Origin of the sequence: Nonomuraea sp. PA05, assembly GCF_008086045.1 — a bacterium.
Classification (GTDB): domain Bacteria; phylum Actinomycetota; class Actinomycetes; order Streptosporangiales; family Streptosporangiaceae; genus Nonomuraea; species Nonomuraea monospora.
Map to the genome: position 1 here is coordinate 1 of NZ_VSEY01000018.1, position 57,671 is coordinate 57,671.

The following is a 57,671-nucleotide window of genomic DNA, read 5'->3' on the forward strand; positions in this document are numbered from 1 at the left end:
CCTGCCCCGGCGGGGCGGCCCCGGGGGCCCCCCCCCCCCCCCCCCCACCCACCCCCCCCCCCCCCCCCCCACCCCCCCCCCCCCCCCCCCCCCCGCTCCCCCCCCCCCCCCCCCCCCGCCGCTACGTCATCAACGTCTCCGCCGTCGAAGGCCAGTTCACCGTCGCGAACAAGACCGGCGGCCACCCCCACACCAACATGGCCAAGGCCGCACTCAACATGCTGAGCAGAACCAGCGCCGCCGAGCTGGCCGCACAGAACGTCCACATGTGCAGCGTGGACACGGGATGGATCACCGACGAGCACCCGCTGCCGCACCGCGACCGCCGCGCGGCCACGGGCTGGCGCGCGCCGCTCGACGTGGTGGACGGCGCCGCCCGCGTGTACGACCCGATCATCCGGGGCGAGGCGGGCGACCCCGTGCACGGCGTGCTGCTCAAGGACTACCGGCAGGTGCCGTGGTGACCGGATGGGCGGGCGTCGGCCCCGTGGCCCCACGCCCCCTCGACGACCTGGCACCCCTCCTGGACTGGCTCCGCACCGGCCGCCAGGTCGCCGGGCGCACCGACTTCCCCGCCGGAACGGCCATGCCCGACGGCCGCCTCGACCTGTGCAAGCAGGCGCTGGGCCCGGACGGCGTGCGGGCGATCGTGTCCGCCCTCCCGCCACGTGGCCCCGTCAGGCACCTGCTGCTCGGCACGGACGGCCTGGGCGACGCGGGCGCGGCCGACGCCACGCGGGGCGCGATCGGCGCCGGGGTGGAGACGGTGTATCTCGGCTGCAACGGCATCGGCGCGGCGGGCGTCCGCGATCTCGCCGACCGGCTCATCGCCTCGCCGGGAGTCGTACGGGGCCTGTGGCTCAAGCGCAACCCGCTCGGCGGGGACGGCGGCCGGGCAGCGGGACGGCTGCTGGCGCGGGGCAGCGGCCTGGCCACGCTCGACCTGGTGCAGACCGGCCTGGACGCGGCGGCGTCGGCGGCCCTGGCGGAGGGCGTCGAGGCGGTGGCGGCGCGCGGCGACCGCGTCGGCCGGCTGTACCTGGGCGGGAACGTCCTGGACGCGGCCCAGGTGGCGCGCGTCGTGCGTACCGGAGCAGTGGACGAGCTGTACGTGTCGGCGGCCGGGTTGGGCGACGCCGGCGCCCGCGTCCTCGCGCGGGCGCTGCGCGCGGCGCCGCCAGGCCTCACCCACCTGTCCGTGGCGAGCAACGGCATCGGCCCCGAACCTCTGATGGAGCTGGTCGCCGCCGCCGCGGCAGCGGGCGTCACGCTGCTCGACCTGAGCCGGGTACGCGCGGCGGGAGCACTCGGCGCGCCTGACAACCGGCTCGACGAACCCGCCACGGCGGCCATAGCCGCCGTCCTCTCCGGCACCCGCCATCGCCTCGCCCACCTGATCCTGCGCGACACAGGCATCACCGGCCGGGGCGCGCTCGCCCTGGTCGCGGGCGCCCGCCGGGCGATCTCACCCACCAGGTACGCGCTCGGCCCCGGCGTCGCCTCCCGTGCCAAGCGCGAGCTGGCCGAGCTGTCCGAGTCGGTGCCGCCCCTGTCTCCGCACCCGGACGTGGCGGCCATCGCCAGCGTCCACCGCACGCGCAAGCCCGCCTGAGCCGGGGCCCCGACATGAAAGTTTCACAACCGTAAAATCGCGTTGTTATGCCCTGACCGGCCACGACGCCGATCCGGCGGAAGGCCGTCCAAGGCGCTTCATTGACGACCGGAAAGCGCTTTCCTAGATTCGCATGCGTTCACTCCCATGCCTGCCATTCACATACGTGAACGCCAGGCACAGACAGCACCTACAGACAACCCGCAGTAGGTAGGAGCACACATGCGCACAACACGACGTGTCCTCACCCTCGTCACCAGCCTGGCCGCCGCGGCGGCTGGGCTCACGGCGGCGACCGCGGCACCGGCGGCAGCCGACACCCCGCTGGTCGGCTGGGCCACGCAGGGCGGCGGGACCACCGGCGGCGGCAGCGCCGCCACCACCACCGTCTCCTCCGCCTCAGCGCTGACCAGCGCCCTGTCTTCCGGCTCCGCCGCCGTGATCAGGGTCTCCGGCACGATCTCCTGCTCCGGCATGCTCCGCGTCGCCTCGAACAAGACCGTCATCGGCAACTCGGGCGCGACCATCTCCGGGTGCGGCTTCAACGTGTCGCAGGCGTCGAACGTCATCATCCGCAACCTCACGTTCAGGAACTGGGGTGACGACGGGATCAACGTCCAGTACTCGACCCGGGTCTACATCGACCACAACACCTTCAGCAACGGCGGCGACGGAGCCCTGGACATCAAGCGGTCCAGCGACTACATCACCGTGTCCTGGAACAGGTTCTTCGACCACGACAAGACCATGCTCCTGGGCCACAGCGACAGCAACGCCTCCGAGGACCGCGGTCGCCTGCGGGTGACCTACCACCACAACTGGTTCGACGGCACGAACCAGCGCCACCCGCGCGTCCGCTTCGGCAACCCGGTGCACGTCTTCAACAACTTCTACGGCAGCGTCGGCAGCTACGGCGTCGCCTCCACCATGGAGGGCGGCGTGCTCGTCGAAGGCAACTACTTCGAGAACACCGACGACCCGTTCCACCTGGGCGAGGGCAGCTCGCCGGCCGGAACCCTGGTGGCCCGCAACAACCACTTCGTCAACTCGGGCAGTGGGCAGAGTGGTGGCAGCGTGCGGTCGATCCCGTACGCGTACTCGCTCGACTCCGCCTCCAGCGTCAAGTCCATCGTGACGGCGGGGGCGGGCGCGGGCCGCATCTCCATCTGACGGCGGCGGCCGGGCAGCCGTGAGCGCGGCCTGATCTCCCCGCGCTCACGGCCTCGACGGCCGCGCCGGCACGCACATGGGCTCGGCGCCACACACGCGGGGCTGAGGCCGCGCGTGGGCTCTGCGCCACGCACAGGAGGTCGAGGCCGCGCATGGGTCGGCGCCACGCGCGGGCCTGCGCGTACTGGACGGGGCCGCCGATCAGGGCGCAGCCGAGCCATGCGGCCACCGGGACGGCCCAGGACCTGCCGCGTTCCCCGGACATCTGGGTCGTGGTCAGCGTCGCCACGACCACGGCCGCGGCGGGGTACCAGGTGGCTCTGGTGAGGTCCCGGTACAGGCCGGGGCCGTCCCACTCGTGGTAGGTCTCCCACAGCGTCATCCCGGCCGCCTGCGCGAGGACGAGTTGCCCGCAGCACAGGACGGCGGCGAGCACGGCCGCGGCCACCAGGGCGCGGGCAGCGGGCCCACGCCGGCGCGGCTCGACCGCGGTCGCGGTCGCGATTGCGGCCTCGGTTGCGGCCTCGATTGCGGTCGCGGTTGCGGTCGCGGTCGCGGTCGCGGTCGCGGTCGCGGTCGCGGTCGCGCCGGTCCAAGCGGCGAGCCGACGGGGCAACCCGCGAGGCGTGATCACGCGGGCCGGGGTGGCGGAGCCGCGCGCCGTAGTCGCGCCAAGCCGGGTGGCGGGCCGGCGAGCTGCGACCGCGTAGGCGAGGACGGCGCCCACCGCCCATCCAGGCCACCCCGCCATCGCATCGGGAAAGTCCGGCCCGTCGGCGCGGAGCCCTTGCACCACCAGCCACCCGGCCACGACCGCCACCACACTCCCGCACAACGTCGCCATGGCGGCCCGCGCGGGCCGGTCGCGCAGCAGGAGGCCGGCCGCGAGACCGGCCAGAAGCCCGGCGGGTTCTGGCCGGCCGGCGAGGTAGAGGAGCGCGGCCAGGCCCGGTGCGACGAGCAGGGTCACGGCCGCCGTGAGGAGGACCCGGGGGAGATTGGGCATGGGCCCAGAACACCACAATGGATCACCCAGGTGGAAGGGCGGCGGGCGGCGGGTGCCCGTACGGTGGTGGGCATGTCCTCCAGCAGAACCGCGCAGGCGGCATCCGGCAGGGCCGAGCGGGCCCACGACACCCGTGAGGCGATTCTCGACGCCGCCGAGCGGCTCTTCGCCGAGCGCGGGGTGGGCGAGGTCTCGAACCGGCAGATCGGCCAGGCGGCCGGGCAGGCGAACAACTTCGCCGTCGGCTACCACTTCGGCACCAAGGCGGACCTGGTGCGGGCGATCGTGCGCCGCCACACCGCCGTGACGGAGGAGCGGCGGCTGCGCATGCTGGCGGAGATCGCCGAGCCCGGCGACCCGCGCGGCTGGATCGCCTGCCTGGTGCGTCCGGCGACCGGCCAGCTCGAAGCGCTGGGTGTGCCGAGCTGGCGGGCCCGTTGCCTGGCGCAGTTCGACACGGTGCCGGCTCTGCGGCAGATCGTGGTGGACGAGTCGGTGGCGGCGCCGTCGATGGGGCGGGCGCTGGAGGGGATGTTCCGGCTGCTGCCGGACCTGCCGGAGGAGGTGCACAGGGAGCGGGGGGACATGAGCCGCCTGCTGGTGGTGCACACGCTGGCCGAGCGGGAGCGGGCGCTGCACGAAGGTGAGGGGGCGCTGCACGAAGGTGAGGGGGCGGCGCGGGCGGGATGGGAGGCCACCGCGATCGGCCTCATCGACGCGCTGGCCGGACTCTGGCTGGCCCCTGTCAGCGCCAGGACCTTTCCTGGGTGAACGCTGTCAAGAGTGAGCTGCGGAAATGTCGATTTCCTAGTGAGGACACAGCTTTCTCCCAGGTAGAGCACCTAAAGTGAGCCCCTCGTCGATCTCAGAGGGGGCGCCGGCATGTCCGTCGAGGGTGGCATGCGGCGGGTGCGCGGCAACGACTACCGCGTGCTGCGGCCGCCGGAGCGCTACACGCCGGAGCTGCGGGTCAGCGTGATCATCCCGGCCTACGGCGCGCAGGACAAGCTGGATCTGGTGCTGCAGGGGCTGGCGCGGCAGACGTACCCGGCGGAGCTGACCGAGATCATCGTGGTGGACAACGGCAGCTCGCCGCCGCTGCGGCTGCCTGCGGGCACGTCCGCCAGGATGAAGGTGTGTGAACGTCCTGGACGGGCCGCCGCCCGCAACGCCGGGCTGGCCGAGGCGACCGGCGACGTCATCCACTGGCTGGACTCGGACGTGGTGCTCACGCCCGGCGCGATCGAGGCGCACATGCGCTGGCACCACACCGCGCCCTACCTGTCCGTCACCGGCTACCTCCGCTTCACGAGCGCTCCGCTGCCCGGCGTCCTGCCTGAGGACCTGGAGGCGGCGTTCGAGCCGGCCGACCCGCACGCGTGGCTGGTCGGCCTGGTGGAGCGGACGGACGGGCTGACGAACAACCCGGTGCGGCCGTTCAGCCTGCACGTCGGCGGCGCCACCTCCGTCAGCGCCCGCCTGGTGGAGGCCGCCGGGCCCATGGACGACGATCTGATACTCGGCCAGGACACCGAGATGGGCTACCGGCTCCACCAGGCGGGGGCGGTGTTCGTGCCCGAGCCGCGGGCGCGCGCCTACCATCTCGGCCCGACCATGCGGATGCGCCACCAGGAGCGCATCGACCGGGTCAGCCACGCCTTCGTCGCCGACCGCATCCCCGCCTACCAGTGGCTGCGCACGCATCCGGCCCGCCGCTGGAAGGTGCCGAACGTGACCGCCGTCGTGGACGGCGCCGCCGGGTACGAGGCCGTCCGCGCCACCGTGGACGCGCTGCTCGCCTCGACCGTGGCGGACCTGTCGGTGGTGCTCCTCGGCCCCTGGGACACGCTCGGACGTGACCGCCGCGCCCCGCTCAAGGACCCGAACCTCGACCTGGTGCTGGTGCACGGCCACTACGAGCACGAGAGCCGGGTGCTGCTGGCGGCCGAGGAGCGGGTGGACCCGTCCGTGCCGTTCGTGCTGCGTCTGCCCGCGGGGTGGGTGCCCGGCGAGGACAGCCTGGCCAGGCTGCTGGCGCTGGCCCGCGGCGAGGGGCTCGGCCTGATCCAGGTGCTGCTGGCGGAGACGTCCGTGGAGGTGGTCTCGGCGCGGCTCGAACGGGTGTCGGCGCTGGCCCGTGCCCGGATCGTGGCCCGTCATGGCGAGGCGCTCGACGACGTCGTGGAGGACGTGTCGGGGGTGCGGTGGGTCGTCGGTGAGGAGTACGGGTTCGGCGGCGAGCCGGGTGAGATCGTCGGGCGGCGGGCCGCGTACAAGGCCAGGACGCAGGCCGAGGCGGAGGCGGCCCGGCTGGCGAAGGAGGCCGAGCGGCTGCGGGCGCAGGTCGCCAAGTGGCGGGACGAGGCGGCCCGCTGGCGCAGGAGCACCGTGGAGCTGCGGCGCGAGGTCGGCACGCTGCGCCGCGAGCTGCACGTGGCCAGGCGCGGGCAGGACGGCGTGCGCGCCGTCCTGGCGCGCCGGATGAAGCGGGTCTTGGCCAAGCGGACGCGCGACTGACACCCCGGAGGTGCGGCAGGGCGCGTGGCTGGGAAACCTCACTTCCCGGGAAGGAGGCAGCGGGCGGGCATCGGAGGATGCTGCGCCCATGGATGCCGAACGAGAACGACTGGCGCAGTCGGCCGCCCCGGACGCCCCCTGGCGCCGGTGGGGACCGTACCTGAGCGAGCGGCAGTGGGGCACCGTCCGCGAGGACTACAGCGTGAACGGCGACGCGTGGAACCACTTCCCGCACGACCACGCCCGTTCCCGCGCCTATCGATGGGGTGAGGACGGGCTCGGCGGCGTCAGCGACGACAAGCAGCGGCTGTGCCTGTCGATGGCGCTGTGGAACGGCAAGGACCCGATCCTGAAGGAGCGGCCGTTCGGGCTGACGAACGGCGAGGGCAACCACGGCGAGGACGTCAAGGAGCACTACTTCTTCCTCGACAGCACGCCCACCCACTCCTACATGCGCTACCTCTACAAGTACCCGCAGGCCGAGTTCCCCTACAACGACCTGGTCACCACGAACGCGGCCAGGGACGCGCACGGCTTCGAGTACGAGCTGCTCGACACGGGCGTCTTCGACGGCGGCCGGTACTTCGACGTGTTCGCCGAGTATGCCAAGGCCGCCCCCGACGACCTGCTGATGCTCGTCACGGTCGCGAACCGGGGCCCGGAGGCGGCGACGGTCCACGTGCTGCCGACGCTGTGGTTCCGCAACACGTGGTCGTGGGGCGCGGGGGCCGCCAAGCCGGAGATGCGGGCCGAGGGGCCGGGGGTGGTGCGGGCGGACCATTCGGAGCTGGGGACGTACCGGCTGCACTGCGCGGCGGACGCGCCGCTGCTGTTCACCGAGAACGAGACGAACCACGAGCGGCTGTACGGCGGCAGGAACGCCTCCCCGTACGTGAAGGACGCGATCGACCGTCACGTGGTGCGCGGCGACAGCGGCGCGGTGAACCCGCAGCGTACGGGCACCAAGGCGGCCGTGCACCACACGCTGACGGTGCCAGCGGGCGGCGAGGTGACGGTGCGCCTGCGGCTGGCCGCGGGCGACGCGGGCCCCGACCCGCTGGGTGCGGGCTTCGACGAGGTGCTGCGGCAGCGGCGGGCGGAGGCGGACGCGTTCTACGCGGCGCTCACCCCGCCGGAGGCGGGCCAGGACGAGGCGATGGTGCTCAGGCAGGCGCTGTCGGGCCTGCTGTGGAGCAAGCAGTACTACTACTTCGACGTCGAGACGTGGCTGGCGGAGCACGGCGCCGACCCGTGGACGCGCACGGGGCAGCGCAACCACGCCTGGTTCGACATGACGGCCGACGACGTGCTCGTCATGCCGGACACGTGGGAGTATCCCTGGTTCGCCGCCTGGGACCTGGCGTTCCACGCGGTCGCGCTGTCGGTGGTGGACCTCGACCTGGCCAAGCACCAGATCGAGGTGCTGCTGGGCGAGCGGTACCTGCACGCCAACGGGCAGGTGCCCGCGTACGAGTGGAACTTCGCCGACGTCAACCCGCCCGTGCAGGCGTGGGCGGCGCGCTTCGTCAACAGCCTGGACAGGAGGCTCGACGGCCACAGCGACCTGGACTTCCTGGAGCGGGTCTTCCAGAAGCTGCTGGTGAACTTCACCTGGTGGGTCAACCGCAAGGACCCCGACGGGCGCAACGTCTTCCAGGGCGGCTTCCTCGGCCTGGACAACATCGGCGTGTTCGACCGCAGCGCCACGCTGCCGACCGGTGGTTCGCTGGACCAGGCCGACGGCACGGCGTGGATGGCGTTCTACACGCAGACGATGTTGCAGATGGCCGCCGAGCTGTCGGACCGGGCGCCCGCGTACGAGGATCTCGCGGTGCGCTTCGCGCAGGCCTTCCTGCGCATCTCCGCCTCGACCGACCGGGTCGGCGATCTGAAGGAGGAGATGTGGGACGAGGCGGACGGCTTCTTCTACGACGTGCTGCGGCTGCCTGACGGCGAGGCCGTCCGGCTCAAGGTGCGTTCCCTGGTGGGGCTGCTGCCGATGTGCGCCACGACCGTCTTCACGCCGCGCGCGGAGGAGTCGGAGGCCCGGCTGTTCAACCGGGTCAGGGCGTTCGCGAGCCGCCACCCCGACCTGGCCGAGGGCATGTCGGCGGCGGAGCGGCCCGGCGTGGCGGGGCGGCGCATGTTGTCGCTGCTGGACGAGCGGAAGCTGCGCCGGGTGCTGGCGCGGATGCTCGACGAGGAGGAGTTCCTCGGCCCGTACGGGATCAGGTCGCTGTCGCGGCACCACGCGGATCACCCGTACTCGTTCACGGTTCAGGGCCGCGAGTACAAGGTGGCGTACCTGCCGGCCGAGTCCGACAGCCGGATGTTCGGCGGGAACTCCAACTGGCGCGGGCCGGTGTGGTTCCCGATCAACGTGCTGCTGATCAGGGCGCTGCTACACCTGTACGCCTTCTACGGCGACGAGTTCACCGTGGAGTGCCCGACGGGCTCGGGCAACCGGATGACGCTGTTCGAGGTGAGCAAGGAGATCTCGGACCGGCTCGTGCGCACGTTCCTGCGGGGTCAGGACGGGCGGCGGCCGGTGTACGGCGGGCAGCGGATCTTCCAGGAGGACCCGCACTGGCGGGACCTGATCCAGTTCCACGAGTACTTCCACGGTGACGACGGGGCCGGTCTGGGTGCGGCGCACCAGACGGGGTGGACATCGCTGGTGGCGGTGCTCATGATCGTCTACGGCCGCCTGTCGGCGACCGACTTCTAGCAGGCCCCCGGTTTGGCGGAGCTGCCATGCGGCTCCGCCGAACCTTGTCGTCAGGCCGGCTTTTTCGAATGTCGTCGTAGCCCAGAACCAGCCGCACAAAAAAGTCGTACCCATGCGCACGGCGGGCTTCCGCGAAATATCCTGTTTGCCAAGCGGAGATGGGCTCTCGGGGGGTGAAGGGGGCGTGCGCGCGTGGATCTCAAACACCCTGGACAGAAATGGTGAGATGTCCAATCTGTCGGTCTCGGTGCGCAAGTGACGAATGCGAACAGTGCGCATGGCAGGTGCGCACGCCACTGATTCTTGGGCCGCTGGATACTGCCACTCTAGGGACATTCCACGCCAAAGTGGAACGCTCCCAAAGAGATTATGACATTTGTGCCGCGCTCCTGGCCTCGCGGGCTCACGAGGAAGAGGATCCACGCATTCTCCGGCACCTGCTGGAGCGCGCGGTCAGGGGGTCACCGCCGACGGAAGAGCAGGTGGCGGGCTGCCGTATGCTGCGGCGGACCGCGCGAACGTCCTCCTGGTCCGTGGACAGCCGGCTGAGCGAGACGCTGGGCCACGTCATCGCCCGCAGGATCCCGAAACTGGTGGTCGTCGGCCTCGGCCCCGACCACGCCGAAGCACGCCTGATCACGGCCGGTCGGCACGGAGCGCACCTGGAGGTGAGCGGCTCCGCCTGGAGCTCGACCTGGTCGGAACTGGGCACCGGGCTGCCCAAGAACCCCGCGATCTGCCGGTTCGTGCTCGCCGGCGGCGTGGGCGACGTGCCCGACGGCGTCCTGAACGCCGCTGCCCACGCGAACGCCCTGTTCGACCGGCTCGACGAGACGTACGGGCTGACCGAAGGCAGTGGCGCGTCCGTAGTCCTGGTGCTGGAGCTTACGCACTGGCCGTTGCTCGACCGGGTGGCCGAGGAACTGCGCAAGCGCCGCACGCCCGTCGCCGTGCGGCGCGGGCAGCGCCTCGGCGAGGTCGTCGGGGAGGTGACCGGCCGATCACCGTCTCCTGAGCGGTACTCGCTGGTGCTGGTGCGCTTCGAGGGCGACCGCGTGTCACTGGTCACGCGGACGCTGTTCGAGGCAGGCAGGATCCCCGGTGAGGACGCCCTGGCCCGGCTGACCGTCCGGGCGCCGCTGGTGACCGACGGCGAGGTGAGCCTGCCGGTCGTCCAGGGCACCGCTGGGCCGCCGGAGAGCTGGAAACTGGTCGGCGGTGGCCTCCTGCCGCTGGCCAAGGGCGGGCACGCCGACCTGCGAGCGGTGCTCGACGACGTCAGCCAGGTACGCCTGCGCTGCCGCGACGAGGACGTGCCGCCCGATTTCCGGTCCTGGAGCGAGCTGTACGAGACCTACCTCGCCTGGAAACATCGGCCACCGGCCGCCGACCTGCTCTTCCTGGTGGAGCTGAACACCGAGCTGGACGAGACGTGGCACGACAGGCGCAAGCTGATCCACGGGGTGATCGCGCAGGCCGGACGGGCACTGACCGCCCCCGGGCTGCTGCGGATCGGCCTGATCGGCTATCGCGACCACGGCAGGGACACCCTGTACGACTCCAGAAACCTGCTCAGCACCGTGCCGTTCGGCGATCCCGGCGACGCCGTGGCCCGGCTCGACTCCTGGCAGCGGGGCCGCCGTCCGCACCCGACCACGGCGGCGATGTCGGACGCTCTGTACGAGGCCTCGCGCCTGACCTGGCGCACCGAGAGCGTCCGCTTCATGGTCACCCTGGGAGACCGCATGCCCTGCGCGATCGACCAGTTCAGCAAGTCCCCGCCGGAGGGCTGCCCGAAGCGGCGCTCCTGGCGGGACGAGCTCTCCCGGATCAAGCAGCGCGGCGTGACCTGCCTGGCAGTGGTCGGCAAGGGCGAGAAGAAGGACAAGGGCCGATCGTGGCAGGCACTGGGGGAGCACGGCCGCTTCGAGGCCGGCGAGGTGACCGTCGACCAGCTCGTACGGAACATGGGCCTGGGCGGCGACTTCCCGTTCGCCCAGGAAGGAGCCGGACGATGACCGACATCCCGCCATCCCCCCTGCCCGGCGCGCCGAGGTCCGAGCCGGGGTTCGAGGACGTGACGCGGCACGAGCAGCACGACCACGGCCCGCTCCCACCGTCTGGTTCGCTCTCCGACGACCTGCACATCGGTCTCTGGGGCGCCGCCTCCAGCGGCAAGACGACCTTCGTCAACGCGCTGGCCCACACCGACGGCACGCTCGGCTACGGCGACTGGCGCGTCAGCGGGCTGGACGACGCCGCCAAGAACTTCCTCATCGAGGGCAAGCGACGCCTGATCAACGAGGGCAGGTTCCCGGAGGCCACGCAGGCGGAGAACGAGCTGCGGTTCAGCTTCGACGGGCAGCGCCCGGAAGGCGGGAGGACCGGGTTCGTGCTGCGCGTCCAGGACCGGCCCGGCGGCGTCTTCAAGGACGGCAACGTGTACCTGGAGAAGGTGGCGCGCCAGCTCACCATGTGTGACGGCTTGGTGCTGCTGTTCGACCCGATCAGGGAGGAGCGCGACTGCGACAGCGCCGACCACCTGTTCGACCTGCTGCACCACATCGCGACCCTCCTGGCGGAGGAGGGCAGGAGCAGCGCCTTCCTGCCGTTCGAGGTCGCCGTCTGCGTGACCAAATGGGATCACCCCGAGGTGTTCCTGCCGGCTCGCGCGGCCGGCTGGGGCACCCAGGACGATCCGGACAGCGTCCCGCGGGTCAAGGAACGCGATGCGAAGGACTACTTCACCTGGGCCTGCCACCATTTCGGCCGCCATGCGGGCCAGCACGTGGACCAGCTCCTCGGCAAGCACTTCGACCCGGACCGCACCTGCTACTTCGTCTCCTCCTCCATCGGTTTCAAGCGCTTCGACGGCAGGCGGTTCGACGCCCGGCAGTACGCGAACCTCCAGGACAACCGGGTCGAGCAGATGCACCCGATCAACGTGATCGAGCCCTTCCTCGAGCTGGAACGGAGGCTCAGGAAGCCACCATGAGCAGGCGGACAATCATGGCCGACTGGGCGGTGTGGTCCAAACCGCCGCGGTCCTCCGACGACTACGGCATCGTCGGCTCTAGCCGGAGCCCGGGCGAGCACGTACGGTTCGAGCAGCTCATCAGGCTCGCCGACCCCGGCACGCCGCACGGCCGCCGGGAAGGCGCCGTGGACGCGCTGCCCTGGGTGACCTTCAGCGCGCCCGAGGAGGGCGGCGACGGGCGGCGCTGGTCGGCCATCGCCGTGCGGGAGTGGTCGCAGGAGGTGGACGTCAGCGGCCGGGCGATCCTGCCGACCCGGTACTACACCTTTCCCTACGACGACGGTGCCGCTACCGGCGCCGGCTACCGCGACCTCTACGAGGCCGTCCTGCGCGCCCCGTCCCCCGCCCTGAACGGTCGGCGGCTCAGCCTCGAGCTCCCCCACCGCGACGACCCAGGTGGGCCCGGCAGTACCCAGGGCGAACCACGGTGGTGCGCCGGAGTGGCGGCGCTGCTGCTCGGCGGCCCCGTCGTGGTCACCGGCGCGCCGCCGCTGAGCCCGCTCGAACGGCTCGACTGCATGGACGCGGTCACCATGTTCCTGCCGTATGGCGTCAGGGCTACCCTGACGGCGAGCACGTGGACCGACAACGCCACCGACCACCCAATCCGGCTGATGTTCGGCCGATGGGCCGGGCCGCGGCAGCAGGAGGTGCGCTGGGCGCAACCGCCGCCGCGGCCCTGCGACGAGTACGCGCTGTCGTACTTGCGATGGCTTCTCACGATGCTGGACCAGGCGCCCGACGTGCTGCGGCGCCGGCTGGGCGGGCTGCGCGAGCCGCTGGAGTTCGGCAGCCCGGGGTTGCGTGCGGTGCTGGAGGAGCAGCACCGCACGGCCATGGCGGTGCTGCACCGGCTGCGCGAGGGTGCCACGGCCGGGGAGCAGCGGGCCGCGGCACTCGATCCCTCCTTCGACAAGCTCACCGGCGCGCAGCGCGATGAGCTGCTGTGCCGTCTGGCCGAGCGGGCCCAGCCCGAGGATCTCACGGTCCTGGCCGCTCACTGGCCGGCCGTAGCGCCGATCACGCTGGCGGTGGCCGGCCGGCGGCTGGCCGGACACGATCAGCGGCCGGCACGCGCGTTCCTGAGCCTGGCCGACCGGCACGGCGGGCGCGACGACTGGCTGGCGGGCCTGCTCGGCCAGCCGGGGGTGCCGCAGGACGCCACGATCGCCTTGCTCGCCGACGAAGACCCACCCGGGCGCCGCACCTGCGCAGCCCTGCTGGCTCGTCCCCACGTCCTCTACCTGCTGATCGCCCGGCTCGCGACGGAGGGCTCCGCCGAGCGCCTGCGCGCCTGGGTGCTCCGCTGCGCCGGGGACGGCTCCGACACCACGCTCGCCTGGCTGACGGCCTTCGCCGCGGTGCTGCTCAGCCCGCCCGAACCACCGCCGGAGCCGGCGCTGACCCACCTGCACGGCCTCGGCGGGGACGTGGCGTTCGTCGTCCTGCTGCGGGCCGCCGCAGGCGCGTCCCACGCGCAGGAGGTGCTGCTCCATCCCTCCCTGTACGGACGGCTGCTCGCCCTGGCCCGCGGGCCTGCCTGCGAGGCTCGGGAGGAGCTGGCCAAGGTCCTCTCCGGCATCGGGCCTGTCCCGGCGGAGGCGGGCGCCCGCCTCGACGTGCTCGCGGTCCTGCTCGGCGGCGCTCCCCGCTTCGCCACCGAGGTGGACCACCACGCCGCCGAACGGTACGCGGCGAGCTTCGAGCAGGTCTGGGATGATCTGCCCGACCGGCGGCTCAGCCAGGAGGTGACCCGTCTGATCGTCGCCCCGCTGGACCATCGCCATCCTCTCCTGAACGAGCTGGAGCGCCGCGAGAAGGCGACGGAGATCGTCGTCCGGCAGCGGTTCGACGCGAACCCGGCCGTGCGGTCCCTGATGGGCGCGGCCGAGGACGACGCGCCTCCCGCGACGCTGGCCGCGTTGTGGGCGCGGGCGCTGGCGTCGGTGGGCCCGGGCTTCGACCCTGGGCCATTGCTGGCGCGCTGGTCGCGCTCCCATGATTCGCGTGCCCTGCACGAGCTGCTGCGCCACCTGTGGCAGGAGGCAGTCAGGCACGGCGAGCCGTCCACGACCGGCTACCGGCGGCTAATGGAGATCCTCGTGCACCATCCTGGCGCGCCGCACTACGCCGCATGGATCCGCGAGCAGATCCCCGGCGACGTCATGCGGCTGCGGGCCGAGCTCGACCGGCTGCGGTGGCTGCTGGAGATCGCGCGGGCCGGCCCCGGCGCCGGGCCGTCGCCGCCGGTGCGGTCACGACTGCTGTGGCGGCTGCACGGCTCGTCCCCTGGCCGGTGGACGGAAGCGAAGGGGGAGGACGCGTGAAGCTGGGAGTCGACGCCGGCCGAGCGTACGTCAAGGTCGCCGAGGTGACCGCCGACGGTCCTGCCCTGATCACCCGGCTGGCCACGGGCGAGCGCTACATGGGTGCCTGCTCGCACGTGGTCCTGGCCGCGGCGAAGGGCTTGGACGTGGTCGAGAGGGCCAGGCGGGCCGGGTTCCGCGACGTTATTACCATCAGCCCGCCCCGGGCGGTCCTTCTGCACCTGGCCGCGGAACGGCAGATCCGTCCCGGCCGCCGCGTCCTGTTGTGCGATGCCGGCGCCGCCTCCATCGACCTCTACCTCTGCCAGCTCGGCGCCTCCGTCATCTACGTCCTAGACAGCGAGCACGGCGCCTGTCTCGACCTCGCGGCGGAGATGGACGGGCTGCGCGGCGCCGGAGTGTTCGACAGGAGGCTCGACCACCGCGACGACGACGCGGAGGAGCGGTTGCGTAGCCTGCTGGCCTGGGTCGTCCGCGATTCGCAGTGGGGGGACACGCCGGCGTTCCGGGATCTGTGCGTGACGACCGCGCAGGTCCACGAGCTGGTCCAGCGGGTCGCCGAACTCGCCGCCCGGTCGGCCGCGCGAATGCGTGACCGCCGGCCCGACTTCGGCAGCCGATCCGGTGACCTGCTGGTGCCGCTGGGCGGCGCGAACGTCTTCGCCCTCGTCCGCGACGCGGTCCGCGACGCCCTCGGCCTGAGCGAGGGCGCTGTGCTGCCGCTGGCTCATGACGAGTCGCTCAACGCCGCCGCGTACGGCGCCGCCAGGGTCGCGGCGGGCCAGCCTGCCTACGACCACTACCCGTTCCTGCTGTCCGTCGCCGCCCACCGGCACGAAGGGATCGGCTCCCACGGCGAATGGCTGGAACTGGCCGCCCCTGACCAGGTACGCCTGGGCGGCGGCACGTACTACGCCCAGGACAGGATGGAGTCGGTTCTCGTCGAGGCCGGCCACCGCCTCCTGGTGGCCGTGGGCGACCCGGCCACCGGCCGCCATCTGGAATGCGCCCTCGACGTGCCCCCGGGCCGGTACCACCTCGGCGTGCGCGTCGGCCAGAGCGGGCACGGCGACCTCGTCCTTACTCCCGCCGGCGGCGGAGCCGTCGAGTCCTCCGTGCCCCTGGGCACTCTCCCGATCTGAGCAGTGAAGAGAGCGAGATGATCCCCGAAATCGCCTTGCAGAAGCTCAAGAGCCTCGTCGAGGCCCTCGATTCCGGCAGGGCCGAGCCGCTGGACGAGCTCAGGCTCCTGGAGCATGCCTTCACGCTGGCCGACGAGGCGCTCAAGAGATGCGACGGAGCCCGGGCGCTGACCGCCGTGTTCATTCTGAACGAGGCCATGTCGAGGAGCTCAACGTTCAAGAAGCACGCGCGGGCCCTGTTCGACATGGCCGTGATCGGGGACACCAAGCGCCACGAGCTCGAGCGGGACATCGACGGGCTGAAGGCCGTGGGCGAGGAGGGGGTCCTCCTGCACAACGCGGTGAGACTGGATGAGGAGGAGAGAGCCAGAGCGCGCGATAAGGGGCATGACGCGTGAGGGCGCGAGCGGCCCTGACCGCTCTGCTGGCAGCGCTGCTGCCCGCGTCCGTGCAGCCGTGGTCGCCACCACCGGCGTCCGCGGAACCGGCCCCCACGGCGATCTACGAGGCGCTTGGTCTGCGGGGGCGTCCCGCCGACCTCGTCGTCCTGCTGGACACGTCGGGCAGCATGCGCTCTCAGCAGAAGACCGTCGAGCGGCAGCTCAAGGGCCTGCTGCTGGCCAAGGGAGAGCACGATGCGGTCACGCTGGTCCGCTTCGACAGGAGGCCGCACCGCACCGGCGTGCTGGAGGGCGACGAGGACGTGGACGCCTTGCCCGCGCCGACGGGAGAGTTCAGCGACCTCGGGCGGGCCCTGGCCTGGGTCGTGCACCGCGTGGCCGAGCAGCCGACCCGGCTGACGGCCGTCATGCTCATCAGCGACGGCATCCAGGATCCGGCGCCCGGCAGTCCCTACGGCAGGGGCGACGGGCCCGCCTGGAAGGAACTGCGCGGCCAGGCAGCCAAGCTGAAGCCGCAACCGCTGGTCTTCTCGTTCCCGATCGGCGACGCGGAGATCCGCCGCCACCAGGACGAGATCATCGAGCGGGTCTTCCCGCAGAACGCCCAGATCCTGGACCCGCGAGAGGCCCAGGCGCGCAAGGACCTGTCCCGGCTCAGGGAGGAGGCGTTGCGCGCGGAGGCCAGGCGGCTCGTGGCTCCGGACCTCACCCGGGGCGTCGACCTGCGGTGGCAGCAGTCGGACGTCCGGCTGGACCCGGCCGAGGGCACCGCCACGCTGACTCTCGACGTCCGTTCCGAGACCGAGGTGCTGCCGCTGGAACTGCGCTCGGTCGAGGTCACCGTCTCGGCCGGAGACAGGCGGATGACTGGTCGCTCCACCGCGCCGGCGCCGATTCCGTTACGGCCGGACGGCACGGTGTCGGTGCCGATCCAGGTGTCCTGGGACAAGCCGCCCCTGATCCCCATGCGCCCGTTCGTCATCGAACTCGACCGAACGGTCCAGGCCGCCGTGCGGCTCGCCACGCCGTGGGAGAGCGACCTGCGCCTGCTGGGCCTGAGCTTCGGCGAGCGGGAGGCCAGGACGGAGACGGCCAGGGGGAGCGGCGCCATGCGCGGCGAACCCGCCTATTGGGTGTTCGCGCTCGCGGCCGTGCTGCTCGTGGCCCTGCTCATGTCGCGGTTCATGTACGTGCGGGCCGAGAGAAAGCTGCCGCCGAAGATGCGCGGGCTGTTGTGGTCGGCCTATCTCCATGCCGCGGGCGAGGAGTGGAAGGAGCACAAGCTGGGTCCCGTCCGCCTCGGCGGACACCGCCGGGTACGGACGGGCGACCTGGCGCCCGCTCTGGAGCTGCCCGGCGGGACGGCCCAGGGCAGCGTCGAGGTGCGCGCGGCCCCTGATGACGGCGTCACGATCACCTACTACCCGGACGCGACAGCCGGCAGGAACGACACCGCGGACTGTCCTCCAGGACAGAAAGTAATGATCAACGGCGTGGAGTTCATCCACAAGGCGATGAGCGAGGACGGATGAAGAGGTTCGAGCGGGTCATGCTGGACACGAACGAGACGATCTGGGTCGCGGTCACCGTAGATCCCGCCGACGCCGGCCGATCAGGTGGGCCGCGGGACGTGGCGATCGGCACCAAGCGGCTCAAGGGCTTCGGCGAAACCCTCAGGGGCATCGTCAGCAGCGTGCAGAAGTCCATCGCCGAGGCCAGGCCGGACGAGGTGAGCGTGGAGTTCGGCCTGGAGGTCGGCTGTCAGTCCGGGGAGATACTGGCCGCGCTCGCCGACGTCAGCACCAACGCCACCGTCACCGTGACCATGACCTGGAACGGCCGTCCGGTAGGGGGCGAGATCGTCCAGTGACCCTGAGAGGCTTGCTCGACCCGTGCGTCGTCGCCATCGGCGCGCACGACGGCGGCGCACTGTGCGGAAGCGGCTTCCTGCTCTCGCCGGAGCACGTGGTGACGTGCGCGCACGTGCTGGCCGCGGCCGGCGCCGCCGCCAAAGGAGAGCTGGTCGACGTGGTGTGGCCGGACGAGTCGATCACCGGCGAGGTGCTCGAGGTGCTTCCGCCCGAGTGGGGCGACGACGCCGTGTACGACATGCCCGACCTGGCGGTGGTGAAGATTTCCGGAGGCGCACGCGCGTGCGTCTGGATGGGCTTCGGCGGGCTGTCAAGCGGCGACGAGCCCGAGATCGCCACCTATTCCCACGGCTACCTGCTGAACAGGTTCGCCCGCGGTCGGCTCGGAAGCCTGTACTTCACGAAGGTCAGCCTGGTGAGCGGCACCGAGGACGAGGATCTGCGGCTGGCGACGATGGAGATCGCCGAGGGCTGTTCCGGCTCTCCGATGGACGCGCCCGGCGCTCACGCGGTGATCGGCGTCGTGAAGGCCGCAAAGGACGGCGGCTCCATGGCCGTGCGCCTCAGCGACCTGATGGGGCTGCGGCCCGAGCTCTACCGGGACATCTGGCGGAAGAACATCCGCTACCACGTCACGCACCGGCACTGGATCACGCACCGGGTGAAGCAGCTGGGGGAGCGGATCGAGTACGAAGCCCGGCTGCTGGAACTACTGGCGGAGCTGCCCCGGCCTGAGAACCCGGAAAAGCTGCTCGGAAGCACCAGGCCGGAGCTGGCCGCGCCGGAACGGCGGATGCCGCCGCGCGTGCGTGACTACTGGGACATCGCTCACCACGTGTTCGCGGAGACGGGCGACCTGGACCGGCTCCATCCCGTCCTGGGACTGATCGTGCGGGTGCTTCCGCCGGCCGCCCGGGATGTCAGAAGCAGGCTCATGGCGTGCGGCGAGCAGTGGGCGAAGTTCCTCGGACAGGAGAGACTCTGGGCCGCGGCGCTCGAGGCCGCGGTATCCGAGGTGTCCGCCGTGGCCGTCAAGGTCGTGCACGGGCAGCAGAGCCGTCAGGCGGGGCCGCCGCTCTACCGGTACGTCGTCAGGGAATCCGAGCCGCATCAGCCGCCCTATTCCACCCCGCTCTCCCGGGACGAGCTGGAGGACGGGCTGAAGCGAGACTTGCGGGCCCCGCTGAGGAGGCTCGGCCGCAGCAGGCACGATCCCGCGATCTACCTGAACCTTCCCGGCGACCTGCTGAGCCTCGACGTGGAGGAGTGGGCGGGGCTGATGGAGCACGACCCGGGAATGACGCTGGGCAGCCGCTTCCCCATCATCGTCCGCGACCATTCCGCGGCGGAGAACCACGGCGACTCGCTCGACGCCCGGTGGAAGGTCCTGGAGAACGCGGCGCCGCCTCTCCCCCTGCTCCCGGTCGACTGCGGTCACGAGCTGGCCGGATACACCGACAGGCAGCGGAGGGGCTGGTTCCTGGGCAACGCCGGCGAGCGGGCGGGGCTCATGTTCTCCTGCGACCACGACTTGCTCCTCCTCGCGGCAAGGTACGGCGTGCCGGTCGTGTTGTGGTGGCGTGCGCCCTGCCCGGCTCCGGCGAACCGTTGCACCGGCTCGGACCGGATGACGGAGCTCGCCGGGGAGCTCGCCCGGACCCCGCTCATGGAGCTGCCGAAAAAGGTCAAGGAACTGCGCGACCAGGCTCTGATCTCGGGCGACGGCCATTGCGGCGCAGGTCTCGTCCTGCTTTTCGACGACCTTTCCGCCGCCGATCACTTGCGCTTCGACGACGAGCCCTACACAACGCTATGACCTGCCAAGACTCGAACCGAGGAGGCTGAGTTGCAGTCGCCCGCCGATGGGTTCACGTGGCCCGTTTACCACGGATACGGACCTCCGAGTGAAGATCGGTCCTTCGGTCCGGTCCCGCCTTGGCGTGCCTTCGCGCAGAAGGACCCGGCCGCCGGCCCGCTGGACGCCCCCGACCTGACCGGCATGGCCCGCCAGCGCGGCGAAAGATACCAGACGCCAGGTGACATCGACGGGCCCGACGGCCTGACGAGGGAGGCCAGGACGGTCAACGCCGCTCTGGTGCTGCGCAGGCCGCTGATGGTGACGGGCGCGCCCGGCAGCGGCAAGTCGAGCCTCGCATACCGCATCGCGTACGAGCTGGAGCTGGGAGCTGTCCTGCGCTGGCAGGTCACCAGCCGGACGAGGCTGGCCGACGGCCTCTACACCTATGACGCGGTGGCCCGGCTGCAGGACGCGCAGCTCGCCGGGAAGTCACCACCGGCCGGCGACTACATCAGGCTGGGTCCGCTCGGCACCGCGCTGTGCCCGCACCGGCGGCCCCGCGTGGTGCTCATCGACGAGATCGACAAGGGCGACTTCGACCTGCCCAACGATCTACTCAACGCCTTGGACGACGGCGAGTTCCTCATCCACCAACTCGCCCGCGTCAGGCCCGCCAGAGGCAAGGAGCGCAGCATGGAGGTGCTGACCTCCGAGGGGCAGCGGGTCCGTGTCCACGGTGGCATGGTCCGGTGCGGGCAGTTCCCGGTCATCATCATGACCAGCAACGGTGAGCGGGAGTTCCCGCCCGCCTTTCTGCGCAGGTGTGTCCAGCTACGGATCACGGGCCACACCGAGCCGAAGCATCTCGAACGAGTGCTGCGCGCACAACTGTCCGACGCCTCAGACGAGAAGGCGCAAGAGGGCATCGCCGAGTTCGCCAAGCTGTCGGAGACCGGGCAGCTTCCCCTGGACCAGTTGTTGTCGGCGGTCTTCCTGATCAAGGACATTCACGACTCGGACCTGCGGGAGAAACTGCTCGGCCTGGCGATGCACCCGATCGACCGGCCCCAGGAGCAGTGATGGGACCCGAACGGCTGCTGGAGCTGCTTCGCGGCGAGGGCGTCGAGCTCACCGCCAGAGAACTGCTCGACGCGGTATGGCTCGCCGCCCGCATGAACCCCGGTTCACGGGCACGGCCCGCGACCGAGCCGGACCGGCAGGAGCCCGTCCCGGAACCCGGGCCGCCACAGGAGCCGGCTCCGGCTCAGGTGCCGGCGCATGAGCCCGCCAAGGTGCCGATCGCCGCCCCGCCGCCGCCCGCGCGGCCACCTGAGCACCTGGATCAGCGGACCGAGCGTGAGCACCCGCAGCCGCGGGGAACGACCGGCCAAGAGGCGATGCCCGTCGAACTGGCCTATCCACGCGCCATCGAGTATCCGCGCGAGTTCGTCCGTGCCCTGCGCCCGTTCCTGCGCTACGCCGACGCCGCCGAGGAAGCCGTCCTGGACGAGGAGCGGACGGTCGACCGGTTCGCGCACGAGGGCATCTGGTGGCCGGAGTTCCAGGCCGCCTCGGGCCGCTGGCTGGACCTGGCCTTCGTCGTGGACGCAAGCCTCTCGATGCGGGTCTGGCGCCCGCTGGCAGAAGAGCTGCACAAGCTGCTGTGCCAGGTTCCCTTCCGCGACGTACGGCGGTGGTACCTGCACGATGACGGCCGCCGTGCCCGCGTGAGCGCCTCGGCCGAGCCGAGTGCGGAGTCCTACGATCCCGGCGTCCTGATCGACGCGACCGGGCAGCGGCTGACACGCGTGCTCACCGATGGGTGCGGCCCGATGTGGTGGCGCGGCACGGCCGGCGCGGCACTGCGGAAGTGGGCGAACACCGGGCCGGCCGCGATCCTGCACGTCTTGCCTGACGAGCTGTGGCACCGTACGGCGCTCGCGCCGGTCCTCGGCCTGCTGTGCTCCGCGGTGCCCGCGCAGGCGAACCGTTCGCTGCAGTTCACCCCCCTGTCCCGCAAGCCGCTGCAGGGCACGCCCGTGCCCGTCATCCGCCCGGACGGCCGCTGGCTGGCGCCCTGGGCCAGGCTGGTGACCGGGTCACTGGACCATGGGCTGATCTGCGCGGTGACCGGGGCGAGCCGGGCACGCCGGGAGCCGCCGCGAGTGGATCAGCGGAGGAAGGCCGCCGAGCGGGTGCTGGCCTTCCGCCGGCGAGCCTCCAGCGACGCCTACCGGCTGGCCGGATATCTGGCCTGCACCGAGCCGCTCGACCTGCGCCTGATGTGGCTCGTGCAGCGCGCGATGTTCCACGAGCCCGAGCCGCTGCCCATGGCCGAGGTCCTGCTGAGCGGGCTGCTGCGGCGGCGGGGAGACAGCGAGTCGCTCGCCTTCCTCCCGGGGGTGCGCGCCGTGCTGCAGCGCGCGCTCGTCCCGGCCGAGACCCGGCGGGTACGGGCGGCGGTCTCGGCGGAGATCGGCCGGCTCACCTCGCGGTTCGGCGCCGCGGAACGTTACTGGGCGATGGTGGCGCCCGGCTCAGGAGGCCGGCCATGGACGATGGGAGAGGCGTTCGCCGACCTCGAGGACGCCGGGCTGCTGCCACCGGGAGTCCGGCCGCGTGCGGCTGACGAGCCCGCTGACGACGTCCTGGCCCTGCGCCGATCCTGGGACGATGCGATGCGCGAGCTGCGCCCAGGGGACCCGCACCGGTACGCCACGGCCGTGACCCTCGCGCTCGCGCTGCTGAAGCGGGCTCGTGCGAACGGCAACCGCGACGCGCTGGACGACTGCACGGCCCTGCTGTCGCAGGCCAGGAGCGAGGCAGAGCTGGCCGGGGCACGACTCGACGCCGTGGACGGCCATTTCGGGCGGGCCATGCTCACGAAGTACCTGAGGGATCGGGACCCGCTGGCCCTGTTTGCGGCCGAGGCGGCCTTCCGCGGAGCCACCGCGCTCCCCCCGCCTCGTGTGGAGGACGTGTGCGGCCTCGTCATGGCCGCGGTCGAGGGGGACAGATGGCGCGGTTCTCCTCCCGATCGCGAGCTGCTACTGCGCTGTGCCGCCCTCTTGCGAGTCCCCCCGGTGAACCAGGCGGCTCACCCACTCATGGCGGGCGCGCTGGCTATGGCCCTGCTCGCGTTGGACGACGGCGACCACGACGCTGCCGAGCTGCTGCGGGAGGCGATCTCGGCTGCCGGGGACGACCCAGACGTGCTGACCTATCGCCTGCACCTGTCCGCGAGCCTGCTGGCCAGGTTCCGCCGCGACGGGCGCGGCGAGGCGCTGCCGGAGGCGATCGAGCAGCTGCGGCTGGCCGAGAGCGCCTGCCTGATCGGCGAGCCACTGCAGGCCTGGGTCTGGGCCGGGCTGGGCCGGGCGCATCTGGAGGAGTACCGGCTGAAACGCACCGCGTCCTCGCTGGAGCTGGGCGAGAAGGCGCTGCGCCGGGCGCTGGACCGGCTGAGCCGGCTGAAGCTGCCCAAGGACCATCCGCTGAACTGCGACGTCCTGCACGACCTGGCCGAGGCGCGGCGCGAGCGGTTCACGATCCAGCGCCGGCCGGAAGTGGCCGACGAGGCTCGCGTGCTGCTCATGCGTGCTCGCGACCGCGACCCGTCGCGCTTCGAGAGCATCGACGAGAGCCTGGCGCGGCTGCTCATCGTCCGGTACGAGAGCTTCGGCGACGTACACGACCTCTGGACGGCGGCAGGGCACCTGCAGAGGCTGGCACGCGACGGCGCCGAGCCGGGGGCGCGGCTGCGGGCTGCCGGGATGTGGGCCGAGTGCGAGGTGGCGGCGGGGCGCTGGTCCCGGGCCGCGACCGCCTATGACGAGGCGATCGCCGCGTGCACGCGGACGGAGGGAGCGGAGCGGACGCTGTCCGCGCTGTGCGGTGAGGCCGCGGCCGTGGAGCTCGAACGGGGCGACGCCGAGCGCGCGTTGCGGCTGGCGCGGGCGGGCCTGCGCCGGTCGCCTGGCGCGCGCATGTCCGCTGGCGCCGGCCCCTCGGCTGCGCGCGGGCCGGTGGTACTGATCAACGTGTCCAAGCGGCGCACGGACGCGTTGGTGCTGAAGGCCGGCAGGATCGATGTCCTGCCGCTGCCAGGCCTCCCGCTGGAGAGTGTCAGCGCGTACGCGCGGGAGTTGCTCACGGCCACCCATCGGACGGACGAGGCCGACGACGAGGTGATCGTGGAGACGCTGTCCTGGCTGTGGCATCAGGTCGGCGCGCCGGTGCTGGGCCATCTCGGGTGGCTGGACAGAGGCCGGCCGCGCCCGCGAATGTGGTGGTCGGCGGCCGGCCCGCTGAGCTTCCTGCCCCTGCACGCGGCCGGTGACGGAGGGTGGGCGATGGTCGACCACGTGATCTCGTCGTACATCGCTGATCCGCGTGACGGGCCGCACCCGACGACGGCGGAGGTACGGACGGCGGAGGAGTCGAGCACCGACCCGTACGAGCCGGCCAGGAGCATGGTCAGGTTCGAGGGCACCTGGCACCGGGCCGAGAACCTGGCCATCCCCACGGGACGGCTCGCGGTGCTGCCCGACCACGAGGTGATCTCGGGCTTCGGCGAGCCGGCGGACGGCGCGGCACCGCTGCCCGCGCATTTACTGACGAGATTCAGTGAGGTGGTGGCAGTGATGTGGCCGGTTCCGGATCATGTACGGTTGGCGCTCCAGGACGTAGGTCGCCCGACCCGCCGGGGCTCGACTGCCTGGCGCGTGCATGACATCATTCTTGCACTTCGGCAGCGTTTCCCGGCCGAGCCACGCATCTGGGCGGCACTACGCCACTTCGGCGCCTGAGTGAGTATTTCCACTGCCGGAATCGCAATATGTCTTGCAGATAAATCAACTTTCGGACATGCTCAATACGGCGGGCGCTGCATTTACCAGAGCGGCAGAAACTTCTTGAGGTCTCTGACACGTTCTGCGAATAAGAAAACGGCAACTGCGAGGAAATGTGCTCGTCACTACATCCCTCAGATTTCTTTTCGCGCTTACCGTGACCGCTGCCGTGGCGCTCCTCCCGACGGCCGCGCACGCCGCTCCGCCCTCCGACGTCAAGCCCGTCCGCGTCGTCGTCCTCGTCGACGAGTCGGGCAGCCTCAAGGACCAGGACGTCAGGCGCGAGCGCGCCGCCGCCCAGCTCATCGCGCTCAGCGAGCTCTCGCCGCAGTCGCAGGTGGCCGTGGTGGGGTTCGGCAGCTCCAACGGCCCCGGCCAGTCGGCCGTGGACATCGTCTGCCCGCTGACCGGGGTGGAGACCGCGCAGGATCGCGAGTCGCTCAGCCGGTGCGTGGAGAAGCTGCGCCTGCGCGGCTCGCAGGAGGGCAACGACACCGATCACGCCGCCGCCCTGGAGCAGGCGCTCGACATCATGGGCAAGCCCGACGACCAGCAGCGCGCGAAGATCGTGTTCCTGCTGACCGACGGCGTGCTCGACGTGAAGAACAGCCCCCAGTACGGCGCCGACGCCCAGGCCCGCAACGCCAACGCCCAGGACCAGATCACCCGCAGCCTCGGCGACGCCAAGCAGGGGCAGGTGCAGATCTGGCCGCTGGGCTTCGGCGCCGCCGACAAGTCGGCGCTCGACGCGTTCGCGGCGGGCGGCTGGGTGCAGCCCTGCGGCGACCAGAAGACGGCCACGCCGACCGCCCGCGTCGTCGCGAGCTCGGCCGACGTGGAGCGCTCGCTGCTGGAGGCGTTCGCCTACGCCAGGTGCGCCGGCATCGAGAAGTCGGTGACCGACTCGCTCGACGCGGGCGCCACCATCGACCTGAAGGTGAACATCCCGATCATCGCCACCGACGGCTCGATCGTGGTGGTCAAGCGCGACAAGCGCATCCAGGTCGCCTACTTCGACCCCGACGGCACCCAGGTGCCCAAGCAGGGCGAGCTGAAGGAGTCCGCCTTCCAGGCGGCCGGCGAGTCCGGGCCGGTGGAGTCGCTGCGCGTCCGCAACCCGCTGCCCGGCGAGTGGGTCATCCGGCTCACCTCGCCGCCGGGCGTCAGCCGCCAGGACGTCAGCGCCACCGTCGTCTGGCAGGGCGCGCTGCGCGCCTCGATCTCGCTGAGCAACCCCCGGCCGCGCCCCGGCGAGCAGGTGAACGTGCGGCTGCGCCTGCAGACCAGGACGGGCACGATCACCGACCCTGCCGCGCTGGAGGGCCTGCGGTTCAGCGCCAGGATGTCCGGCGACGGGTTCCAGGAGGTCCCGATCGAGCTGGGCGACACGGGCGAGGGGGCCGACCGGGCGCAGGGCGACGGCGAGTACTCCGGCCCGATCGTCATCCCCGCCACGGCCACCGGCGCGCTGTCCTTCGTCGGCAAGGTGACGGGGCCGGGCGTGGCAGGCGACGAGCGGCCGTACGCGACGCGAATCGCCGGTCCTGCCGACCGGCTGCGCGCCCAGGTGGAGCTGGCCCCGGCGACCGTCGAGCCGGGCGGCACGCTCGCCGGCGCCGTCCGGATCACCAACGAGGCCGAGCCCGTCCAGCTCGGCCTGCGGCTCGTGGACGTCCCCGGCACCGTGACCCTGTCCGCCCAGCGGCTCCAGGCGCCGACCGGCAGCTCCGAGCAGCCGCTGGAGCTGCGCGTCGGCTCCGACGCCGGGGAGGGCGAGGTGAGCGGCATGGTGCAGGTGCTCGACCCGGCCGGGCAGGTCGTGGCCGAGGAGTTCGTGAGCGTGGACGTGCGTCCGCCGACGCCGCTGTGGCAGCGGGCGCTGCAGGCCCTGCTGATCCTCCTCCTCGTCCTCGCGGTGGCGCTGCCGTTCCTGCTGGCCAGGCGGCGCGCGCGGCGGCGGGCGGCCGACCCGAGCGAGCTGACCCTGCACCTGTTCGACCGGCCGGGTGAGCCGTACATCAGCCGGCTCCAGGCGCCGCTGGGCGAGGGCCCCGAGTTCACCTTCGAGGTCGGCGACGGCCGGCTGGTCCGCACGTACGGGACGGGCTACGCCGTCCGCCGCGGCCCGGGCCGGACGGTGCTGGTGCGCGACCCGTCGGGGCGGGAGCTGGACCCGCTCTCCCCCGGGCAGCCGATCGCCCTGCCGAACGGCATGTTCCTCGGCGTGGACGACGGCCGGGCCAGGGGCGGCGCCGAGCAGCCGGCGTACGGGTCCGCGCAGCCGTACCAGAGCAGGACGACCCACAGACCGATGCCAGGCGACGACCTGTTGTGAGGGATGCATGAGGATCTTCGATCCGATGATGTTCGTGGGGCTCGGCGGCACCGGCTGCCGGGTCGGGGTGGAGCTGGAGCGCTGGCTGCGTGACGAGCTGTGCGGTCCCGACGGCATGGATCTGATCAGGAACTTCAGGTGGCAGAACTACCAGCCCTACGAGCTGCCCTCCTGCCTGCAGTTCGTCTACGTGGACCTGAACGAGGACGAGCTGAACCGCACCCGCCGCCGCGTGGTGCCGACCGAGCGGGAGCTGCCCGCGGCGGGCCGCACCGCGCACCTGATCCACGACGTGGTGCCCAAGTTCGACTCCTACCCGGAGGTGGCCCGCAGCCTGCGCGCCACGCTGGGCGACCACGTCAAGGACTGGCTGCCGCCGCGCGAGCAGGAGCCGCTGGTCGCGCCGCTGATGCGGGGCGCGGGGCAGCTCCCTACGGTGGCCAGGGCGGCGCTGTTCGAGCGCATGCGGCACGGCACCGGGCCGGTCGTGCAGGGCATCGAGGACGCCATCGGCGCGATCAGCAACTCCGGCAGCGAGCTGGCCGCGCTGGGCGGCCGGCTGCGCCGCGCCTGCGACGTGTTCGTGGCCTACTCGGTGGCGGGCGGCACCGGCAGCGGCATCTTCTACGACTACCTGCACCTGATCGGCGACGCCTTCGCGCGCAACCACATCAGGGCGCGGATCCACCCGCTGGTCGTCATGCCGTCGGCGTTCGTCGAGGGCAAGGGCGGCGGGCGGCGGGCCCGGCTCAACGCGGGGGCGAGCCTGCTCGACCTGTTCAGGCTGGTCGACGACCAGAACGCGCCGCACGCGGGCACACAGGTGGACGAGCAGGGCATCGTCGGCGAGCTGGGCGTGCGCTACCCCGGCAGGGGCGAGGTGCGGCTGGGCACCGGCACGGTGCAGACCGCGTTCCTGTTCACCATGCCGCCCGGCGTCGAGCGCGAGGACCTGCACCGCTCGATCGCCTCGCTGATCGTCTCCCTGGCCGGCACCCGGCCGAGCACCGCGGGCGAGGCCGCCGGCGGCATGGAGGACCGCGGCGAGTCCTCCTTCGCCGACGACTTCATCAACCGGGCCGTGGAGCGCGAGGTGCCCGCCGCCTCCGGCATCGGCAACCGGGGCGTGTCCACGGCGTTCGTCTCCTCGATGACCGTGCCCGTGGAGGAGCTGGCCGACCTGGTCAGCTCGCGGCTGCTGGCCCGCGCGGTGACGCAGCTGCACGCCGCGCCGCCGGGCGCGGCCGAGAGCAACGTGGACGAGATCCGCCGCATGTTCACCACCGCCAACCTGGAGCAGCTCAACACCCGCGAACCGCTGCCGCTGCCCGAGGCCCGCGCCGCGACGGGCGCGGCGGAGGTCCAGAAGTCGCTGGCCAACCGGATGCGCGCGATGGAGGACAATCTGGCCTCGCTGGAACGGCAGCTCAGCCGCGTCGTGCCGGCCATGGCCAAGGACATGGACGTGCGCCGCGGCGCGCTGGAGGGGCTCGGCCACGTCGATCCGTTCCGGCTGCGCCGGGTGGTGATGGGCCTTCAGGGTGACGTGCACGACGCCGACAAGCTGGGCTTCGCCGGGCTGCTCGACCAGCGCAGGGCGCAGCCGCGCAAGCCGTACGAGGGCATGAGCGAGGCGCCGCCGCAGCCGCGGCCGATGCGCGACCGGCTGTTCCGCAAGGTGCAGTGGAGCGACCCCGAGGTGCAGGCGTCGCTGCACGACCAGGACACCTGGTACCTGTGGCGCAGCCAGGGGCTGTGGCACCGGGCCTGGGCCGACCAGATGCCGCGCTGGGAGCCGCTGCGCAAGCAGCTCATCCGCGAGGTGCGCGACTTCACCGAGGTGTTCGCCGAGCACGCGGACGCCGACCCGGAGCGGTTCGCGCGCCGCTCCGGCGAGCTGTACGAGACCCGCGTCGGCGTCTACCACCTGCTGCCGCCGTCGGGCGCCGAGGCGTTCTACGACGCGGTGGTGCGCCGTTTCGTGGACGTGCACGTGGCCAGGCAGCTCCTGCGGCCGACCGACGGCGAGGCCGGGGTGGTCAACGCGCTGATCGGCGCGGCGGGCTGGCAGCACGCCTACGACCTGGCCTGGCGTACGGGCAAGCCGGTCGACGCGCTGGCCTGGGTGCGTGAGCGGCTCAAGCTGGAGGTCAAGAAGCTCTTCAAGGACCGCGACGAGGCCGCCGTGCTGGGCGAGCAGCCGCTGCTGCCGTCGCTGGCCGACATCCTCGCCCAGGCGGCGACGGGCGGCGGCGACGACCCGCACGTGCGGCAGTTCCAGCTCAAGCTGGCCGACCTGGTGCCGGGCGGCTTCACGCCCGACGGCACGGGCGACCTGAAGGTGCTCGTCTCCTACCCGGCCCCGGCCAAGGACGTCGAGCTGGAGCGCTTCCTCAAGGAGCGGATCGACCTGCCGGGCGTGCCCGACTTCCGCAACATCGACGCCGACTCGGTGACGGTCGTGCAGGTGCGCACCTCGATGAGCGTCACCCAGGTCCGCGAGCTGCGCGAGGTGCTGCACGACTGGGCCGACGCCCTGCACCGCGAGCAGCCGCAGGACCACCTGAAGTGGCGTCAGCGGCTCGGTTACGACTTCGGCTACCTGGCCACCACCGAGGAGCATCGGGTCCGCATCCTGCACCGGCTGCTCTGCCTGCTCTGGAACGGGCAGGTCAGCGTGGTCGAGGGCGAGCCGGCCTCGCCGTCGCGGATCAGGATCGACGTCGAGGGCGGCTCGATGACGCTGCCGCTGACCGGCTACGGCAGGGCGTCCTCGTGGCCGAGCATCCTGCGGGCCTACGAACAGTGGGTGATCGGCGGCGACGAGGAGTTCCGCAGCCTGGTGAGCGAGCAGCTCATGAACGCGCTGCCGCGCGGCCTGGCGGGCACGCTGAGCGCCCCCGACCCGCTCTTCCACCAGGTCACCGGCATGGCCGCCGACCAGCTCGGCCTGCTGGAGATCATGATGCCGAAGCTGCCGGCGGGCGCGCGCAACCGGGCCGACCAGCTCGTCGCGTTCTGGGCGAACACCCTGCCCGCCGCGCTGGACCTGCCGTTCGAACGGGTCGCCGAGGCCGTCGCCTACAACCTGCGCGACCTGGACGCGCTCACCGGGGAGTGAGCATGGTCGTCGTGCTCGACCTCCGCAAGGAGGAGATCACCAGGCTCGGCCACCGGGTCCTGGTGGTGACCGACACCGACCGGCTGGCCGCCGGGCAGCAGACGCTGCAGGAGGTGTTCAGCTCGCGGCTGGTCAGGTCGGTGCTGGTGGTGGCGCTGGGGCCGGAGCCGCGCCTGCCCCCTGCGCTCACCGGCGAGAGCCGCAGGGTGCTGTGGGTGGGCGACCCCTGCGGCATCCTGTGGAACGCCGACACCGGCGAGGCGGCGCACGGGCCCGAGGTCAGCTCCGAGGCCATCCTCATCGACCTGCTGTCGCAACCCGAGGTGTTCGACGAGGTGGTCGGCGAGCTGGGCGAGATACCGTACGGGACGGCCTCGCCCGGCTGGCGCATCGTGGCGGGCCGCATCGACCCCGAGGTGCTCGCGCAGGCCTTCACCGACGTGGCCGACCGGTTCGCCGGGCCGCCGCAGCAGGACCCGGCGGTGTTCGGCTCGCCGCTGGCCACCGCGCTGCCCGTGCTCAGCGGCACCGCCGACCTGCCCGCCGACCTCCTGGACGCGCTCGTCCCCGACGGCCGGATGGACCGGCTCTACCGGCAGGCCCGCGACCGGCTCGACCGCGCCACCCGGGCGCTCGACGAGCTCGGCTACCTCAGCATCGCCCTGGCCAGGGCCGCCGTCGTGGACGAGGTGATCGCCGCGGGCCGGGCGCTGGCCGAGTTCCGCGACGCCGTCGCCCGCCTGTTCGCCGAGGTCGACCACAGCGACGAGGACGCCGCCGGCGTGCTGGCCGCCAACGGGATCAAGTTCGCCACCCCGGCCGGCATGGGGCACGCCGAGATCGTCGCCGAGCTGCGCGCCGACGTGGACACCGCCCTGGGCGAGCGCAAGAGCCTGACCCGGCTGGTGTCGCGGCTGCGCGCGCTGGCCGACCAGAGCGCGCCCATCGGCAGCGCCGCCTTCGTCCCCGGCTGCCGGCGCCGGTGCCCCGACGAGCTGCTCAACGAGCTGCACGCGCCGCCCGAGTTTCCCCGCGGCCTGCTCAACCGCTTCGTCTTCTGGCGGCGCTCCCGGGCGTGGTGGCGCGAGCAGCTCTCGCTCGGCCCGGCCAGGACCGCCCTCGACGAGCTGCGCACGCTGCTCGAACAGGTCGCCGCCAGCGAGTGGACGCTGGGCGAGGCCCGCATGCACACCTCCGACGCGGCCCGCACGGTCGCCGCCGCGCTGTCGGAGATCTGCGCGCAGGTGTCGGCGACGCTGACCGACTGGAGCAGGGCCGAGGCCGGGCAGGCCGCCGCCGGCCCGGCACTGGACGAGGAGGTCACCGTGCGGCTGCGCGACCGCGGCGGTCAGCTCCGCGAGGTCATCACCGGCGACCTGCTCGACGCGGTCACCGGCTGGCTCGACCCCGCCTGGCCGGCGCTGGAGCACGGCGACTACCGCGACGTGCAGGCCGGGCTGGAGCGGCGGGTCGACGAGACGCTCCGCCAGTACCGCTACCACCTGGCGCACCGGGGCGTGCAGGAGAAGCCCGAGTTCGGCACCACCGACGCGGGCCGCCAGGACCTGGTGGACGCGGTGTGGCGGCAGTCGCAGCAGGTGGTGCGGGCGCTCCAGGCCCCGCCCGGCGGGCAGATGCTGCAGCTCTGCGGCGACCGTGACCTGTCGCTGCTGCTGCGGCAGGCGTACGCGGTGCGGTTCGCGCCCAGGGCCGTACGGGGCCAGGGCAACCCGCCCGGAGTCGTGTGGACCCGGTCGGGCCAGTACGCCGGCACCCTACGGCTGGTGCCGCTGCGTCCGGGGACGGTGGAGGAGAACTGGAGTGGTGATGGAGCCTGAGCCGCTGGACTTCAACTCCCCCGAAGGCGACCCGGTGAGCTGGGAGGTGGAGGCCGAGCCGTGGCAGGACCCGTTCGAGCGCCGCGTCACCCACCTCGCCTCCGGCACCAAGCTCGTGCAGCGGCGGGTGCCGCGCGCCGAGGGCCGCGACCGCGAGTACCTCTACGACCTGCTGGAGAACGAGGCCCGCATGGGCGCCAGGCTGCTCACCAGGCTGCGCCGCGCCTACCCGCCCGAGCTGCCCCGGCTGATCGGCTACAGCCTCGACGAGGAGGAGCCGTTCGTGCTGCTCTACGACTACCGGGGCGAGCCCGTCAGCCGCTACTTCGGCGCGCTGCTGATCAGCGAGCAGCGGACGTTGCAGGCCAGCCTCTTCCGCGCCGTGCGCATCCTGTCGGCCTGCGACATCGTGCACCGGCGCATCGAGCCGGCCACCGTGCGCTGGGACGGCGCCACCGCGCAGCTCACCGACCTCAGCCACGCCACGCTGACCGGCTCGCGGCGGCTGCGGATGGGCGAGGCGCCCTACGCCTGCCCCGCCCAGCGCAGGGGCGAGGGGCTGACCGCGGCCGGCGACGACCTGTGGAGCGCGGGCATGGTGATCTACCGTACGGTCACCGGCCGCGAGATCGCCGACGTGCCCGACCTGGCGGCCACCCCCGCGCTCCAGCCGCTCAGGGACGTCTTCTCCGACTCGCCGCCGACGGCGCAGGAGGTGCTGGCCAGGCTGCGGATGCCCGACCCGATGCAGTCCGTCGCCGTCGAGCGGGACCTCGGCCTGGAGGAGGGCCGCGCCGCCTTCGACCGGGCCCGCGAGGCCAGGCGCGAACCGGCCGCCGCCACCTCGCAGGAGACCAGGGTCCAGCCGGTGCCCGTCCCCGAGGAGGAGGCAGGCAGGCCGCTGCCCCGGTGGGCGCGCTGGCTGCCGCTGGCCGTCCTGCTCGTCCTGCTCGTCGTCCTGTGGGTGGTGTCCCGGTGATCCTCTGCCCGATCTGCCTGCACGAGTTCGCCTGGACCGAGGACGAGCTGTACGAGCGCACCCCGGCCGGCCAGTACCAGCCGCTCACCCTGGAGCACGTGACCGGGCCGCGCAGGGAGGACCTCCTGCGGGCCGCGCACGTCCGCTGCCCCGCCCCCGTGTCCGACCCCGGCCTCGAACACCACCTGCCCTACACCTACGTGCGGCACGGCCGCCCCCTGGTGATCGGCCTCGTCGGCGGGCCGGAGACGGGCAAGACGCACCTGCTGGCGTCCATGATCGGCGCCATCGAGCAGGGCGGGCTGCGGCCGTACGGGCTGACCACCGACGCCGTCGACATCGAACGGCACGCCGAGTACGTCAACTCCTACGTACGCCCCCTGCTCGTCGAACGGGTCGCGCTGAACCGCACCACCCACCGGGCCACCGCCGAGCCCGTGGACGCGCTGCTCGTCAACGACGGCCGGCACACCACCGCGGTCGCCTTCTTCGACATCGCCGGCGAGCTGCTGCGCAGCGCCACCCACGAGGCCACCAGGTTCGTGCCGGCCATCGGCGGGCTGCTGTTCGTGATCGACGCCGCCACCAAGTCCGCCCGCATGGGCGACGAGTCGTTCCGCGCCGTGCTCGACCGGCTGCCCAAGACCGGCGGGCGGCTCGACATCCCGGCCGCCATCGCCGTCACCAAGAGCGACGCGGTGCGCTTCCAGGCGCCCGTCGACAACTGGCTGTACGCCGAGCCCGACGGGCTCGACCCGGCCGCCGTCCTGCGCGAGAGCCGCGACGTCTACGCCTACCTGCACCGTCGGGGGGCGCAGGCGTGGCTCAGCCCGTACGACAAGTGCCGCAGGTGCACCCTGCACTTCGTCTCGGCGACCGGCGCCGCCGCGGCCGAGGGCCGCTACCGGCGCGGCGTCCGGCCCCGCCGCGTCCTCGAACCCCTGATCTCGCTCTTCGCCATGACCGGCGTCCTGCGCGGCTACCCGGAGGTGGGGATCTGATGGGACGTTACGCCAGCGTCGATTGGATCCAGTTCGAATGGGACGAGCAGCGCACCGGCCTCGGGCCCGTGCGCACCTCCCTGGAGCAGACCGCGAGCTGGTACCACCAGCTCGGGCCCTGGCTCGACCCCGGGCCCGAGCCGGGGGTCAGCCTCTGCCGGCTGCTGGTGGACGGGCGGGTGGTGGTGCTCTCCCGCACGCGGACCGGCGGCGCCGACAGCCGCCGCACCATCCGGGTCCAGGCCTACCTGGGCGGCTCCGCCTCCCAGCCGATGGCCATGCCGAACGTGCGCCAGACCCTCGCCCTGGCCCCCGGCTGGGGCTCGCGGCTGCCCGACGACGACGAGCCGCTCGACCTGGGCAAGCTGATCAGCTCGTACGAGAGCGCGCGGACCGCGCTCGACCGGGAGTCGCGGGGGGCGGCCGTGACGCTGGCGCCGATCGTCTCCGAGTGCCTGCGGCGGCCCGGCTCGCCGCTGTCGGTCGCTTCAGGGGGGAACGCGATCGTGCAGTTGTGGGGGCTGGTGGACATTCTGGATCTGGTGCTGGGGCATCATCCGGAGACGTTCTCCACGTACGAGAGTGATGACTTCAATCCCGGGGCCGAGATCGTCTTCCTGCGGAAGTGGCCGGGGGTGTCGTCGCAGAGCTCCAACCGGACGCGGGTGGATCCGCGGTCGCCGGGGCAGGGGGATCGGTATTCCGAGATCGCGTCGATGCTGGTGGACGCGTATGCGCGGGATCAGCTCGTGGGGCTGGTGAAGCGGTTGCGGATCTCCGACAGGACGCCGTTCGAGGAGCGGTTGCGGAGGTTCGGAAGTGTGACGGGGGATCGGGAGGACGAGCTGGTGTGGTCGCCTCAGCCTCCGGGGCGTGCCCAGCCCGCGCCGTCCCCGCAGGCCTCGTTCCCGCAGGCCCCGTTCCCGCAGGCCCCGTTCCCGCAGGCCCCGACTCCGCAGGCCGCGACTCCGCAGGCGGCGTCCCCGCAGGCGGCACCCGCGCAGGCCGCACCCGCGCAGGCGGCGCCCTCGCACATCGCACCCGCGCAGGCGGCGCCCGTCCAGCATGCGCCTCCGCAGGCTGCCCCTTCGCAGGTGGCCGCACAGCAGGCGGCCGGGGAGGCGGGAGGCCAGACAGCGGGCCAGGCAGCGGGCCAGGCGGCAGGGCAGGCGGCAGGGCAGGCGGCAGGGCAGGGGGCCGGGCAGGGGGCAGGGCAGGGGGCGCAGGTGGCCGAGCAGACCGCGCAGGTGCAGCGGCCCCGGGCGGCGGGCCCGGCCGCGCAGCAGTACACGGAGCAGGACGCGTTCGAGATGCTCTGCACCGACCTGACCCAGGCCACCTCCCCCAAGGACGTCACCGCCATCCTCCAGGAGATGCGCGCCCTGGCCGCCAGACGCCAGCCGGCCGAGGTTCGCGCCCGGCTGCCGCGCCTGATCCCCGTCCTGGAACAGCAGCTCCCCGAAGCCCAGATCAACCCCGTCCTGCGCGCCCTCCTCGACCCGGACGCCCCCGCCCGCGCCCCCAGACCGAACTGGCTGGACCCCCAGTGGCTGGTCATCGTCGCGCTGCTGACCGTCCTGGTGATCCTCGCGATCGTGGCGGTGTTCCTCCTCGCCTAGGAGCGCCTAAGGGATGAGCCCGAGCCGGCGCCCGGCCGCGGCGAAGGCGGCGGCGACGCGGTCGAGCTGCGGCTCGGTGTGCAGGGCGGTGGTGCTGACGCGGATCAGCGCCTGCCCGTCCGGCACGGCGGGCGGCACCATGGCGGTGGCGAGCACGCCCTCGTCGAACAGCTCCCGCCACAACCGGCAGCACAGCAGGAGGTCGCCCACGTACACGGGGATGATCGTGGTCGGCGAGGCCTCGGTGCGGAACCCCAGCCCCGACAGGTCGGCGCGCAGCCGGGCGGCGGCGGCCAGCGCCCGGTGGCGGCGTTCCGGCTCGGTCTCGATGATGTCCAGGGCGGCCAGCGCGGCGGCGGTGCTCGACGGGGCGAGCGCCGCCGAGTACACCATCGACCTGGCTTGGTGGCGCAGGTAGACGATGATCCGCTCGGGCCCGGCGACGGCGCCGCCGGTGGTGCCGAAGCACTTGGAGAAGGCCAGGGTGTGCAGGTCCACCGCAGGTTCGAGCCCGTAGTGCTCGGCCGTCCCGCGCCCTCCCCGGCCGATCAGGCCGATGTCGTGGGCGCCGTCCAGGACGAGGCGGACACCGTGGCGGCGGGCCAGCTCGGCGGTTCCCGGCAGGTCGCAGAGCGTGCCGGTGGTGGAGAACATGCCCTCGGTGAGGATCAGCGCGCCCGCGGCCTGGTCGCACTCGGCCAGCAGCCCCGCCAGGCGGTCCAGGTCGTTGTGCCGGTAGCGCCGCAGGCGGGCGCGGGAGAGCCGGACCGCGTCGATGAGGGAGGCGTGGATGAGCTGGTCGGCGAGCACGGTGTCGCGGGGGCCCACCAGGGCGCTGAGGACGAGGTTGGCCAGGAAGCCCGTGGGCGTCACCATGGCCGACTCCTGGCCGAGGAACGCCGCCAGCCTGCCCTCCAGCGTCTCGTGCAGGGTGAGCGATCCGTTGGCCATGCGGGATCCGGCGGTACCGGTGCCCAGTGAGCGGACGGCGCGGCAGGCCGCGTCCTTCAGCCGGGGGTCGGCCGACAGGCCGAGGTAGTCGTTGGACCCGACGGACACCAGCACGCGCCCGCCGACCACCACCTCGCCGTCGGCCAGGCGCTGCTCGACGGGGTGGTAGTAGGGGTAGACGCCCATCTCGGTGACGGGCTTGACGTCGTCCTGGACCTGGCACCTGCCGAACACGTCGAGCATCGGCGCATCACTGCCCTTCTCGGGGAGGCTGACCCTGTGCTGCGCAGTCTGCCTCGCCGGGCGGGCGGGGCGCGTGGCGTACCACGCTTCGTGTCACGGCGCGGGCCGTGGGTAGCTGTCCCGCCATGTCTGAGCTGCTGACCGGAGATCTGTACGCGTTCGAGAGTCTGCTGGCCGAACAGGAGCGCGAGACGCTGCTGCGGGTGCGCGCGTTCCTCCAGGAGAAGGTGGTGCCCATCGCGAACGAGTGCTGGGTGCGCGCGGAGTTCCCCGTGGACCTGGTGAAGGAGTACGCCGAGCTGGGCATCGCGGGCCTGGCCTACCCCGAGTGTCCGGGGCCGAAGCCGAGCGGGCTGCTCAGCGGTTTCCTGGCGCTGGAGATGGCCCGTGCCGACCCGTCGATGGCGACGTTCTTCGGCGTGCACACCGGCCTGGCCATGGGCAGCATCGCCGCCTGCGGCTCGGCGGAGCAGCGGGAGCGCTGGCTGCCCGCGATGAGCAGGATGGAGCGGATCGGGGCGTTCGCGCTGACCGAGCCTGAGGGCGGCTCTGACGTGTCGGGCGGGATGCGCACCACGGCCAGGCGCGAGGGTGACGTGTGGGTGCTGGACGGGGCCAAGCGCTGGATCGGCAACGGCACGTTCGCCGACCTGATCGTCGTCTGGGCCAGGGACGTGGAGGACGGGCACGTCAAGGGGTTCGTGGTGGAGAAGGGCACGCCCGGCTTCACCGCGACACGGATCGAGAACAAGATGGCGCTGCGCACGGTGCAGAACGCCGACATCACGCTGTCGGACTGCCGGGTCCCTGAGGAGAACCGGCTGGCGAACGCCAACTCGTTCCGCGACACCGCGCGGATCCTGCGCAGGACCCGCAGCGGGGTGGCCTGGCAGGCGGTCGGCATCATGCTGGCCGCCTACGAGATCGCGCTGCGCTACGCCAAGGAGCGCGAGCAGTTCGGCCGGCCCATCGCCGGGTTCCAGCTCGTGCAGGACCTGCTGGTCAGGATGCTCGGGAACGCCACGGCCTGCCTGGGCATGGTGGTGCGGCTGGCGCAGCTCCAGGACGACGACGTCTTCCGCGACGAGCACTCGGCGCTGGCGAAGGCGTTCTGCACGAGCCGGATGCGGGAGGTCGTCGGCTGGGCGCGGGAGCTGCTCGCCGGGAACGGGATCATCCTGGAGTACGACATCGCCCGGTTCGTCGCCGACGCCGAGGCGATCTACTCCTACGAGGGCACCCGGGAGATCAACACGCTGATCGTCGGCCGGGCGGTGACCGGCATGGGGGCCTTCGTCTGACTACCCATAGTTAGCTGCGCACGATCACATTCACGAACAGTGTGCTGACAAAGAGTCAACATTACTTTCGGGAGGTTTCTTCGCATCCGTACCTTGAAGTCCATCTGCCCCACCTGCATAGTGGACGGACCACAGGCGCACCCAGTCGTGGCGGGCAACCTCGGGGGGCGGTAGCAAGGTCACGACTGCCCGGGCGCACCCCCCACGCGCGGAATTGGACATTGAAGGATGAGCTCGCCCCCGCCTCTTCGCACCAAGCTGCTCAGGATCCTCCTGCTTCCGCTGGTCTCCATGGTGGCCCTCTGGGGGTTCATCGCCTACTCCAGCGTGGATGAGATCTCCACCGTCTCCCAGATCCAGAACCGATGGCAGTCCATCGGCGCACCGGTGCTCCAGCTCATCGTGGAGTTGCAGAAGGAGCGGCAGCTCTCGGCCGAGGCGCCGAGCGGCACCGCGACGTACCGGCCGCTGATCGAACAGCGCAAGGCCACCGACGAGCAGGTCAAGCGGCTGCGGGAGATCATCGCGACGCTCGACGTGGCGGCGGTCAACGAGACGCCGGCCCAGGTGCAGACGATGGTGCAGGCCCTCGACGGGCTGCAGTCGCTGCGCGCCTCCGCCGACGGCGGCGTGCTGGCGCCCGCCCTGACGATCGTCGAGGCGTACAACAACCTGATCGCCTCGGCCAACCAGCAGTTCACCGACCGCGACGCGATGAGCGACGCCTCGGTCTACCAGTCGGTACGCGGCATGACGGCCTACAGCACCTCGGCCGAGTACCTGTGGCGGGAGCACGCCGTGCTCACCACCACGCTGGTGCAACGCAACATGACCCCCACCGACCGCGCGGCGTTCGTCTCCGCCATGACCGCCCGCCGGCTCGTCATGGCCAACGCGGAACGCGACGCCAGCCCCGAGCTGCGCGCCGCCTACGAGCAGCTCGTGGCCAGCACCCCCTACAAGCGGGTGACGGCGGTCGAGGACGAGCTGTTCTCCTACGACACCGGCGGTCCGCCCCCGGTGTCGGTCACCGAGTGGCGCGACGACGCCGAGGCCGTGCTCGCCCAGATCAACCGCGACACCCAGATCGAGCTGGCCCGCGCCGCGGCCTCGGGCGAGTCGCAGAAGAACGGCGCGTACTGGCGGATCGGGATCGTGCTGCTGCTCGGCCTGGCCATGGTGATCCTTTCGGTGTGGCTGTCGTACCGGTTCGGCCAGTCGCTCATCGCCGAGCTGCGGCGGCTGCAGGGCTCGGCGGTGGAGCTGGCCGAGCAGCGGCTGCCCCGGCTGGTCGAACGGCTGCGCCGCGGCGACGACGTGGACCCGGCCACCGAGGCCCCCGGCCTCGACAGGGCCGAGACCGCCGAGGTGGACCGCGTCGTGCACGCCTTCTCCGCCGTACGCCGCACCGCGGTCGAGGCCGCCGTCGGCCAGGCCGCCCTGCGCAAGGGCGTCGGCCAGGTCTTCCTCAACCTGGCCCGGCGCAACCAGGCGCTGCTGCACCGCCAGCTCGCGCTGCTGGACACCATGGAGCGGCGGGTGGACGAGCCCGAGGTCCTGGAGGACCTGTTCAAGCTCGACCACCTGACCACCCGCATGCGGCGGCACGCCGAGAACCTGATCATCCTGTCCGGCTCCTCCCCCGCGCGCCGCTGGCGCGACCCGGTGCCGCTGTTCGACGTGGTCCGCGCGGCGGTGCTGGAGGTCGAGGACTACACCCGCGTGACCGTCGCGCCGATGCCGAACTCACCGCTGCTCGTCGGCGCCGCGGTCACCGACGTGATCCACCTGATCGCCGAGCTGGTGGAGAACGCCACCGTATTCTCCCCGCCCAACACCACCGTGCAGGTGCGCGGCGTGACGGCGGCCAACGGGATGGCGCTGGAGGTCGAGGACCGCGGTCTCGGCCTGAACGACGCCACCCTGCACGAGCTGAACGCCCGGCTGGCCGACGTGCCCGAGTTCGACCTGGCCGACAGCGACCGGCTCGGGCTGTTCGTGGTGGCGCGGCTCGCGGCGCGGCACGGGATCAAGATCGTGATGCGGCGGTCGCCGTACGACGGGACCACCGCGATCGTGCTGCTGCCCGCCAGTCTGCTCGCCGACAGCGAGCAACTCGCCCTCACCGCGGGACCGGCCGCCACGTCGAGCGCCGGGCACGACTCCGTGAACGGACGTGCGACCCGGCCCGTACGCGGCACCTGGTTCGAGCCCGACCCCGCGCAGAACAGGACCGATCCCGTGCCGGATCCCTCGGCCTCCGCGCCCCTGTCCGTGCCCCCGTCTGTGCCCCCGTCCGTGCCCCCGTCCGTGCCCCCGTCCGGGCCCCTGTCCGTGCCCGAGCCGTTCCTGCCGGAGAGCGACCCGGCGCCGCTGTCCGGGGCGACGTTCCCGCCCGGGAGCGAGCACCCCGACCTCGAAGCGCTCATGTTCGGGGACGACCACGCCCGCGCGGCCGTTCCCCCCAAGACCTCCGGCCCGCCCGCGGGCTGGAGCGTCACCGTGCCGCCCCAGGAGGCGGACGAGGATCTCGACGGGCTGCCGATGCGGATCCCGCAGGCCAGCCTCGCCCCCCAGTTGCGCGTGGACGCGCGGCCGGAGCGGCGCGGCGGCGGCGGACGCTCGCCCGAAGAGCTCGCACAGCTCATGTCGTCCATGCAACGCGGCTGGCAGGAAGGTCGCCAGCAGGCCAAGCAGGAGCCCGACATGTGGAATCGAAAGGACGACCAACCCGATGCCTGACCCCAGAAGCGAACTGAGCTGGCTGCTCGACGACCTCATCCAGCGCGTGCCCGGCATCCGGCACGCCATCGTGCTGTCCGCCGACGGGCTCTCCATGGGCAACTCCCACGGCCTGACCCGGGAGGACGCCGAGCACCTGTCCGCCATCTCCGCCGGCAGCCACAGCCTCGCCCTGGGGGCGGGACGGCACTTCGGGATGGGCGGCGTCCGGCAGACGATCATCGAGTTGGAGGAGGGCTTCCTCTTCGTCACCGCCGCCGGGCAGGGGGCACGGCTGGCCGTGCTGGCCACGGCCGACGCCGAGCTGGGCATGGTCACGTACGAGATGGCGCTGATGGTCAAGCGGGTCGGCGAGCACCTGTCCGCGCATCCGAGGGGAGCGGCACCGGCACCCGCCTGGAACGGCGCGAGACCGTGACAGGGGAGGATCCCGGGCCGCTGATCCGGCTCTACGGACTGACCGGGGGCCGGGCGCGTCCGCAGGGTGAGTCGTTCGACCTGGTGGCCATCGTCGTCACGGCCGGCGACTTCCCCCCGCCCGCCGGCCTGCTCCCCGAGCATCGCGCCGTGCTCTCGCTGTGCCGCAGGCCCACCCCGGTGGCGGACGTCGCGGCGCACCTCAGGCTGCCGATCAACATCACCCGCGTGATCCTCGGCGATCTGCGGCGCGACGGCCTGATCAACATCGAGCGCCCGCGCCCCGTCGCGCAGACGATCGACGAACGCATCTACAGGGAAGTGCTGGATGGGCTACGCAGTCTCTGAGCCGGGCACGACCAGGGCTCCCTCGGCCCTGGCCATCAAGATCCTGATCGCGGGCGGCTTCGGTGTCGGCAAGACGACCATGGTCGGCACGATCAGCGAGATCAGGCCGCTGCACACCGAGGAACTGCTGAGCGACCGCGGCATCGGCGTGGACGACACCTCGGGCGTGGAGTCCAAGACCACCACCACCGTGGCGCTGGACTTCGGCCGCATCACCATCCGCGACGGGCTGTGGCTGTACCTGTTCGGGACACCGGGGCAGGACCGCTTCTGGTTCATGTGGGACGAGCTGGCCCTGGGCGCGCTCGGGGCCGTCGTGCTCGCCGACACGCGCCGGCTGCAGGACTGCTTCCCGGCGGTGGACTACTTCGAGCAGCGCGGGATCCCGTTCGTGGTGGGGGTGAACTGCTTCGACGGGGCCCGCCGGTACGAGCCGGGCAAGGTGCGGCGGGCGCTCGGGCTGAGTGATCACATTCCGGTCGTGATGTGCGACGTGCGGCGGCGCGCGTCGGTCAAGGAGGTGCTCACGACGCTCGTCACGTACGCGGTCAAGGGGGCGTAAGGTCCTTCCGGGGCTTTTCCGGCTGCCTTTCCCGCGTCTTCTCCTGTGGCGTCAGGGCGGCTTCGCGCAGCGCCCGTGCCAAGCAGGCGGCGGCCTCGGGCATCGGGCCCGGCATCCTGGCCAGCAGGAGGCGGCGCTGCTCCTGCGGCCCGCCGCGTACCGGCAGGACGCGCACGCCCGGCGGCACGGCGGCCGCCAGCATGGCGGGCACGGTGGTGAGCCCGCAGCCGGCGGCCACGAGCGCGAGCTTGGCCAGCCAGTCGCGAGCCGAGTGCGCGATCTCCGGCCGCTCGTCCAGCCCCGGCCAGGCGCCCATGCCCGTGCTGTCGCCCGTTCCCCCGGCGGCGGCCGAACCCGGACCGGCGATCCAGCGCTGCCCGTGCAGGTCGGCGACGTCGATGTCCGTGCCGCGCGCGAGAGGATGGCCCGCCGGGACGGCCACGCACAGCCCGCGTTCTGTGAGGGTCTGGATCTCCAGCGCCGGCGTCTCCGCGTCGGGCGGCCGGAACGGCGGGACCGAGGCGATGAGCGCGAGATCGAGCGCGCCCGCCCGCAACGCCCGGACCAGCACCGGCGTGCGCCCCTCCCGGGAGTTGACCGTGATGGCGGGGTGCGTGGCGCGCAGCGCGGCCAGCGCCCGGGGCACCAGATCGGCGCCCGCGCTGGCGAACCAGCCGAGGCGCACCATCCCCGGCTCACCGGGCAGCCCGGCCAGCTCGCGCGCCCCCGCGTCCACCTGATCGACGACGGCGGCGGCGCGGCGCAGCACGATCCGCCCCGCCGCGGTGAGGCGGACGCCGTCGTGCCGCCGCTCCAGCAGGGACGCCCCCGCCGCCCGTTCGAGCGAGGCGATCTGGCGGGAGACGGCCGACTGGGTGTAGCCGAGCGCGGTGGCGGCGGCGGTGAGCGTGCCGCGCTCGGCCACCTCGCGGAAGACCCGCAGCGCGGTGAGGGAGGCGTCGGTGAAGGCCATGACATTCACGCATACCATAGATGACAGATTCTCGTTGGACGCATACCCGTCCGCGTTCCTAGCCTGGCTGCCATGACGAACGCACCTCGCGTCGCCCTCGTGACGGGCGCGACTCAAGGATTGGGCCTCGCGCTGGTGGAAGGCCTGGCCAGGCGGCTGGACGCCGCCGACACCGTCTACCTGACCGGCCGCGACGCCGGGCGCGTGGCCGAGGCGACGGCGAGCATGCCCCGGACGGGCGCCCGCGTACGCGGCGAGCTCCTCGACGTCGCCGACCCCGGCGCCGCCGCCCGCCTGGCCGAGGCGATCAAGGAGCGGCACGGCGGAGTGGACCTCGTGTTCGGCAACGCCGTGATGCGGGTGGGCCCCGATGACGACCCGCGTGCCGTGCTGGACGAGTACACCCAGGTGAACAACTTCGGCACCACCAGGCTGATGCGGGCCTTCACGCCGCTGCTGCGGGACGGCGGGCGGTTCGTGGTGGTGGCCAGCTCGCTCGGGACGCTGCACCACCTGGCGCCGGTGCTGCACGACCGCTTCGACGGGCTGACCTCGCTCGACGAGGTGGACAAGCAGGTCGCGGCCTGGCGCGACGCGGTCATGGACGGCAGCGCCGCCGCCGGTGCCTGGCCGGGCTTCATCAACATCCCGTCCAAGATCGCCCAGGTGGCGGCCGTGCGCGCGCTCGCCGGCGAGCGCCGCGCCGAGGACGCCCGGCGCGGCATCCTGCTCGCCGCCGCCTGCCCTGGCATGATCAACACGCCGACCTCCGGCCTGTGGTGGGACGTCTCCGGCGCCGCCTCCCCCGCCGACGCCGCCGTCCCCCTCCTGGACCTGGCGCTCGGCCCGGCGGATCCGGACCGGTACGGCCAGCTCGTCCGGTTCGGCAAGGTCCTGCCCTGGAAGCCCCGCGGGTGAGCAAGGCCCTGCTCCGGCGGCCCCGCGCGTGAACAGCGTCCTGCTCCGGCAGCCCCGCGCGTGAGACCCGGTGCCTGCCGTCCGCGCAGCTCAGCGCCGTTTGCCGCCGGGTGGCCAGGGTAGTCGGAGCTCGTCACATCGGCGGCCCGAGCCACCACCAACCCCTTCGGCGACCCCCCACGCCCGCAGCAAGCCTTCGAGGGAGGGTCGTGAGGAGGGGCCTTGATCGAGATCCACGGGGTGTGCGAGCCCAAGTTCGACGCGGTCCGGGAGGCGTTCGCGCGTAACTTCCACGAGGGCCGGGAGCAGGGCGCCTCGGTGACCGTCTACCAGCGCGGCCGGGCCGTCGTCGACCTGTGGGGCGGGCAGGCGGGCCAGGACGCCGCCTGGCGGCAGGACACGATCACGCTCCTCGCCTCCGCCACCAAGGGACTGGTGGCGGCGGCCACGATGCTGCTGGTCGATCGCGGACAGCTCCACCTCGACACGCCGATCGCGGAGTACTGGCCGGAGTTCGCGGCGGGCGGCAAGGCGGACATCCCGCTGCGGTGGGTGCTCGGTCACCGGTCGGGGGTGGTGACCGTCGACCCGCCGCTGACACTGCTGGACATCGAGGGAGGCACGGCGGTGAGCGACGCCCTGGCCGCCGCCGTGCCCGCGTGGGAGCCGGGACGGGCGCACGGCTACCACTGCCTGACCATGGGCTGGCTGGTCGGCGAGGTCATCAAGCGGGTCACGGGGATGCCGGTGCAGCGCTACTTCGCCGCCGAGATCGCCGGCCCGCTCGGCCTCGACCTCCACATCGGCCTGCCCGACGCCAGGGAACGGCGACTCGCCGACCTCGTGCCGCCCACCGCGGAGCAGCTTCTCCAGGGGCGCGCCAACCCCGAGCTCGCCGGGCTCAACCGGGCCATCTGCGACCCCGCGTCCCTCTTCCACCGCTCCACCTTCGGCAGCGTCGCCCTGGCGGGCAACCCCCTCGCCGCCGCCAGCGTGCCGCAGGCCGAGATCCCGTCCTGCTGCGGGGCGGGCAACGCCTCAGGGCTGGCCCGCATGTACGCCGCGCTCGTCGGCGAGGTGGACGGCATCCGCCTGCTGCGCCCCGAGACGGCCGACCGGGCGCGGACCGTGGAGGCCAGCGGGATGGACCTGGTGCTGCGGTGCCGGACGGCGTACGGGCGGGGGTTCATGCTGCCTGGCGGGCCGATGTGGCCGGGCGACTGTTCTCCCACCGCGTTCGGGCATCCGGGAGTGACCGGGGTGTTCGCCTATGCCGATCCGGATCATGAGCTGGGGTTCGCGTACGTGCCCAACAGGATGACGGAGCTCATCGAGGGCGGGGACGATCGGGTCAGGCACCTCGTCGAGGCCACCCACCGCTCCGCCTGCGCCTGAGCGCACGATCAGCGGCACACGGCGCGTGTTCAAGGCGGTGCGGCCTCGCGTCATGACTAGGGCGTGTCCCGCGATCTTTGTTGGCGGTTTGGTGTAGATCATCCGTGTGGATGATGAACGGCTGAAGCGTCATGATCTGACGGATGAGGAGTGGGCGCGGCTGGCGCCGCTGTTGCCGGCGCAAAACGTGCATGGTGCCAGGTGGAGCGATCACCGGACGGTGATTAACGGGGTGTTCTTCCGGACCCGAGCGAGCTGCGCCTGGCGGGACCTGCCGCCGTGTTACGGCAAGTGGAAGACGGTGCACAACCGGCATCGCCGCTGGTCACTGGACGGGACGTGGGAACAGATCCTGGACGGGCTGCGCGCCGGGTGCGACGAAGCAGAGGGCCAGGACTGGACGGTCAGCGCCGATTCCACGATCGTGCGGGCGCACCAACATGCGGCCGGGGCGCGTCGAGCCCCGGCCGTCGACATCACTCAAAAGGGGCCGGTAAAGATCACGAGCGGGTGACGAAAAGCGGTCGGGAAGCGCTCGGACGGTCCCGGGGCGGCCTGACCACGAAGATCCATCTGGTCGCCGACCGGCGGTGCCGTCCGATCGCCCGGCTCACCTCGCCTGGCCAGCACGCCGACTGCCCGAAGTTCCTCGCGCTGATGGAGTCCATCCGCATCCGCCGCCGCGGCGTGGGCCGCCCTCGCAAGAGGCCAGCCCGTGCCCTGGCCGACAAGGCCTATTCCTCCCGCGCCAACCGGCGCTACCTGCGGCGACGCGGCATTAAGGCCGTCATTCCGGTCAAGAAGGACCAGGCCGCCCACCGCGTCAACCGCGGCTCCAAAGGCGGCCGGCCACCGGTCTTCGACCGCGATGCCTACAAGGAACGCAACACCGTCGAGCGCTGCGTCAACAAGCTGCGTCAGCACCGTGCCGTCGCTACCCGCTACGACAAGCGAGAACGCATCTACCAGGGCACCATCGACGTCGCTTCGATCCGCATCTGGCTCCGCCATCCCGTCACATGATCACGGGCTACTGTCTCGCTAGGGGAGGCGGGCCAGCAGGTGGGCGTCGAGGAAGCCCCGTTCGGAGGCAGGGTCGTGGAGCAGCCGGGCGAACGGGACGAGCCCGGCCCCGGCCAGCAACTCGGCGAACCGGTCCACCGGCCAGCTATAGGCGGGCGTCACCTTGTGGTCGAAGCGGACCGGCTCCGATCCGTCGGTCGCGAAGAACGAGACCAGGAGCATGCCCCCTGGCGCCAGGACACGCACCTGCTCGGCGAGCAGCGCGGGCAATTCCCCAGGAGGGGTGTGGATCATCGAGTAGTGGGCCAGCACCCCGCCGAGCGCGCCGTCCTCGACCGGCAGGGCCTCCATCCGCGCCTCGTCAAACTGCAGCGCCGGATGGGCCCGCCGGGCGTAGTCGACCATGCCCGGGGAGAGGTCGAGCCCGAAAGCGTCCAGCCCCAGGTCGTGCAGCATGGCCGTCAGATGTCCAGGCCCGCACCCGACGTCGGCTGCCCGCAGATTCCCCGTCTCGCGTACCAGCTCGGCGAAGGTACCGATCATGTTCCGCGAGAAGGGCTGCGTCTCCAACCGATTAGCGAACATCGACGCATACAGCTCGACGACCCCTTCGTAGGCCGCCCTGGTCTGGTCCTGGTGCTCCATCATGGGAAGGGAAGCTAGCACCCGCGCACGTCCGCAGCTCCTCCGAGCCCGTGCCGACCCCCGCACCTGAGACCGACCGTCCCGTCACATGATCACGGGACAGGCCCTAACACGTCACGCAATAAGGCGGGCAGGCGCAGGCGCGCGGGCGAGCAGGCGGGCGGCCTTGTCAGGCGCGCGCTCAGGTGGTCAGAGGTACGGGCCGCTGCCCGGGCCGCCGGTCGGTGGGCGGGCGCCGGGGAGGTCCGGGCGGGACTGCTGGAGGGTGAGGCCGACCCGGATGCCCTGGAAGACGCCTTCCAGCCACCCCACGAGCTGGCTCTGCGCGATCCGGATCTCGGACTGGGTGAGGGTCCCGGAGGAGGCGGACGGCAGCAGCCGCTCCAGCTCCTCCCGCAGCTCAGGAGCCACGGAGTCGCCGATCTCCTCGACGACCCTGGCGTGGATGTGCTGCAACTGGTCGCGGGCGTGCTCGTCCAGCGTCATGCCGCGCGCCTCGTCGAGCAGCGACCGGGCCATGGTGCTGACGCGCAGCAGCCGTGCGGGTTCCTTGACCCGCCCGATCTCGGCCTCCACGGCCGATTCCGCCGACGGACCGGCGGGGCCGTCGGGTGAGGGCGGGCCGGTGGATGGGCGCGGGCCGGGGCCCGGAGGTACGTCCGGCTGGTGCGGTCCGGGTGCTGGTGTCATCTCGACGTCCTAAGCGGTCGCGGATCGCTCGAAAGCGCGGTCATGACGCCCTCCTGCCCGCATTCGCGCTGCTCACGCCCCCGCCACGCGATCAAGGCGGCAGCGGCAGCTCGTCCAGGACCTTGGCGGCCAGGTCGCGGGCGGGCTGTTCGTAGGCGCCGGCGAGGGCACGGGTGACCTGCTCGGCCCGGATGGCGGGCCAGTCGGGCGGCAGGTGTTCGGCGGGCAGGTGCGGGTCCTGGCGGACGAGTTGCAGCCAGTCGGTGTGCAGCAGAAGCTGGCGCGCCAGGTCGTCGGGGAGGGCGGCCTGGGGGTCCGGGGTGTCCCAGCGGTCGAGGAAGGCGCGGTAGCGGGCGGCGATCTGCCCGGTGTCGAAGGCCTTGCGGACGAGGTCGGCCGACTCGGTCGGCTCGGCGGCGCGGGCGGTGAGGACGGTGACGTGGTCGTGCAGCCCGAGGCCGGCGACGATGGCGCGGACGTCCTTGACACCGGGAGCGATCCACATCCCGCTCTGCAGCAGCCCGAATCCCGCCCAGATGAGCTGGGAGCGCAGATCGTGGCGGGTGGCGCGGCGGTCGTCTGGCAGGGAGAAGCCGACCATGGTCCAGGCGCCGTCCCAGTCGCGGTTGACGGCGCCGGTCTCCCACATGCGCCGCCGCCCGTCCTCCAGGACGGCCGTGGCGTGCGGGGTGAGCCCGAAGTAGGTCTTGCGCCCCGAACGGTGCCGGGCCAGCAGCCCGCGTTTGGCCATGCGGGTGAGCGTGGAGCGCACGGCCTCCTCGGTCACGCCGAGCCGGGCGAACACGTCGATGACGCTGCCGGAGTACACGGCGACGTCGCGGCCCAGCGCGTAGACGCCGAGGAAGCTGAACATCAGCGACTGTGGGCGCGTGGACGGGGCGTGAGGCAGGTCGTCTCCCTCGCGGAAAGTCACAAGCCGAGGGTAGACGGATTCGACTTATTGGGCAAAACTTTGACGCAAGTCGCAAGTTTGCCCCACGTTCGAAGCGCGACACGAGGTGACGTGTATGGATTTGTCAGGAAAAGTGGCTGTGGTCACGGGTGCCGGTCGCGGTCTCGGCCGCGCCTACGCCGAGGCGCTGGCAGCAGCGGGTGCGGCCGTGGTGGTCAACGACGTGGACGCCGCGACAGCCGAGGAGGCGGCCGGGACGATCAGGAAGGCGGGCGGCCGGGCCGTCGCCGCGCCGGGCGCGGTCGGCGGCACGGAGGTGGCCGAACGCCTGGTGGCCACGGCGGTGGCGGAGTTCGGCCGGCTGGACGTCATGGTGACCAACGCCGGCGTGCTGCGCGACCGGGTGTTGTGGAAGATGACCGACGACGACTTCGACACGGTCATCGACGTGCACCTGCGCGGCACGTTCAGCTGCGCCAGAGCCGCCGCCGTACGGATGCGCGAGCAGGGCGAGGGCGGCAGGCTGATCCTCATCTCCTCCCCCGCCGGGCAGCGCGGCAACTTCGGCCAGACCAACTACGCCGCCGCCAAGGCCGGCATCGTGGCGATGGCCCGCACCTGGGCGATGGAGCTGGCCAGGGCGGGCATCACGGTGAACGCGGTGGTGCCGGTGGCCGCCACCGAGATGACCAAGACCATCCCCGCGTTCGCGCCGGTGCTGGAGGAGGCCGAGCGCACCGGCGCCCCGCTGCCCGCCTGGCTGCGCAGGGACGAGGGCATGGGCACGGTCGAGGACGTGGCCGGGCTGATCGTCTACCTCGCCTCCGGAGCATCCGGGGAGGTGACCGGGCAGGCCATCGGTGTCGGCGGCGACAAGCTCGCTCTCTGGTCGCACCCGGCCGAGAAGGCGGTCGCCTACGCCGACGGCGGCTGGAGCGCCGACGCGATCGCCGGAGCGTGGGGCGAGTTCGAGCCCGAGACCTACGGCATCCCCGCGCCCGAGGTGCCCGCGCCATGAACCTCGACGAGCTGACCGCGATCGACGTGCACACCCACGCCGAGGTCTCCAGGGACGGGCACACGTCCCTGAGCCCCGAGCTGTTCGGCGCGTCGGCGGAGTACTTCGGCGCGCACGAGCGCCCCACGATCGACCAGATGGCCGCCTACTACCGCGAGCGGAGGATGGCGGCGGTGGTGTTCACCGTGGACGCCGAGCACGCCACCGGCCATCCGCGCATCGCCAACGAGGAGATCGCCGAGAGCTGCGCCGCGCACGCCGACGTGCTGATCCCGTTCGCCAGCGTCGATCCGCACAAGGGCCGGGCGGGCGCCCGCGAGGCGCGCCGCCTGGTCACCGAGCACGGCGTCAAGGGCTTCAAGTTCCACCCCAGCATCCAGGGCTTCGACCCGAACGACCGGCTCGCCTACCCGCTGTACGAGGTGATCGAGGAGCTGGGCGCGATCGCGCTGTTCCACACCGGGCAGACCGGCATCGGCGCGGGCGTGCCGGGCGGGGCAGGGGTGCGGCTGCGGCACTCCAACCCGATGCTGGTGGACGACGTCGCCGTGGACTTCCCGCACCTGAAGATCATCCTGGCCCATCCGTCGTTCCCCTGGCAGGACGAGGCCCTGGCCGTCGCCACCCACAAGCCGTCGGTCTACATCGACCTGTCCGGCTGGTCGCCGAAGTACTTCCCGCCCCAGCTCGTCCGCTACGCCAACACCCTGCTCAAGGACAAGGTGCTGTTCGGCTCCGACTACCCGGTGATCACGCCGGACCGCTGGCTCAAGGACTTCGCCGCCCTCGACATCAAGCCCGAGGTCCGCCCCAAGATCCTCAAGGACAACGCCGCCCGCCTGCTCGGACTCAAGGAGAGTGCCACATGACCATCACCGCGAACGGCCTGGCCGAGATCAAGGCCCTGGCCGGCCAGGACCTCGGCCACACCGGCTGGCTGGAGATCGGCCAGGAGCGGGTGAACACCTTCGCCGACGCCACCGACGACCACCAGTGGATCCACGTGGACGCGGTTCGCGCCAAGGACGGCCCCTTCGGCGGCCCGATCGCGCACGGCTACCTCACGCTCGCCCTGGTCATCCCGCTCTTCAACGAGCTGCTGGAGATCCGGGGCGTCAAGATGGGCATCAACTACGGCCTGGACAAGGTGCGCTTCCCCGCCCCCGTCAAGGTCGGCGCCAGAATCCGGCTGGCCGGCCGGGTCGCCGAGGTCGAGGACGTCCCCGGCGACGGCGTCCAGACGCACATGGACTTCACCGTCGAGATCGACGGCGAGCCCAAGCCCGCCTGCGTCGCCCGCGCCATCTACCGCCACTACGCCTGACTCCCCTTCCCCGCCCCCCACGAACGGGATCACGCATGTCCAACCCTGCCCAGTTGCGCCGCGCCGTGGCCTCCAGCTTCCTCGGCAGCGTCATCGAGTACTACGACTTCCTCCTGTACGCCACCGCCTCCGCCCTGGTGTTCGGCAAGGTCTTCTTCTCCTCCTTGAGCCCGCTGGCCGCCACCGTCGCCAGCCTGGGCACGTTCGCCACCGGCTACCTGGCCCGGCCGCTCGGCGGCGTCATCTTCGGCCACTTCGGCGACCGGCTCGGCCGCAAGCGCATGCTGGTGCTGACCATGACGCTGATGGGCGTGGCCAGCACCCTCATCGGCGTGCTGCCGACGTACGAGCAGATCGGCAGCCTGGCCCCCATCGCGCTGGTGCTGCTGCGCGTGGCGCAGGGCATCGCGGTCGGCGGCGAGTGGGGCGGCGCGGTGCTCATGTCGGCCGAGCACGCGACGGGCCGCCGCGGCCTGTGGGCCAGCTTCACCAACGCCGGGGCGCCGTTCGGCATGCTGCTGTCCACGGCGGCGCTCAACGGGAGCGCCGCGATGATGGACGAGCAGGCGTTCCTGAGCTGGGGGTGGCGGATCCCGTTCCTGCTGAGCGTCGTGCTGCTGGCGATCGGCCTGTTCGTGCGGGCCAGGGTCGAGGAGACACCCGTCTTCGCGGCGGCGGCGAACACGGCGTCAGGTGGGTCGCCGCGCTCGGCGCCGCTCCTGGACGTGCTGCGCAACCACCCCAGGACGTTGCTGCTCAGCATCGGGGTCGGGCTGTCGCCGTTCGTGCTGCAGGGCACCCTCACCACGTTCCTCGTCTCGTACGGGGTGCAGGCCGGGTTCGCCCGGCAGCAGGTCCTCAACGGGCTGACCCTGTCGTCGGGGCTCGCGGTCCTCGGCATCGTCGGCTGGTCCGCGCTGTCGGACCGGGTCGGCCGCCGCCCCATCGTGCTGGCCGGCGCGGTCGCCGCCGCCGCGTACGCGTTCGCGATCTTCCCGCTGGCCGGCTCCGGCAGCGTCGCGCTGCTCACGCTGGCCCTCGTGCTCGGCCAGTCGATCATCCACCCGATGACGTACGGGCCGCTCGCCGCCCTCTACACCGAACTGTTCGCCACCCGCAGCCGCTACACCGGCGCCTCGCTCGGCTACCAGATCGCCGGGCTCGGCGCGGGGCTGGGCCCGCTGCTGTTCGCCCAGATCCAGGCCTCCTCAGGAGGCGGCGGCACCGGGCTGATCTCCGCCGTCATCGCCGGGTTCTGCCTGCTGACCGTGGTCTGCACGGTGGCGCTGCGGGAGACGAGCCGTACCGACCTGGCCGCCACCGCAGCCGCCGAGCCCAGCGTCCCCCGCTAGGAGCAACTCTCATGCGCAACGCCGGACTGGGCGGCTGGCCCGCCCGCCGCGCCCTCATGACCCCCGACCACCCGGCGTTCGTCTTCGGCGAGCGCGGCCTCACCTACGCCGGCGTGCACGAGCGCACCACCCGGCTGGCCGCCCGGCTGCGGCTCGCCGGGGTGGCGGCCGGGGACCGGGTCGCCTACCTGGGGCCCAACCATCTCGCCTTCGCCGAGACCCTGTTCGCCGCGCACGTGCTGGGGGCCGTGTTCGTCCCGCTGAACTTCCGGCTGGCGGCGCCCGAGATCGCGTACATGCTGGCCGACTCGGGGGCCACCGCGCTCGTGTACGCGCCCGAGTGCGCCGCCGTCGTCCGGGCGCTCCAGGACACGCCCGCGACCGTCGTGGCGCTCGCCGACCCGGCGCCGGGCGAGCACGCGTACGAGGACTGGCTCGCAGGGTCCAGCGGCCCGGACGGCCCGATCGACGTGCCGGTGACCCTCGACGACCCGGCCCTGATCCTCTACACCTCCGGCACCACAGGACGCCCCAAGGGCGCCGTCCTCACCCACGGCAACCTGGTCTGGAACAGCTACAACATGCTGGTCGGCGCGGACCTGCGCAGCGACGAGGTGACCCTGGTCAGCGCCCCGCTCTTCCACGTGGCCGCGCTGAACCAGACGCTGCTGCCCACGTTCCTCAAGGGCGGCCGCTCGGTCATCATGCCGTCCTGGGACGTGGACCGCTGCTACGACCTCATCGCCGAGCACCGCGTCACCTGGATGTTCGGCGTCACCACCATGTTCGCCGCGCTCGCCCGCTCGCCCCGCTGGGCGGGCGCCGACCTGTCGTCGGTGCGCACCCTGATGGCGGGCGGCGCGCCGGTTCCGCCGGCGCTGATCCGCACCTACCAGGAGCGCGGGCTGGTGTTCTGCCAGGGGTACGGCCTCACCGAGACCTCGCCCGGGGCCACGTTCCTGGAGCCGAGCCAGAGCCTGCGCAAGGCCGGGTCCGCCGGGGTGCCGGTCTTCTTCGCGAACGTGCGCGTCGTCCGCCCCGACCTCACCGACACCGCTCCCGGTGAGCCTGGCGAGGTCCTCATCCAGGGGCCGAACGTCACCCCTGGCTACTGGAACAACCCGGCGGCCACCCGGGCGGCCTTCGTGGAGGGCGGCTGGTTCCGCTCCGGCGACATCGCCACCCGGGACGCCGACGGGCACCTGCACATCGTGGACCGGGCCAAGGACATGTTCATCTCCGGCGGCGAGAACGTGTACCCGGCCGAGGTGGAGGGGGTGCTGGCGGAGCATCCGGGCGTGGCGGAGGCGGCGGTGGTCGGCGTGCCGGACGGGACCTGGGGCGAGGTCGGGCACGCGTTCGTCATCCCGCGCGCGGGCGCCGACCTCGGCGGTGAGGCACTGCGCGGCTTCCTGCTCGGGCGGCTGGCCAAGTACAAGATCCCCCGCTACTTCGAGATGGTGGACGAGCTGCCGCGCACCGGCTCAGGCAAGATCCGCAAGCCGGAGCTGCGCGCGCGGGCCGCCCGGTAGCCTCGTCCCTGCGCGTGCCGCCCTACGATGTGATCGTGACTGCGACTCCTCGACGCGCGCCCCGCCCCGCCGCTCGCGGCGCGGCCGCACCCAGCATCCGGGACGTCGCCGCCGCCGCGGGAGTGTCGTACCAGACCGTCTCGCGCGTGCTCAACGAGTCGCCGCGGGTGCGTCCTGAGACCCGCACGGCGGTGCTGGCGGCGATCGAGAGCCTGGGCTTCCGCCCCAGCCGCACGGCGCGCGCCCTGAGCCTCGGCCGCGCCCGCGGCATCACCGTGGTCACCTCCAACACCGTCCTGTACGGCTACGCGGCCACGCTGCAGGGGCTGGAGGAGGCGGCCAGGGCCGAGGGCATGGCCATGGGCATCAGGGTCGTGGAGTCGGCCGAGCCCGCCGAGGTGAAGCAGACCGTCGACTACGTGGGCGACGCCAGCGCGGGCGGGGTGGTGGTGATCGCGTTCGACCCGCTCGGCGTCGCGGTGCTGGAGGCGCTGCCCGAGCACGTCCCGGCGGTGGCAGCCGCGGAGCCCGCCGCGCCCGACCGGGGCCGCGTCGCCATCGCGCTCGACGAGCGCCGCGCCGCCGCCGACGCCACCCGGCACCTGCTCGGCCTCGGCCACCGCACCGTGCACCACGTCGCCATCCCCTCCGAGGGCGAGGGCGCCGTGCCGGGCGGGCGGCTGGCCGGGTGGCGGGACGCGCTGCGGGAGGCGGGGGCCGCGATCCCGGAGCTGATCGGGTGCGGGTGGGACATCCGGTCGGCGTACGCGGCCGGGCAGCGGCTCGCCTCCGCGCCGGACGTCACCGCCATCCTGTGCGGCAACGACGACATCGCGCAGGGGGTGCGCAGGGCGCTGTACGACGCGGGCAAGGACGTGCCGGGGGACGTGAGCATCGTCGGCTTCGACGACATCCCTGGGTCGGCGTACTGGACGCCCGCGCTGACCACGGTGCGGATGGACTTCGCGGGGCTGGGCCGGGCGTGCTTCCACGCGGCGGTGGCGGAGCTGACGGGCGGCGCGCAGCCCGAGCCCGCGCTCACCCCGCCGGCCCTCGTGCTGCGCGAGTCCACCGCGCCCCCGCCCCGCTAACGCCCGGACGTCGCCGAAAGCCCCGCCGACGCGTGAACCTCGCCGAAAGCCCCGTCGGCGCACGGACCTCGCCGAAACAGGCGTGTAACGATCCCGCAAAGAGGTCTTCCCTCCCCGGCATGTGACCGCTCACACTGAGGCGCAAGCATGTGACCGGTCACATGCCTGGCTGAGGAAAGCGAGATCTTGATGCCTGCTGACGTCGTCGAGACCGTGCGCTGGGGGCACACCGGCCTCACCGCCGTCGTGGAGATCCACCCTGACCGCCCGGTGTCGTTGCGCGAGCTGTCGGCGGGAGCGCCGCCCGCCGACCCGGCCCGCACGTCCCAGCCGCTGGTGGAGGTGCTGGTGCCGGGCGAGGGCCGGGCCAGGGCGTCCCAGCGGCTGTCGGACACGGCGGTGGGCTGCCGGCTGCGGTACACGGGCTCCGAGCAGTCGAGCGCGAACGGCTGGCACGAGCTGCGGATCCGGCTGCGGGACGAGGCGTCCGGCCTGGACGCCGAGGTGACCATGCGCTCCCCCGACGGCGTGCCGGCGGTTCAGGCGCGGGTCCGGGTGACGAACTCGGGCGAGCACCCGGTGCCGCTGCTGGCCGTCACCTCGTTCGCCGCGGCCTTTCCCACCGGGCGGGTGAGCGACCTCGACCTCCTGTACGCCGACAGCGAGTGGCTCGGCGAGAGCCGCTGGGCCAGCCGTCCGCTCGCCGATCACGTCCCCGACCTGGACCTGCGCGAGCACGGCCAGCACGGCAAGGGCACGTTCGCCCTGACCAGCCAGGGCACCTGGTCGAGCGGCCGGCACGTACCCATGGGCGGGCTGACCGACCGGAGCGCCGGCCGCACGTGGTTGTGGCAGATCGAGCACAACGGCCCGTGGCGGTGGGAGACGGGCGAGCGGCTGGACGGCGCGTACGTCGCCCTGTCCGGCCCCACCGACCTCGACCACCAGTGGAACGAGCTGCTCGCCCCCGGCGAGTCGTTCACCACCGTGCCGGTCGCGATCGCCGTCTCCGCGAAGGGCGTGGAGGACGCCGCCGCCGCGCTGACCGCCTACCGCCGCGCCCTGGTGCGCCCCCACCCCGACCGCGTCACCCTGCCGCTCGTCTTCAACGACTACATGAACACCCTGATGGGCGACCCCACCACGGCCAAGCTCCTCCCCCTGATCGACGCCGCGGCGGCGGCGGGCGCGCAGGTGTTCTGCGTGGACGCCGGCTGGTACGACGACGGCGGCGACTGGTGGGACAGCGTCGGCGAGTGGCTGCCGTCCCAGACCCGGTTCCCGCACGGCCTGGAGGAGGTCCTGGCCCGCATCGCGAGCCACGGCATGACGCCCGGCCTGTGGCTGGAGCCCGAGGTGATCGGCGTGCGCAGCCCGATGGCCGACAAGCTGCCGGACGCGGCGTTCCTCCAGCGCGGCGGCGTGCGCCTGGCCGAGCACGGCCGCCACCACCTCGACCTGCGCCACCCGGCGGCGGTGGCGCACCTGGACCAGGTGGTGGACCGGCTGGTCGAGGAGCTGGGCGTCGGCTACTTCAAGCTCGACTACAACATCAACCCGGGCGCGGGCACCGACGTGGACGCCACCAGCGTCGGCGGCGGCCTGCTCGCCCACAACCGGGCCCACCTGGCCTGGCTGGAGTCCGTCCTGGACCGCCACCCGCACCTGGTGCTGGAGAACTGCGGCTCGGGTGCGATGCGCATGGACTACGCGATGCTCTCGCGCCTGCAGTTGCAGTCCACCAGCGACCAGCAGGACTTCCTGCGCTACCCGCCGATCGCGGTCGCCGCGCCGCTGTCGATGCTGCCCGAGCAGGCCGCCAACTGGGCCTACCCGCAGCCCGGCATGACGGCCGAGGAGATCGCCTTCACGATGTGCACGGGCGTCCTGGGCCGCCTCTACCTGTCGGGCGACCTGCCGAGGATGACGCCGGAGCGGCTCGCCCTGGTCGAGGAGGGCGTCCGGCTCCACAAGAGCCTGCGCGCCGACCTGCTGCGCGCCACCCCGTGCTGGCCGCTCGGCCTGCCCGGCTGGGACGACCCGTGGCTCGCCCTCGGCCTGCGTACGGACGAGGCCACGCACCTGGCGATCTGGCGCCGTCCCGGAGCGGGCGACACGACCGTGCTGCACCTCCCCCACCTGGCCGGACGCGACCTCGCCGCCGAGATCGCCTACCCGGCGGCAGCGGACGGATGGGCCTGCTCGTGGAACCCGAGCACCGCCGAGCTGACCGTCAACGCCACCGTCCCCGCGCCCAGCGCCCGAATCCTGCACCTCCGCCCCTTCTCAAGCTAAGGAAGCCGAACCGTGAAGCTCGCACAGCGTGTCGCCGCCGCGTCGGCCCTCGTCCTGGCCGTCACGGCCTGCAGCGACCCCTCGGCGGGGCCCGCCGCGGCCCCCGCCACCGGCGGCTCGCCCGCCGCCTGGCCGTCCCCCACCGCCCGCCTGGACGGGGTGTCGCTCACCATCTGGGCCGCCCAGAACAGCAACACCGTGCCCAAGGCCGTGACCGACGCGTTCTCCCAGGCCACCGGCGCCAAGGTGGAGGTCGTCACCATCCCCGACCCGTACGAGCAGGGCGTGCAGACGAAGGTGGCCACCGGCGACAAGCCCGACCTGGCCTTCTGGCAGCCGACGGCGTCCATGCTCACCGCGCTCAACGCCCGCGCCAACCTGCAGCCGCTCGACGGCGCGCCCTGGATCGAGAGCATGTCGCCCGAGCTGCGCGACATGACGGGCCTGCTCGACAAGACCCGTTACGCGGCGCTGATCACCAGCCCGGCGGTGGAGGGCGTCTACTACAACAAGCAGCACGTCAAGGAGCCGCCGAAGAGCTTCGACGAGCTGGTCGAGACGGCCCGCGCGCTCAAGGGCAAGGGCG

At 72.4% G+C, this 57,671-nt stretch carries 44 protein-coding genes (1 of these 44 running past the window's edge); 38 read left to right on the plus strand and 6 right to left on the minus strand.

Translation table 11 applies throughout. The features are described from left to right. Nucleotides 1-197 precede the first annotated feature (197 nt). The 3 genes from FXF51_RS27055 to FXF51_RS27065 all read left to right on the plus strand — a co-directional run bounded on the left by FXF51_RS27055 (nucleotide 198) and on the right by FXF51_RS27065 (nucleotide 2,782). Nucleotides 198-464 (plus strand): hypothetical protein, encoded by a 267-nt coding sequence (locus FXF51_RS27055; RefSeq protein WP_222871488.1) that lies wholly within the window; start codon nucleotides 198-200, stop codon nucleotides 462-464. Next, complete coding sequence (locus FXF51_RS27060; RefSeq protein WP_262379865.1) at nucleotides 461-1,612, plus strand: ribonuclease inhibitor; 1,152 nt, start codon at nucleotides 461-463, stop codon at nucleotides 1,610-1,612. Before FXF51_RS27055 ends, FXF51_RS27060 begins: the two co-directional genes overlap by 4 nt. Before the next feature lie 222 nt (nucleotides 1,613-1,834). Continuing rightward, nucleotides 1,835-2,782, plus strand: coding sequence for a polysaccharide lyase family 1 protein (locus FXF51_RS27065; protein ID WP_148437486.1), 948 nt, complete (start codon nucleotides 1,835-1,837; stop codon nucleotides 2,780-2,782). Here FXF51_RS27065 and FXF51_RS27070 read toward each other — a convergent pair. Further along, nucleotides 2,733-3,788, minus strand: coding sequence for a hypothetical protein (locus tag FXF51_RS27070; protein ID WP_148437487.1), 1,056 nt, complete (start codon nucleotides 3,786-3,788; stop codon nucleotides 2,733-2,735). The genes FXF51_RS27065 and FXF51_RS27070 overlap by 50 nt on opposite strands. A gap of 72 nt (nucleotides 3,789-3,860) precedes the next feature. On the opposite strand from FXF51_RS27070, the gene FXF51_RS27075 reads away from it, so the two are divergent. The 19 genes from FXF51_RS27075 to FXF51_RS27165 all read left to right on the plus strand — a co-directional run bounded on the left by FXF51_RS27075 (nucleotide 3,861) and on the right by FXF51_RS27165 (nucleotide 35,352). Then, nucleotides 3,861-4,559 carry a TetR/AcrR family transcriptional regulator gene (locus FXF51_RS27075; RefSeq protein WP_148437488.1) on the plus strand — a complete coding sequence of 233 codons (699 nt, stop codon included), beginning with the start codon at nucleotides 3,861-3,863 and terminating at the stop codon, nucleotides 4,557-4,559. 111 nt (nucleotides 4,560-4,670) lie between these two features. Further along, a complete protein-coding gene (locus FXF51_RS27080) occupies nucleotides 4,671-6,305 on the plus strand; it encodes a glycosyltransferase family 2 protein (protein ID WP_187414590.1) in 1,635 nt (544 codons plus the stop codon). Between the two features lie 88 nt (nucleotides 6,306-6,393). Further along, on the plus strand, nucleotides 6,394-9,033 hold the full coding sequence (locus FXF51_RS27085; protein ID WP_148437489.1) for an MGH1-like glycoside hydrolase domain-containing protein: 2,640 nt from the start codon (nucleotides 6,394-6,396) through the stop codon (nucleotides 9,031-9,033). A gap of 497 nt (nucleotides 9,034-9,530) precedes the next feature. After that, complete coding sequence (locus tag FXF51_RS61000; protein ID WP_187414591.1) at nucleotides 9,531-11,051, plus strand: hypothetical protein; 1,521 nt, start codon at nucleotides 9,531-9,533, stop codon at nucleotides 11,049-11,051. Beyond that, on the plus strand, nucleotides 11,048-12,028 hold the full coding sequence (locus tag FXF51_RS27095) for a hypothetical protein (RefSeq protein WP_148437490.1): 981 nt from the start codon (nucleotides 11,048-11,050) through the stop codon (nucleotides 12,026-12,028). The genes FXF51_RS61000 and FXF51_RS27095 overlap by 4 nt, the downstream gene beginning before the upstream one ends. Next, the gene (locus FXF51_RS27100; RefSeq protein ID WP_148437491.1) at nucleotides 12,025-14,397 is read left to right on the plus strand and encodes a hypothetical protein; all 2,373 of its coding nucleotides are present in this window, start codon (nucleotides 12,025-12,027) and stop codon (nucleotides 14,395-14,397) included. Before FXF51_RS27095 ends, FXF51_RS27100 begins: the two co-directional genes overlap by 4 nt. Continuing rightward, the gene (locus tag FXF51_RS61005; RefSeq protein ID WP_187414592.1) at nucleotides 14,394-15,539 is read left to right on the plus strand and encodes a hypothetical protein; all 1,146 of its coding nucleotides are present in this window, start codon (nucleotides 14,394-14,396) and stop codon (nucleotides 15,537-15,539) included. The genes FXF51_RS27100 and FXF51_RS61005 overlap by 4 nt, the downstream gene beginning before the upstream one ends. Nucleotides 15,540-15,556: 17 nt before the next feature. Further along, complete coding sequence (locus FXF51_RS27110; RefSeq protein ID WP_148437492.1) at nucleotides 15,557-15,937, plus strand: hypothetical protein; 381 nt, start codon at nucleotides 15,557-15,559, stop codon at nucleotides 15,935-15,937. Further along, nucleotides 15,934-17,472, plus strand: coding sequence for a vWA domain-containing protein (locus tag FXF51_RS27115; RefSeq protein ID WP_148437493.1), 1,539 nt, complete (start codon nucleotides 15,934-15,936; stop codon nucleotides 17,470-17,472). Before FXF51_RS27110 ends, FXF51_RS27115 begins: the two co-directional genes overlap by 4 nt. Further along, entirely contained in the window at nucleotides 17,469-17,810 is a 342-nt protein-coding gene (locus tag FXF51_RS27120; protein ID WP_148437494.1) for a CU044_2847 family protein, read from the plus strand. Before FXF51_RS27115 ends, FXF51_RS27120 begins: the two co-directional genes overlap by 4 nt. 11 nt (nucleotides 17,811-17,821) lie before the next feature. Beyond that, nucleotides 17,822-19,627 (plus strand): trypsin-like peptidase domain-containing protein, encoded by a 1,806-nt coding sequence (locus FXF51_RS27125; protein ID WP_148437495.1) that lies wholly within the window; start codon nucleotides 17,822-17,824, stop codon nucleotides 19,625-19,627. A gap of 183 nt (nucleotides 19,628-19,810) precedes the next feature. Continuing rightward, nucleotides 19,811-20,689, plus strand: a complete 879-nt coding sequence (locus FXF51_RS27130) for an AAA family ATPase (RefSeq protein WP_148437496.1) — start codon at nucleotides 19,811-19,813, stop codon at nucleotides 20,687-20,689. After that, entirely contained in the window at nucleotides 20,689-24,417 is a 3,729-nt protein-coding gene (locus tag FXF51_RS27135; protein ID WP_148437497.1) for an SAV_2336 N-terminal domain-related protein, read from the plus strand. Before FXF51_RS27130 ends, FXF51_RS27135 begins: the two co-directional genes overlap by 1 nt. A gap of 211 nt (nucleotides 24,418-24,628) precedes the next feature. Continuing rightward, the gene (locus FXF51_RS27140) at nucleotides 24,629-26,794 is read left to right on the plus strand and encodes a vWA domain-containing protein (protein WP_148437498.1); all 2,166 of its coding nucleotides are present in this window, start codon (nucleotides 24,629-24,631) and stop codon (nucleotides 26,792-26,794) included. A 7-nt stretch (nucleotides 26,795-26,801) separates the two neighbouring features. Further along, nucleotides 26,802-29,915 carry a tubulin-like doman-containing protein gene (locus FXF51_RS27145; RefSeq protein WP_148437499.1) on the plus strand — a complete coding sequence of 1,038 codons (3,114 nt, stop codon included), beginning with the start codon at nucleotides 26,802-26,804 and terminating at the stop codon, nucleotides 29,913-29,915. Nucleotides 29,916-29,917: 2 nt separating this feature from the next. Continuing rightward, the gene (locus tag FXF51_RS27150; protein WP_148437500.1) at nucleotides 29,918-31,753 is read left to right on the plus strand and encodes an NAD-glutamate dehydrogenase; all 1,836 of its coding nucleotides are present in this window, start codon (nucleotides 29,918-29,920) and stop codon (nucleotides 31,751-31,753) included. After that, complete coding sequence (locus tag FXF51_RS27155; protein WP_148437501.1) at nucleotides 31,737-32,732, plus strand: hypothetical protein; 996 nt, start codon at nucleotides 31,737-31,739, stop codon at nucleotides 32,730-32,732. The genes FXF51_RS27150 and FXF51_RS27155 overlap by 17 nt, the downstream gene beginning before the upstream one ends. Continuing rightward, nucleotides 32,729-33,733, plus strand: coding sequence for a hypothetical protein (locus FXF51_RS27160; protein WP_148437502.1), 1,005 nt, complete (start codon nucleotides 32,729-32,731; stop codon nucleotides 33,731-33,733). The genes FXF51_RS27155 and FXF51_RS27160 overlap by 4 nt, the downstream gene beginning before the upstream one ends. Next, nucleotides 33,733-35,352: a hypothetical protein gene (locus tag FXF51_RS27165; RefSeq protein ID WP_148437503.1), complete on the plus strand. Its 1,620-nt coding sequence runs from the start codon at nucleotides 33,733-33,735 to the stop codon at nucleotides 35,350-35,352. Before FXF51_RS27160 ends, FXF51_RS27165 begins: the two co-directional genes overlap by 1 nt. Before the next feature lie 6 nt (nucleotides 35,353-35,358). Here FXF51_RS27165 and FXF51_RS27170 read toward each other — a convergent pair whose 3' ends face one another. Continuing rightward, the gene (locus tag FXF51_RS27170; protein ID WP_148437504.1) at nucleotides 35,359-36,546 is read right to left on the minus strand and encodes an aminotransferase class I/II-fold pyridoxal phosphate-dependent enzyme; all 1,188 of its coding nucleotides are present in this window, start codon (nucleotides 36,544-36,546) and stop codon (nucleotides 35,359-35,361) included. 125 nt (nucleotides 36,547-36,671) lie between these two features. Between FXF51_RS27170 and FXF51_RS27175 the strand changes: the two genes are divergently transcribed. The 5 genes from FXF51_RS27175 to FXF51_RS27195 all read left to right on the plus strand — a co-directional run bounded on the left by FXF51_RS27175 (nucleotide 36,672) and on the right by FXF51_RS27195 (nucleotide 41,916). Beyond that, nucleotides 36,672-37,847 (plus strand): acyl-CoA dehydrogenase family protein, encoded by a 1,176-nt coding sequence (locus FXF51_RS27175; RefSeq protein ID WP_148437505.1) that lies wholly within the window; start codon nucleotides 36,672-36,674, stop codon nucleotides 37,845-37,847. Nucleotides 37,848-38,075: 228 nt separating this feature from the next. After that, the gene (locus FXF51_RS27180) at nucleotides 38,076-40,589 is read left to right on the plus strand and encodes a nitrate- and nitrite sensing domain-containing protein (protein WP_148437506.1); all 2,514 of its coding nucleotides are present in this window, start codon (nucleotides 38,076-38,078) and stop codon (nucleotides 40,587-40,589) included. Then, entirely contained in the window at nucleotides 40,582-41,007 is a 426-nt protein-coding gene (locus FXF51_RS27185; RefSeq protein ID WP_148437507.1) for a roadblock/LC7 domain-containing protein, read from the plus strand. Before FXF51_RS27180 ends, FXF51_RS27185 begins: the two co-directional genes overlap by 8 nt. Then, nucleotides 41,004-41,354, plus strand: coding sequence for a DUF742 domain-containing protein (locus FXF51_RS27190; protein ID WP_222871489.1), 351 nt, complete (start codon nucleotides 41,004-41,006; stop codon nucleotides 41,352-41,354). Before FXF51_RS27185 ends, FXF51_RS27190 begins: the two co-directional genes overlap by 4 nt. Then, nucleotides 41,335-41,916: a GTP-binding protein gene (locus FXF51_RS27195; RefSeq protein WP_148437509.1), complete on the plus strand. Its 582-nt coding sequence runs from the start codon at nucleotides 41,335-41,337 to the stop codon at nucleotides 41,914-41,916. Before FXF51_RS27190 ends, FXF51_RS27195 begins: the two co-directional genes overlap by 20 nt. Here the strand turns inward: FXF51_RS27195 and FXF51_RS27200 are convergent. Beyond that, nucleotides 41,903-42,889 (minus strand): LysR family transcriptional regulator, encoded by a 987-nt coding sequence (locus tag FXF51_RS27200; RefSeq protein WP_148437510.1) that lies wholly within the window; start codon nucleotides 42,887-42,889, stop codon nucleotides 41,903-41,905. The genes FXF51_RS27195 and FXF51_RS27200 overlap by 14 nt on opposite strands. A 72-nt stretch (nucleotides 42,890-42,961) precedes the next feature. Between FXF51_RS27200 and FXF51_RS27205 the strand changes: the two genes are divergently transcribed. From FXF51_RS27205 to FXF51_RS27215, 3 genes are all read left to right on the plus strand, one after another. Beyond that, nucleotides 42,962-43,807 (plus strand): SDR family NAD(P)-dependent oxidoreductase, encoded by an 846-nt coding sequence (locus tag FXF51_RS27205; RefSeq protein ID WP_148437511.1) that lies wholly within the window; start codon nucleotides 42,962-42,964, stop codon nucleotides 43,805-43,807. A 222-nt stretch (nucleotides 43,808-44,029) separates the two neighbouring features. Then, nucleotides 44,030-45,202, plus strand: coding sequence for a serine hydrolase domain-containing protein (locus tag FXF51_RS27210; RefSeq protein ID WP_148437512.1), 1,173 nt, complete (start codon nucleotides 44,030-44,032; stop codon nucleotides 45,200-45,202). A 121-nt stretch (nucleotides 45,203-45,323) separates the two neighbouring features. Further along, nucleotides 45,324-46,225 (plus strand): IS5 family transposase gene (locus FXF51_RS27215; RefSeq protein WP_411268384.1). Its coding sequence is split into 2 segments (ribosomal slippage): nucleotides 45,324-45,671 and nucleotides 45,674-46,225, totalling 900 coding nucleotides; the frame shifts between segments, so codons are not numbered across the junction. 18 nt (nucleotides 46,226-46,243) lie between these two features. On the opposite strand, the gene FXF51_RS27220 is transcribed toward FXF51_RS27215, so the two are convergent. The 3 genes from FXF51_RS27220 to FXF51_RS27230 all read right to left on the minus strand — a co-directional run bounded on the left by FXF51_RS27220 (nucleotide 46,244) and on the right by FXF51_RS27230 (nucleotide 48,494). Then, nucleotides 46,244-46,873 (minus strand): class I SAM-dependent methyltransferase, encoded by a 630-nt coding sequence (locus FXF51_RS27220; protein WP_148437513.1) that lies wholly within the window; start codon nucleotides 46,871-46,873, stop codon nucleotides 46,244-46,246. Nucleotides 46,874-47,059: 186 nt separating this feature from the next. Beyond that, nucleotides 47,060-47,446 carry a proteasome activator gene (locus tag FXF51_RS27225; protein WP_187414593.1) on the minus strand — a complete coding sequence of 129 codons (387 nt, stop codon included), beginning with the start codon at nucleotides 47,444-47,446 and terminating at the stop codon, nucleotides 47,060-47,062. 205 nt (nucleotides 47,447-47,651) lie between these two features. Further along, nucleotides 47,652-48,494 carry a PaaX family transcriptional regulator C-terminal domain-containing protein gene (locus FXF51_RS27230; protein WP_262379868.1) on the minus strand — a complete coding sequence of 281 codons (843 nt, stop codon included), beginning with the start codon at nucleotides 48,492-48,494 and terminating at the stop codon, nucleotides 47,652-47,654. 112 nt (nucleotides 48,495-48,606) lie between these two features. Between FXF51_RS27230 and FXF51_RS27235 the strand changes: the two genes are divergently transcribed. From FXF51_RS27235 to FXF51_RS27270, 8 genes are all read left to right on the plus strand, one after another. Next, entirely contained in the window at nucleotides 48,607-49,491 is an 885-nt protein-coding gene (locus tag FXF51_RS27235; RefSeq protein ID WP_316247643.1) for an SDR family oxidoreductase, read from the plus strand. Then, nucleotides 49,488-50,360, plus strand: a complete 873-nt coding sequence (locus FXF51_RS27240; protein WP_148437516.1) for an amidohydrolase family protein — start codon at nucleotides 49,488-49,490, stop codon at nucleotides 50,358-50,360. Before FXF51_RS27235 ends, FXF51_RS27240 begins: the two co-directional genes overlap by 4 nt. Further along, nucleotides 50,357-50,815, plus strand: a complete 459-nt coding sequence (locus FXF51_RS27245; RefSeq protein ID WP_148437517.1) for a MaoC family dehydratase — start codon at nucleotides 50,357-50,359, stop codon at nucleotides 50,813-50,815. Before FXF51_RS27240 ends, FXF51_RS27245 begins: the two co-directional genes overlap by 4 nt. 35 nt (nucleotides 50,816-50,850) lie before the next feature. Further along, on the plus strand, nucleotides 50,851-52,167 hold the full coding sequence (locus tag FXF51_RS27250) for an MFS transporter (RefSeq protein WP_148437518.1): 1,317 nt from the start codon (nucleotides 50,851-50,853) through the stop codon (nucleotides 52,165-52,167). Nucleotides 52,168-52,178: 11 nt separating this feature from the next. After that, nucleotides 52,179-53,699, plus strand: a complete 1,521-nt coding sequence (locus tag FXF51_RS27255; protein ID WP_148437519.1) for an acyl-CoA synthetase — start codon at nucleotides 52,179-52,181, stop codon at nucleotides 53,697-53,699. A gap of 35 nt (nucleotides 53,700-53,734) precedes the next feature. Continuing rightward, nucleotides 53,735-54,790 carry a LacI family DNA-binding transcriptional regulator gene (locus FXF51_RS27260; RefSeq protein WP_148437520.1) on the plus strand — a complete coding sequence of 352 codons (1,056 nt, stop codon included), beginning with the start codon at nucleotides 53,735-53,737 and terminating at the stop codon, nucleotides 54,788-54,790. Between the two features lie 189 nt (nucleotides 54,791-54,979). After that, a complete protein-coding gene (locus tag FXF51_RS27265) occupies nucleotides 54,980-57,085 on the plus strand; it encodes a glycoside hydrolase family 36 protein (protein ID WP_148437521.1) in 2,106 nt (701 codons plus the stop codon). 12 nt (nucleotides 57,086-57,097) lie between these two features. Then, nucleotides 57,098-57,671: the beginning of an ABC transporter substrate-binding protein gene (locus FXF51_RS27270; RefSeq protein WP_148437522.1), read on the plus strand. 734 nt of this gene lie beyond the right edge of the window; only the first 574 of its 1,308 coding nucleotides appear in the window; it begins with the start codon at nucleotides 57,098-57,100; its stop codon lies off the right edge, out of view.

Coding starts and splice junctions, on each gene's coding strand:
- FXF51_RS27145 (WP_148437499.1), top strand. CDS start 26,802: ATGAGGATCTTCGATCCGATGATGTTCGTGGGGCTCGGCGGCACCGGC.
- FXF51_RS27195 (WP_148437509.1), top strand. CDS start 41,335: ATGGGCTACGCAGTCTCTGAGCCGGGCACGACCAGGGCTCCCTCGGCC.
- FXF51_RS27265 (WP_148437521.1), top strand. CDS start 54,980: ATGCCTGCTGACGTCGTCGAGACCGTGCGCTGGGGGCACACCGGCCTC.
- FXF51_RS27110 (WP_148437492.1), top strand. CDS start 15,557: ATGATCCCCGAAATCGCCTTGCAGAAGCTCAAGAGCCTCGTCGAGGCC.
- FXF51_RS27180 (WP_148437506.1), top strand. CDS start 38,076: ATGAGCTCGCCCCCGCCTCTTCGCACCAAGCTGCTCAGGATCCTCCTG.
- FXF51_RS27250 (WP_148437518.1), top strand. CDS start 50,851: ATGTCCAACCCTGCCCAGTTGCGCCGCGCCGTGGCCTCCAGCTTCCTC.
- FXF51_RS27165 (WP_148437503.1), top strand. CDS start 33,733: ATGGGACGTTACGCCAGCGTCGATTGGATCCAGTTCGAATGGGACGAG.
- FXF51_RS27185 (WP_148437507.1), top strand. CDS start 40,582: ATGCCTGACCCCAGAAGCGAACTGAGCTGGCTGCTCGACGACCTCATC.
- FXF51_RS27100 (WP_148437491.1), top strand. CDS start 12,025: ATGAGCAGGCGGACAATCATGGCCGACTGGGCGGTGTGGTCCAAACCG.
- FXF51_RS27065 (WP_148437486.1), top strand. CDS start 1,835: ATGCGCACAACACGACGTGTCCTCACCCTCGTCACCAGCCTGGCCGCC.
- FXF51_RS27245 (WP_148437517.1), top strand. CDS start 50,357: ATGACCATCACCGCGAACGGCCTGGCCGAGATCAAGGCCCTGGCCGGC.
- FXF51_RS27075 (WP_148437488.1), top strand. CDS start 3,861: ATGTCCTCCAGCAGAACCGCGCAGGCGGCATCCGGCAGGGCCGAGCGG.
- FXF51_RS27120 (WP_148437494.1), top strand. CDS start 17,469: ATGAAGAGGTTCGAGCGGGTCATGCTGGACACGAACGAGACGATCTGG.
- FXF51_RS27070 (WP_148437487.1), bottom strand. CDS start 3,788: ATGCCCAATCTCCCCCGGGTCCTCCTCACGGCGGCCGTGACCCTGCTC.
- FXF51_RS27055 (WP_222871488.1), top strand. CDS start 198: ATGGCCAAGGCCGCACTCAACATGCTGAGCAGAACCAGCGCCGCCGAG.
- FXF51_RS27085 (WP_148437489.1), top strand. CDS start 6,394: ATGGATGCCGAACGAGAACGACTGGCGCAGTCGGCCGCCCCGGACGCC.
- FXF51_RS27095 (WP_148437490.1), top strand. CDS start 11,048: ATGACCGACATCCCGCCATCCCCCCTGCCCGGCGCGCCGAGGTCCGAG.
- FXF51_RS27205 (WP_148437511.1), top strand. CDS start 42,962: ATGACGAACGCACCTCGCGTCGCCCTCGTGACGGGCGCGACTCAAGGA.
- FXF51_RS27130 (WP_148437496.1), top strand. CDS start 19,811: ATGGCCCGCCAGCGCGGCGAAAGATACCAGACGCCAGGTGACATCGAC.
- FXF51_RS27150 (WP_148437500.1), top strand. CDS start 29,918: ATGGTCGTCGTGCTCGACCTCCGCAAGGAGGAGATCACCAGGCTCGGC.
- FXF51_RS27220 (WP_148437513.1), bottom strand. CDS start 46,873: ATGATGGAGCACCAGGACCAGACCAGGGCGGCCTACGAAGGGGTCGTC.
- FXF51_RS27240 (WP_148437516.1), top strand. CDS start 49,488: ATGAACCTCGACGAGCTGACCGCGATCGACGTGCACACCCACGCCGAG.
- FXF51_RS27200 (WP_148437510.1), bottom strand. CDS start 42,889: ATGGCCTTCACCGACGCCTCCCTCACCGCGCTGCGGGTCTTCCGCGAG.
- FXF51_RS27080 (WP_187414590.1), top strand. CDS start 4,671: ATGTCCGTCGAGGGTGGCATGCGGCGGGTGCGCGGCAACGACTACCGC.
- FXF51_RS27255 (WP_148437519.1), top strand. CDS start 52,179: ATGCGCAACGCCGGACTGGGCGGCTGGCCCGCCCGCCGCGCCCTCATG.
- FXF51_RS27175 (WP_148437505.1), top strand. CDS start 36,672: ATGTCTGAGCTGCTGACCGGAGATCTGTACGCGTTCGAGAGTCTGCTG.
- FXF51_RS27135 (WP_148437497.1), top strand. CDS start 20,689: ATGGGACCCGAACGGCTGCTGGAGCTGCTTCGCGGCGAGGGCGTCGAG.
- FXF51_RS61000 (WP_187414591.1), top strand. CDS start 9,531: ATGCTGCGGCGGACCGCGCGAACGTCCTCCTGGTCCGTGGACAGCCGG.
- FXF51_RS27170 (WP_148437504.1), bottom strand. CDS start 36,546: ATGCTCGACGTGTTCGGCAGGTGCCAGGTCCAGGACGACGTCAAGCCC.